The organism is Klebsiella sp. K47 (assembly GCF_051858335.1).
GTDB classification, from domain to species: Bacteria; Pseudomonadota; Gammaproteobacteria; order Enterobacterales; family Enterobacteriaceae; genus Klebsiella; species Klebsiella pneumoniae.
In genome coordinates this window covers 56,615-111,365 of record NZ_JBPYUI010000001.1, presented here as the reverse complement: position 1 = coordinate 111,365, position 54,751 = coordinate 56,615, and the positions used below count along the sequence as shown (strand labels likewise).

The 54,751-nt window shown below is 58.1% G+C and carries 56 protein-coding genes, 2 tRNA genes and 2 other RNA genes (1 of these 60 only partly in view); 25 read left to right on the top strand and 35 right to left on the bottom strand.

Features of this window, described 5'->3' with window-relative positions; translation table 11 throughout:
* From RRF55_RS00590 to puuD, 4 genes are all read right to left on the bottom strand, one after another.
* Positions 1-424, bottom strand: the beginning of a protein-coding gene (locus RRF55_RS00590; RefSeq protein ID WP_104456692.1) for an NAD(P)/FAD-dependent oxidoreductase. It extends 857 nt beyond the left edge of the window; 424 of the gene's 1,281 nt are visible here — the first part of the coding sequence; the start codon lies at positions 422-424; the stop codon falls past the left edge of the window.
* A 2-nt stretch (positions 425-426) separates the two neighbouring features.
* A complete protein-coding gene (puuC, locus tag RRF55_RS00585) occupies positions 427-1,914 on the bottom strand; it encodes an aldehyde dehydrogenase PuuC (RefSeq protein ID WP_032429937.1) in 1,488 nt (495 codons plus the stop codon).
* Positions 1,915-2,234: 320 nt separating this feature from the next.
* On the bottom strand, positions 2,235-2,792 hold the full coding sequence (gene puuR, locus RRF55_RS00580; protein ID WP_002898590.1) for an HTH-type transcriptional regulator PuuR: 558 nt from the start codon (positions 2,790-2,792) through the stop codon (positions 2,235-2,237).
* Positions 2,793-2,817: 25 nt separating this feature from the next.
* Entirely contained in the window at positions 2,818-3,570 is a 753-nt protein-coding gene (gene puuD / locus RRF55_RS00575) for a gamma-glutamyl-gamma-aminobutyrate hydrolase (protein ID WP_020802183.1), read from the bottom strand.
* A gap of 225 nt (positions 3,571-3,795) precedes the next feature.
* Between puuD and RRF55_RS00570 the strand changes: the two genes are divergently transcribed.
* The 3 genes from RRF55_RS00570 to RRF55_RS00560 all read left to right on the top strand — a co-directional run bounded on the left by RRF55_RS00570 (position 3,796) and on the right by RRF55_RS00560 (position 6,962).
* Complete coding sequence (locus RRF55_RS00570) at positions 3,796-5,217, top strand: glutamine synthetase family protein (RefSeq protein WP_002898595.1); 1,422 nt, start codon at positions 3,796-3,798, stop codon at positions 5,215-5,217.
* A 172-nt stretch (positions 5,218-5,389) separates the two neighbouring features.
* Positions 5,390-5,581 carry a YmjE family protein gene (locus RRF55_RS00565; RefSeq protein ID WP_004176616.1) on the top strand — a complete coding sequence of 64 codons (192 nt, stop codon included), beginning with the start codon at positions 5,390-5,392 and terminating at the stop codon, positions 5,579-5,581.
* Positions 5,571-6,962: an APC family permease gene (locus RRF55_RS00560; RefSeq protein WP_004141463.1), complete on the top strand. Its 1,392-nt coding sequence runs from the start codon at positions 5,571-5,573 to the stop codon at positions 6,960-6,962. The genes RRF55_RS00565 and RRF55_RS00560 overlap by 11 nt, the downstream gene beginning before the upstream one ends.
* A gap of 118 nt (positions 6,963-7,080) precedes the next feature.
* On the opposite strand, the gene RRF55_RS00555 is transcribed toward RRF55_RS00560, so the two are convergent.
* Entirely contained in the window at positions 7,081-7,203 is a 123-nt protein-coding gene (locus RRF55_RS00555) for a small membrane protein (RefSeq protein WP_002898600.1), read from the bottom strand.
* A 256-nt stretch (positions 7,204-7,459) separates the two neighbouring features.
* Here RRF55_RS00555 and RRF55_RS00550 point away from each other — a divergent pair, with 256 nt between their 5' ends.
* Positions 7,460-7,681 (top strand): hypothetical protein, encoded by a 222-nt coding sequence (locus RRF55_RS00550; protein WP_002898602.1) that lies wholly within the window; start codon positions 7,460-7,462, stop codon positions 7,679-7,681.
* Positions 7,682-7,701: 20 nt separating this feature from the next.
* Here RRF55_RS00550 and RRF55_RS00545 read toward each other — a convergent pair whose 3' ends face one another.
* Together RRF55_RS00545 and RRF55_RS00540 are read right to left on the bottom strand one after the other, a co-directional pair.
* Positions 7,702-8,490, bottom strand: coding sequence for an SDR family NAD(P)-dependent oxidoreductase (locus RRF55_RS00545; RefSeq protein ID WP_004150831.1), 789 nt, complete (start codon positions 8,488-8,490; stop codon positions 7,702-7,704).
* Positions 8,491-8,605: 115 nt separating this feature from the next.
* Entirely contained in the window at positions 8,606-9,055 is a 450-nt protein-coding gene (locus RRF55_RS00540; RefSeq protein WP_004141456.1) for a winged helix-turn-helix transcriptional regulator, read from the bottom strand.
* 152 nt (positions 9,056-9,207) lie between these two features.
* On the opposite strand from RRF55_RS00540, the gene agp reads away from it, so the two are divergent.
* The gene (gene agp, locus RRF55_RS00535; RefSeq protein WP_064277386.1) at positions 9,208-10,455 is read left to right on the top strand and encodes a bifunctional glucose-1-phosphatase/inositol phosphatase; all 1,248 of its coding nucleotides are present in this window, start codon (positions 9,208-9,210) and stop codon (positions 10,453-10,455) included.
* Between the two features lie 68 nt (positions 10,456-10,523).
* Here the strand turns inward: agp and RRF55_RS00530 are convergent, their stop codons facing one another.
* The 3 genes from RRF55_RS00530 to RRF55_RS00520 all read right to left on the bottom strand — a co-directional run bounded on the left by RRF55_RS00530 (position 10,524) and on the right by RRF55_RS00520 (position 11,716).
* On the bottom strand, positions 10,524-10,751 hold the full coding sequence (locus RRF55_RS00530) for a YccJ family protein (RefSeq protein ID WP_002898701.1): 228 nt from the start codon (positions 10,749-10,751) through the stop codon (positions 10,524-10,526).
* 20 nt (positions 10,752-10,771) lie between these two features.
* On the bottom strand, positions 10,772-11,368 hold the full coding sequence (gene wrbA, locus RRF55_RS00525; protein WP_002898704.1) for an NAD(P)H:quinone oxidoreductase: 597 nt from the start codon (positions 11,366-11,368) through the stop codon (positions 10,772-10,774).
* 216 nt (positions 11,369-11,584) lie between these two features.
* On the bottom strand, positions 11,585-11,716 hold the full coding sequence (locus RRF55_RS00520; RefSeq protein ID WP_021312893.1) for a hypothetical protein: 132 nt from the start codon (positions 11,714-11,716) through the stop codon (positions 11,585-11,587).
* A gap of 87 nt (positions 11,717-11,803) precedes the next feature.
* Here RRF55_RS00520 and RRF55_RS00515 point away from each other — a divergent pair, with 87 nt between their 5' ends.
* Together RRF55_RS00515 and RRF55_RS00510 are read left to right on the top strand one after the other, a co-directional pair.
* Entirely contained in the window at positions 11,804-11,977 is a 174-nt protein-coding gene (locus tag RRF55_RS00515) for a general stress protein (protein WP_002898708.1), read from the top strand.
* Positions 11,978-12,139: 162 nt separating this feature from the next.
* Complete coding sequence (locus RRF55_RS00510) at positions 12,140-13,078, top strand: DMT family transporter (RefSeq protein WP_064277387.1); 939 nt, start codon at positions 12,140-12,142, stop codon at positions 13,076-13,078.
* A gap of 405 nt (positions 13,079-13,483) precedes the next feature.
* On the opposite strand, the gene rutG is transcribed toward RRF55_RS00510, so the two are convergent.
* Genes rutG through rutA form a run of 7 tightly spaced genes read right to left on the bottom strand, consistent with a single transcriptional unit; the run spans position 13,484 to position 18,906 of the window.
* A complete protein-coding gene (gene rutG / locus RRF55_RS00505) occupies positions 13,484-14,806 on the bottom strand; it encodes a pyrimidine utilization transport protein G (RefSeq protein WP_004191019.1) in 1,323 nt (440 codons plus the stop codon).
* 21 nt (positions 14,807-14,827) lie between these two features.
* Positions 14,828-15,322, bottom strand: a complete 495-nt coding sequence (gene rutF / locus RRF55_RS00500) for an NADH-dependent FMN reductase RutF (protein ID WP_004176611.1) — start codon at positions 15,320-15,322, stop codon at positions 14,828-14,830.
* A gap of 10 nt (positions 15,323-15,332) precedes the next feature.
* Positions 15,333-15,923, bottom strand: a complete 591-nt coding sequence (locus RRF55_RS00495) for a malonic semialdehyde reductase (protein ID WP_002898814.1) — start codon at positions 15,921-15,923, stop codon at positions 15,333-15,335.
* Positions 15,920-16,723, bottom strand: a complete 804-nt coding sequence (gene rutD / locus RRF55_RS00490) for a pyrimidine utilization protein D (RefSeq protein ID WP_064277388.1) — start codon at positions 16,721-16,723, stop codon at positions 15,920-15,922. Before rutD ends, RRF55_RS00495 begins: the two co-directional genes overlap by 4 nt.
* Entirely contained in the window at positions 16,720-17,112 is a 393-nt protein-coding gene (rutC, locus tag RRF55_RS00485; protein ID WP_002898877.1) for a pyrimidine utilization protein C, read from the bottom strand. Before rutC ends, rutD begins: the two co-directional genes overlap by 4 nt.
* On the bottom strand, positions 17,105-17,815 hold the full coding sequence (gene rutB, locus RRF55_RS00480; RefSeq protein ID WP_004224061.1) for a pyrimidine utilization protein B: 711 nt from the start codon (positions 17,813-17,815) through the stop codon (positions 17,105-17,107). The genes rutC and rutB overlap by 8 nt, the downstream gene beginning before the upstream one ends.
* Entirely contained in the window at positions 17,815-18,906 is a 1,092-nt protein-coding gene (gene rutA / locus RRF55_RS00475; protein WP_064277389.1) for a pyrimidine utilization protein A, read from the bottom strand. Before rutA ends, rutB begins: the two co-directional genes overlap by 1 nt.
* 284 nt (positions 18,907-19,190) lie before the next feature.
* On the opposite strand from rutA, the gene rutR reads away from it, so the two are divergent.
* Complete coding sequence (gene rutR / locus RRF55_RS00470; protein ID WP_002898883.1) at positions 19,191-19,829, top strand: HTH-type transcriptional regulator RutR; 639 nt, start codon at positions 19,191-19,193, stop codon at positions 19,827-19,829.
* On the opposite strand, the gene RRF55_RS00465 is transcribed toward rutR, so the two are convergent.
* Positions 19,826-20,221 carry a lysozyme inhibitor LprI family protein gene (locus RRF55_RS00465; protein WP_002898886.1) on the bottom strand — a complete coding sequence of 132 codons (396 nt, stop codon included), beginning with the start codon at positions 20,219-20,221 and terminating at the stop codon, positions 19,826-19,828. The genes rutR and RRF55_RS00465 overlap by 4 nt on opposite strands.
* 185 nt (positions 20,222-20,406) lie before the next feature.
* Positions 20,407-24,369, bottom strand: a complete 3,963-nt coding sequence (gene putA, locus RRF55_RS00460) for a trifunctional transcriptional regulator/proline dehydrogenase/L-glutamate gamma-semialdehyde dehydrogenase (protein ID WP_064277390.1) — start codon at positions 24,367-24,369, stop codon at positions 20,407-20,409.
* A 421-nt stretch (positions 24,370-24,790) separates the two neighbouring features.
* On the opposite strand from putA, the gene putP reads away from it, so the two are divergent.
* Positions 24,791-26,299: a sodium/proline symporter PutP gene (gene putP, locus RRF55_RS00455; protein WP_040236529.1), complete on the top strand. Its 1,509-nt coding sequence runs from the start codon at positions 24,791-24,793 to the stop codon at positions 26,297-26,299.
* A 134-nt stretch (positions 26,300-26,433) separates the two neighbouring features.
* Positions 26,434-26,868: a DUF3574 domain-containing protein gene (locus RRF55_RS00450; protein ID WP_004150827.1), complete on the top strand. Its 435-nt coding sequence runs from the start codon at positions 26,434-26,436 to the stop codon at positions 26,866-26,868.
* Between the two features lie 31 nt (positions 26,869-26,899).
* Here the strand turns inward: RRF55_RS00450 and RRF55_RS00445 are convergent, their stop codons facing one another.
* Positions 26,900-28,084 (bottom strand): NupC/NupG family nucleoside CNT transporter, encoded by a 1,185-nt coding sequence (locus tag RRF55_RS00445; protein ID WP_040211829.1) that lies wholly within the window; start codon positions 28,082-28,084, stop codon positions 26,900-26,902.
* Positions 28,085-28,354: 270 nt separating this feature from the next.
* Here RRF55_RS00445 and efeU point away from each other — a divergent pair, with 270 nt between their 5' ends.
* From efeU to phoH, 4 genes are all read left to right on the top strand, one after another.
* On the top strand, positions 28,355-29,185 hold the full coding sequence (gene efeU / locus RRF55_RS00440) for an iron uptake transporter permease EfeU (RefSeq protein WP_002898913.1): 831 nt from the start codon (positions 28,355-28,357) through the stop codon (positions 29,183-29,185).
* 51 nt (positions 29,186-29,236) lie between these two features.
* Entirely contained in the window at positions 29,237-30,364 is a 1,128-nt protein-coding gene (gene efeO, locus RRF55_RS00435) for an iron uptake system protein EfeO (RefSeq protein ID WP_004157740.1), read from the top strand.
* Positions 30,365-30,368: 4 nt separating this feature from the next.
* Positions 30,369-31,652: an iron uptake transporter deferrochelatase/peroxidase subunit gene (gene efeB / locus RRF55_RS00430; protein ID WP_020804583.1), complete on the top strand. Its 1,284-nt coding sequence runs from the start codon at positions 30,369-30,371 to the stop codon at positions 31,650-31,652.
* 504 nt (positions 31,653-32,156) lie between these two features.
* Positions 32,157-32,945, top strand: coding sequence for a phosphate starvation-inducible protein PhoH (gene phoH / locus RRF55_RS00425; protein ID WP_002898923.1), 789 nt, complete (start codon positions 32,157-32,159; stop codon positions 32,943-32,945).
* Between the two features lie 370 nt (positions 32,946-33,315).
* Here phoH and RRF55_RS00420 read toward each other — a convergent pair.
* From RRF55_RS00420 to RRF55_RS00405, 4 genes are all read right to left on the bottom strand, one after another.
* Positions 33,316-33,453, bottom strand: a non-coding RNA gene (locus RRF55_RS00420) — RtT sRNA.
* 43 nt (positions 33,454-33,496) lie between these two features.
* A tRNA-Ser gene (locus tag RRF55_RS00415) sits at positions 33,497-33,584 on the bottom strand.
* A gap of 145 nt (positions 33,585-33,729) precedes the next feature.
* Positions 33,730-34,407: an isochorismatase family protein gene (locus RRF55_RS00410; protein WP_002898927.1), complete on the bottom strand. Its 678-nt coding sequence runs from the start codon at positions 34,405-34,407 to the stop codon at positions 33,730-33,732.
* Positions 34,408-34,425: 18 nt separating this feature from the next.
* Complete coding sequence (locus RRF55_RS00405) at positions 34,426-35,286, bottom strand: pirin family protein (RefSeq protein WP_099663978.1); 861 nt, start codon at positions 35,284-35,286, stop codon at positions 34,426-34,428.
* A 114-nt stretch (positions 35,287-35,400) separates the two neighbouring features.
* Here RRF55_RS00405 and RRF55_RS00400 point away from each other — a divergent pair, with 114 nt between their 5' ends.
* On the top strand, positions 35,401-36,306 hold the full coding sequence (locus tag RRF55_RS00400) for a LysR family transcriptional regulator (RefSeq protein WP_032729938.1): 906 nt from the start codon (positions 35,401-35,403) through the stop codon (positions 36,304-36,306).
* 189 nt (positions 36,307-36,495) lie between these two features.
* Here RRF55_RS00400 and RRF55_RS00395 read toward each other — a convergent pair whose 3' ends face one another.
* The 4 genes from RRF55_RS00395 to RRF55_RS00380 form a co-directional block, all read right to left on the bottom strand.
* Entirely contained in the window at positions 36,496-37,068 is a 573-nt protein-coding gene (locus tag RRF55_RS00395) for a TetR/AcrR family transcriptional regulator (protein WP_004224069.1), read from the bottom strand.
* Positions 37,069-37,162: 94 nt separating this feature from the next.
* Complete coding sequence (locus tag RRF55_RS00390; RefSeq protein WP_004176596.1) at positions 37,163-38,026, bottom strand: arginase family protein; 864 nt, start codon at positions 38,024-38,026, stop codon at positions 37,163-37,165.
* Positions 38,027-38,373: 347 nt separating this feature from the next.
* A non-coding RNA gene (locus RRF55_RS00385) (RtT sRNA) lies at positions 38,374-38,510 on the bottom strand.
* A gap of 43 nt (positions 38,511-38,553) precedes the next feature.
* A tRNA-Ser gene (locus RRF55_RS00380) sits at positions 38,554-38,641 on the bottom strand.
* Between the two features lie 268 nt (positions 38,642-38,909).
* Here RRF55_RS00380 and ghrA point away from each other — a divergent pair.
* The 6 genes from ghrA to RRF55_RS00350 all read left to right on the top strand — a co-directional run bounded on the left by ghrA (position 38,910) and on the right by RRF55_RS00350 (position 43,174).
* Positions 38,910-39,848, top strand: coding sequence for a glyoxylate/hydroxypyruvate reductase GhrA (ghrA, locus tag RRF55_RS00375; RefSeq protein ID WP_023284934.1), 939 nt, complete (start codon positions 38,910-38,912; stop codon positions 39,846-39,848).
* 88 nt (positions 39,849-39,936) lie between these two features.
* Positions 39,937-40,674, top strand: coding sequence for a phosphatase (locus tag RRF55_RS00370; RefSeq protein ID WP_004140764.1), 738 nt, complete (start codon positions 39,937-39,939; stop codon positions 40,672-40,674).
* Positions 40,675-40,696: 22 nt separating this feature from the next.
* Positions 40,697-41,251, top strand: coding sequence for a TorD/DmsD family molecular chaperone (locus RRF55_RS00365; RefSeq protein ID WP_004140758.1), 555 nt, complete (start codon positions 40,697-40,699; stop codon positions 41,249-41,251).
* A 103-nt stretch (positions 41,252-41,354) separates the two neighbouring features.
* Positions 41,355-41,837 carry a DUF1097 domain-containing protein gene (locus RRF55_RS00360; RefSeq protein WP_002898950.1) on the top strand — a complete coding sequence of 161 codons (483 nt, stop codon included), beginning with the start codon at positions 41,355-41,357 and terminating at the stop codon, positions 41,835-41,837.
* Between the two features lie 149 nt (positions 41,838-41,986).
* The gene (ymdB, locus tag RRF55_RS00355; RefSeq protein WP_004176593.1) at positions 41,987-42,514 is read left to right on the top strand and encodes an O-acetyl-ADP-ribose deacetylase; all 528 of its coding nucleotides are present in this window, start codon (positions 41,987-41,989) and stop codon (positions 42,512-42,514) included.
* Positions 42,515-42,580: 66 nt separating this feature from the next.
* Positions 42,581-43,174 carry a TetR/AcrR family transcriptional regulator gene (locus RRF55_RS00350; protein ID WP_004179313.1) on the top strand — a complete coding sequence of 198 codons (594 nt, stop codon included), beginning with the start codon at positions 42,581-42,583 and terminating at the stop codon, positions 43,172-43,174.
* Between the two features lie 34 nt (positions 43,175-43,208).
* Here the strand turns inward: RRF55_RS00350 and mdoC are convergent, their stop codons facing one another.
* Positions 43,209-44,369 carry a glucans biosynthesis protein MdoC gene (gene mdoC, locus RRF55_RS00345; protein ID WP_064143584.1) on the bottom strand — a complete coding sequence of 387 codons (1,161 nt, stop codon included), beginning with the start codon at positions 44,367-44,369 and terminating at the stop codon, positions 43,209-43,211.
* 251 nt (positions 44,370-44,620) lie between these two features.
* Between mdoC and mdoG the strand changes: the two genes are divergently transcribed.
* From mdoG to RRF55_RS00330, 3 genes are all read left to right on the top strand, one after another.
* Positions 44,621-46,174 (top strand): glucans biosynthesis protein MdoG, encoded by a 1,554-nt coding sequence (gene mdoG / locus RRF55_RS00340; protein WP_099663979.1) that lies wholly within the window; start codon positions 44,621-44,623, stop codon positions 46,172-46,174.
* Positions 46,167-48,695, top strand: coding sequence for a glucans biosynthesis glucosyltransferase MdoH (gene mdoH / locus RRF55_RS00335; RefSeq protein ID WP_002898967.1), 2,529 nt, complete (start codon positions 46,167-46,169; stop codon positions 48,693-48,695). The genes mdoG and mdoH overlap by 8 nt, the downstream gene beginning before the upstream one ends.
* Positions 48,696-48,761: 66 nt before the next feature.
* Positions 48,762-48,989 carry a YceK/YidQ family lipoprotein gene (locus tag RRF55_RS00330; protein WP_002898978.1) on the top strand — a complete coding sequence of 76 codons (228 nt, stop codon included), beginning with the start codon at positions 48,762-48,764 and terminating at the stop codon, positions 48,987-48,989.
* On the opposite strand, the gene RRF55_RS00325 is transcribed toward RRF55_RS00330, so the two are convergent.
* The 3 genes from RRF55_RS00325 to RRF55_RS00315 all read right to left on the bottom strand — a co-directional run bounded on the left by RRF55_RS00325 (position 48,990) and on the right by RRF55_RS00315 (position 51,786).
* On the bottom strand, positions 48,990-49,376 hold the full coding sequence (locus RRF55_RS00325; RefSeq protein ID WP_002898981.1) for a MysB family protein: 387 nt from the start codon (positions 49,374-49,376) through the stop codon (positions 48,990-48,992).
* Between the two features lie 91 nt (positions 49,377-49,467).
* Positions 49,468-50,694 carry a multidrug efflux MFS transporter MdtG gene (mdtG, locus tag RRF55_RS00320; protein WP_130974873.1) on the bottom strand — a complete coding sequence of 409 codons (1,227 nt, stop codon included), beginning with the start codon at positions 50,692-50,694 and terminating at the stop codon, positions 49,468-49,470.
* A gap of 171 nt (positions 50,695-50,865) precedes the next feature.
* Positions 50,866-51,786 (bottom strand): Kdo(2)-lipid IV(A) acyltransferase, encoded by a 921-nt coding sequence (locus RRF55_RS00315; RefSeq protein ID WP_004150825.1) that lies wholly within the window; start codon positions 51,784-51,786, stop codon positions 50,866-50,868.
* Between the two features lie 205 nt (positions 51,787-51,991).
* Here RRF55_RS00315 and trhO point away from each other — a divergent pair, with 205 nt between their 5' ends.
* On the top strand, positions 51,992-53,056 hold the full coding sequence (gene trhO, locus RRF55_RS00310; RefSeq protein WP_023284938.1) for an oxygen-dependent tRNA uridine(34) hydroxylase TrhO: 1,065 nt from the start codon (positions 51,992-51,994) through the stop codon (positions 53,054-53,056).
* Here trhO and RRF55_RS00305 read toward each other — a convergent pair.
* The 3 genes from RRF55_RS00305 to bssS all read right to left on the bottom strand — a co-directional run bounded on the left by RRF55_RS00305 (position 53,042) and on the right by bssS (position 54,725).
* A complete protein-coding gene (locus tag RRF55_RS00305) occupies positions 53,042-53,155 on the bottom strand; it encodes a DUF2770 family protein (RefSeq protein ID WP_002898988.1) in 114 nt (37 codons plus the stop codon). The genes trhO and RRF55_RS00305 overlap by 15 nt on opposite strands.
* Positions 53,156-53,226: 71 nt before the next feature.
* Positions 53,227-54,345 carry an N-methyl-L-tryptophan oxidase gene (gene solA, locus RRF55_RS00300; protein ID WP_002898990.1) on the bottom strand — a complete coding sequence of 373 codons (1,119 nt, stop codon included), beginning with the start codon at positions 54,343-54,345 and terminating at the stop codon, positions 53,227-53,229.
* 125 nt (positions 54,346-54,470) lie between these two features.
* Positions 54,471-54,725 carry a biofilm formation regulator BssS gene (bssS, locus tag RRF55_RS00295; protein WP_002898992.1) on the bottom strand — a complete coding sequence of 85 codons (255 nt, stop codon included), beginning with the start codon at positions 54,723-54,725 and terminating at the stop codon, positions 54,471-54,473.
* Positions 54,726-54,751 lie beyond the last annotated feature (26 nt).

The window sequence follows — 54,751 nt, the reverse complement described above, 5'->3', positions numbered from 1 at the left end:
CTTTCTGCTCTTCCAGGGTTTCCAGCTGTTTATGGTTCATCGCCACGAACAGGCCGCCCGGGCGGTAATCGCACTGGATCTGATACCGCTGGATGCGTTCGCGGATGATATCGCCGCCTTCGAACATCATGCTGCCGAGCATTTTTGCCGCATCCGGGCCGTAGTTCTTTTCAATGACGTCGATATCGCGGCTATAGGAGTTGACCAGCTGACCGCCGTTGCGGCCGCTGGCGCCGAAGCCGATGCGCGCCCCTTCCAGCACCACCACGTCGTAGCCCATTTCGGCCAGATGCAGGGCAGACGAGAGGCCGGTGTAGCCGCCGCCGACGACGCAGACGTCACAGTTGATGGATCCCTCCAGCGTCGGGAATGGTTCATACTTGTTGGCGCTGGCGGCATAGTAGCTAGTGGTATGTTCAGTCATGATCAAGACTCCAGGGCAATCCAGATGGTTTTCAGTTCGGTGAATTTTTCCAGCGCGTGCAGCGATTTATCGCGCCCGTTGCCGCTCTGCTTGTAGCCGCCGAACGGAACGGTCATATCACCATCGTTATAGTTGTTGACGAAGACCGAGCCGGCCTTCAGGCGGCGGCTCATGCGGTGGGCGCGGGAGAGATCGCGGGTCCACACCGCGGCGCCCAAGCCGTAGTCGCTGTCATTGGCGAGCTTTAGCGCCTCTTCTTCGCTTTTGAAGCGGGTCACCACCAGCACCGGGCCGAAGATCTCTTCCCGGCTGAGGGTTGATGCCGGGTCGACGTCAACGAAAATGGTCGGGCCAACGGCGGCAGGCCACGGGTTTTTCCGTCCGTCGAGGAACAGCGTGTTTTTACTTTCGCCGCCGCGAATAAAGCTATGCACGTTGTCGGCATGGGTATTGTCAATCAGCATGCCCATGGTGGTGTCCGGATCGAGCGGGTTGCCCGGCTGCCAGTGTTGCGCCTCAGCTTTCAGCCGTGCCAGGAACTCGTCAGCGATGCTCTCCTCGAGCAGCAGACGGGTCCCGGCGATGCACACCTGTCCCTGGTTGTAGAAGATGCCGCCGGCGGTGGCGCGAACCGCTTGTTGCAGATCCGGGCAATCGGCGAAGACAATGTTGGCGCTCTTGCCGCCCGCTTCCAGCCACACGCGCTTCATATTGCTGTCGCCGGCGTCTTTCAGCAGCTGCTTGCCGGTGCGGGTGGAGCCGGTGAAGGTGATGACTTCAACATCAGGATGCAGGGCCAGCGCCTGCCCGGCCTCGTGGCCAAAGCCGCTGACCACGTTCAACACGCCGTCCGGCAGGCCGGCCTCTTTCGCCAGCCCGGCCAGACGCAGGGCGGTGAGCGGCGATTTTTCCGAGGGTTTGAGGATTACGCTATTGCCCGCCGCCAGCGCCGGGCCGAGTTTCCAGCAGGCCAGCAGCAGCGGGAAGTTCCACGGCACCACCGCGGCGATCACGCCAATTGGTTCGCGAACGATCATCGCCAGCTCGTTGCTGCCGGTGGGGGCCACTTCGCCATAGACTTTATCCAGCGCTTCGGCATACCAGCGAATGGCGCGGGCGGCGCCGGGAATATCGTCGCGCAGGCTGTGGCGAATCGGTTTGCCGGTATCCAGCGTTTCCAGCAGCGCCAGCTCTTCACGATGGGCCTCCATCAGATCAGCAAAGCGAGTGAGGATCGCTTTACGCTGTGCGGGGGAGGCCTGCGACCAGTCGCCGTTATCAAAAGCCTGGCGCGCGGCTTTCACCGCCCGTTCGACGTCGGCTTTTTTACCGCGGGCGACCTGGGCTAATGTCTGCTGCGCGGCAGGGTCGATAGTCTCAAAGGTGGTATTATCGGCCGCGGCGCAATATTCGCCGTTAATAAATAAGCGTGTTTCAATGGCCAGGTTTTTCGCTTTTTCCTGCCAGTAAGCCAGGTGCTGAAAATTCATCATGACTCCTTAAAAACATTATCGGCAAAATAATCAGTGCGGCGTTTTCAGGCTGCACGGGGGCACTGCGCCGGGCGCAGGGCATAGCGTATCCCCGAAGTTGAATACCGTTTTATTCTCCTGAGTTTTGACGGGTTGTTTGCAACCCGAATTATTCAGGAGCGAGTCGCCATTCACTGGCGTTAATTATTTCAGGGCCAACAGGAAATAATATTCCGTACGGCGCAGACGTTATTACTACGAGTTCTTCGCCGCGACGAAAATAGATTTTCCGTCGCGACAGGCCTGAAGTAAGCCTGAACCTCGTTCAGGCGAAATAATCAGAATGTGGTGGGGGTGTGGGCACTGATGATGCGGCAGATGCCTGCCGAGGTGTTGCTGAAGCTGTGCGGAATGCCGGTATTAATGGCATAGCTCTGTCCAGCCACCAGGTGGTACGACTGACCGTTAATGGTCAGCACGATCTCACCTTCCAGTATGGTGCCTATCTCCTCACCCTGATGCTTAATCCTCTCCCCGGTCGTGGTTCCAGGCTGGTAAGTTTCAAAAATCATCGCCAGCGTACGGTTCGGATTTCCGTTATGAACCAGCTTCATGGAAACGCCCTGACTTCCCATCTCAATCAGGTCATCCTGATTAATGACCACCTGGGGTTCGTCCGGCTTTTCGGGTTCAGAAAAGAATTCCGAGAGCGACAGCCCATAGACTTTCAGCAGCTTTTGCAGCGTACTGATGGCAGGACTGACTTTATCCTGCTCTATGGTGCTGATGGCACTATGTGTTAACCCAGACAGTTCGGCGGCACGACGCTGTGAGAGACCCAGCTGTTGGCGGATCTCTGACAGACGTTTCCCTGGCGCCAGTCCGTCATCGCTCATATTTGCATTTCCTTAACGGTAGTGGTCAGCGCCGCCGCTTTTCAGCATGATGGCCCTGACAGGCGGTGATAAAACCATCAAACAACATACGCGACAGGGCGTATTCGCTACTGTTCCATTCTGGATGCCACTGTACGCCCAGCGCGAAAGGATGATCGTTCACGCTGACCGCTTCCACCAGTCCATCCGGCGCTCGCGCCTCCACGCGCAGCTGCGGACTGAGGGTTTTTGCCCCTTGCCCATGTAGCGAGTTTACCCAAAACGTGTTGCAGCCCGGTATCAATTGCGACAGCAATCCTCCTTCCTGAACCTCAACCTGATGGGACGGCGCATACTGCTGCTCGACGGGCAGTTCAGGATCTTCGCGATGTTCAAGGAGCTCAGGCTGCTCGAACAGACGACGATACAGAGTCCCGCCGGTGGCGACAACCAGTTCCTGCAGTCCACGACAGATGGCGAAAATGGGGATGCGCCTTTCGAGCGCGGCGTTAATCAGCGCCATGCTCAGAAGATCACGCCCGGGGTCGGCGTCAGGCTCATCGCCGTTTTCACCATAAAGGTGCGGCTGCACATTGCTGGGGCTGCCTGGCAGGTAGATCCCGTCCAGTTTATCAACGACCGCGTTCAGTAGCTCCGGCTCCGCCAGCGCATGCGGCAGGGCAATCGGCAGTCCGCCGGCGTTCACAATTGCATTCAGGTACTTTTCTTGCAAGGTCTGGGTCTGGTGACCCTTAAGCCTGTTTCTACACATCACGACGCCAATAACTGGCTTGTACATTATATTTTCCATGATCGCCCTCACAAAGTGGACTAAATTATGACCGCTATAGCGGGTTTAACGGCCATATCGTTCAATATTTTCTCAATCTAGCAGTGGAAATAGCCCTTTGCAAACTTAATTTAACATTTGACAAACAATTTATTTGCATACACAGTCGATGGGGTGGACATTATATTTAACGGTCTGAGTGCAGGACCGAAACCCAACCAACGGCGGTGAATCATGGAAACCAATATCGTAGAAGTTGAGAATTTTGTTCAGCAAACGGAAGAGAGACGGGTTAGCGCGTTCGCGAAAGAAGTGAAGCGCTACCTCGAAACCTACCCTGATACCCAGTATGTCGATGTCCTCCTCACTGACCTGAACGGCTGCTTCCGCGGCAAGCGCATCCCGGTTGCCGGCCTGAGCAAACTGGAGAAAGGCTGTTATTTCCCGGCCTCGGTGTTTGCGATGGATATTCTCGGCAATGTGGTGGAAGAGGCCGGTCTGGGCCAGGAGATGGGCGAGCCGGATCGCAGCTGCATCCCGGTACCCGGCACCTTAACCCCTTCGGCGGCTGACCCACAATCGATAGCCCAGGTACAGCTAACCATGGTTGATGAAGATGGCGCTCCCTTTGACGTTGAGCCGCGGAACGTACTCAACCGCCTCTGGCAGCAGTTGCGCCAGCGCGGGCTGTTCCCCGTGGTAGCGGTAGAGCTGGAGTTCTATTTACTGGACCGCAAACGCGATGCCGAAGGCTACCTGCAGCCGCCGTGTGCGCCGGGCACCGACGATCGCAACACCCAAAGCCAGGTCTACTCGGTCGATAACCTTAACCACTTCGCCGACGTGCTCAACGACATCGACGAGCTGGCCAAACTGCAGCTGATCCCCGCCGATGGCGCGGTGGCGGAAGCCTCGCCGGGCCAGTTTGAAATCAACCTTCACCATACCGATAACGTGCTGGACGCCTGCGATGATGCGCTGGCGTTAAAACGTCTCGTGCGTTTGATGGCGGAGAAGCATAAGATGCACGCCACTTTTATGGCGAAGCCTTATGAAGAGCATGCCGGCAGTGGGATGCATATCCACATCAGCATGCTGAACAATAAAGGGGAAAACGTGCTGGTGGACGGCGATGGGGAAGACTCTGCGCTGCTCAAACGCGCGCTGGCCGGGATGATCGATCTGATGCCGGCCTCGATGGCGCTGCTGGCGCCGAACGTGAACTCGTATCGCCGCTTCCAGCCGGGGATGTACGTCCCGACGCAGGCTTCGTGGGGGCATAACAACCGCACCGTCGCGCTGCGTATTCCGTGCGGCGAGCGGCAGAACCACCGCGTGGAGTATCGCGTCGCGGGGGCGGATGCCAACCCGTATCTGGTGATGGCGGCGATTTTCGCCGGCATTCTGCACGGGCTGGATAACCCCCAGCTGCCTTTACAGGAAGAGGTGGAAGGTAACGGTCTGGAACAAGAGGGCCTGCCGTTCCCGATCCGCCAGAGCGATGCGCTGTGGGAGTTTATGCAGAACGATCACTTGCGTGAGCGCCTCGGCGAGCGTTTCTGCCATGTTTTCCATGCCTGTAAGCATGATGAATTACTGCAGTTTGAGCGTCTTATCACAGAAACCGAAATTGAGTGGATGTTGAAAAACGCCTGATGGTCGCCCCGCGAGGGGCCCATAAGTTTGGTAATCAGTAGCATCATACGGCCTGAGCGGAGCCTGGCCGACGTTTTTGCTGGGAGCCCAGCCATTTCCCGGATGTCGCGTTAAGGAGCGCAGGCGGCAACGGGGCTTCAGTTAACGACACAGTGTGTGACGAGGAAATGAGATGATGCAGATGTTCAAATATCCGCAGGGAGAGGGAGGCCGCTCAGGCCGCATTGGATGCCAGCCAGCTACCGCTTACCGGTCCGTCTTACCCTTTTATCTACGCCTTACCCCTTTGCTAAGCAGGTTTGTCACGCGGACGTTGGGCCCGCAAACTGTTAACAGCAAGGGGGGGATGGGCGATGGCTATTAATCCTCCGGCGCATAACGCCGCTCAGGCGGGCAGGCCGCGTCTGCGTAAATCCCTCAAACTCTGGCAAGTGGTGATGATGGGGCTGGCCTATCTGACGCCAATGACGGTGTTTGATACCTTCGGCATCGTCTCCGGCATCAGCAATGGCCACGTTCCGGCGTCTTATCTGCTGGCGCTGGCTGGCGTGCTGTTCACCGCCATCAGCTACGGCAAACTGGTGCGTCAGTTTCCGGAAGCCGGTTCCGCCTATACCTACGCGCAAAAATCCATCAGTCCGCACGTCGGCTTTATGGTTGGCTGGTCGTCGCTGCTGGATTATCTGTTTCTGCCGATGATCAACGTCCTGCTGGCGAAGATCTATCTCTCGGCCTTGTTCCCCGAAGTGCCGCCGTGGGTGTGGGTAGTGACCTTTGTCGCTATTCTGACCGCCGCGAACCTGAAAAGCGTTAACCTGGTGGCCAACTTCAATACCCTGTTCGTGCTGGTGCAGATTTCGATCATGGTGGTGTTTGTCATTCTGGTGGTGCAGGGGCTGCATAAAGGCGAGGGGGTGGGTACCGTCTGGTCGCTGCAGCCGTTTATCAGCCAGAATGCGCATCTGATCCCGATTATTACCGGCGCGACCATTGTCTGCTTCTCGTTTCTCGGCTTCGACGCGGTGACCACCCTGTCGGAAGAGACCCCTGACGCCGCGCGGGTGATCCCGAAGGCAATTTTTCTCACCGCGATGTACGGCGGCATTATCTTTATCGTCGCGTCGTTCTTTATGCAGCTGTTCTTCCCGGATATTCATCGCTTTAAAGACCCCGATGCCGCGCTGCCGGAGATTGCGCTGTACGTGGGCGGCAAGCTGTTCCAGTCGATTTTCCTGTGCACCACCTTTGTTAACACCCTGGCGTCCGGCCTGGCCTCCCATGCCAGCGTCTCCCGTCTGCTGTACGTGATGGGCCGCGACAACGTCTTCCCGGAGCGCATTTTTGGCTATGTGCATCCGAAATGGCGTACCCCAGCGCTGAACGTGATTATGGTGGGCATCGTTGCGCTGTCGGCGCTGTTCTTCGACCTGGTGACCGCCACCGCGTTGATTAATTTCGGCGCGCTGGTGGCCTTCACCTTCGTTAACCTGTCGGTGTTCAACCACTTCTGGCGGCGCAAGGGGTACAACAAAACCTGGAAGGATCGACTGCATTATCTGCTGCTGCCGATGGTCGGGGCGTTGACGGTCGGGGTATTGTGGATCAATCTCGAGGCCACCTCCCTGACGCTCGGCCTGGTGTGGGCGGCGCTTGGTCTGCTGTACCTGACTTATCTGACCCGACGCTTCCGCAAACCGCCGCCGCAGTTTGATGCCGCTAAAGCGGAGCAGGCCTGGGAGTCATAGGTTCTGAGGCATAAACTGAACGAAGGCAGGCCCGCAGGCCTGCTTTCGTTTTGGCTTCGGTAAGGGACAGTACAGGACGGTAAAGAAATCAGCAGAAAACGGTGGGGAACGGAAGGTATTATTTCTTCTTTTTATGGACAGGTAACTGACTGGCGCGCCGCTCTTTGAGGTACGACACCAGGCTGTAGATGGCGACGCCCAGCAGCGCCACCGCGACGATAAAGAGAATAAGACCCGACATAGACCAACCTAATATTCTGTTTGGAAAGGGAAAAAGATACAGGGCTCTGTGTGAAGATAACATCGGGATATGTCTGAAAGATGACGCCTCATCGCGAGAATATCCGGCGGCGGGGTTGTGATAAAATATTTCCCGCAGGGATGTGACCGCCTGGGTTTCACCTGAAATGGCGTAACACTCCGTTAAGTGATTTTACAGAAGTGCGGCCTACAGCGAGTTACGCTGACCGCGAATAAGAACGATCTGAGAGTCAGTCATGTATAAGAAAACCCTCAGCCTGCTGGGCGTAGCGTTGGCGCTGTCTGCCTTCGCCAGTCAGGCTGAAAGTGAACGTCAGGCGAGCCGCGAGCGGATCGTGGAGCAGGTCCTCAAGCCGTGTGAAGGCAAAAAGGCGGGCGATAAGGTGGTGATTACCGATCGCCGCGGCGGCGAGCACGAGGCGATCTGTACCCTGACGGCGGTTCCGCTACCGGAGTAGCGCCCGCCGCACGGTGCCGCTTATCGATACCGCGGCGCAGGCTGTCCGGTTCGCGCGCTGGTAAACAGCGCCAGTCTGGACTGCTCAAAAGTCTCCCACAGTCCCAGGTCATGAACCGGTGGTAAGGTGACCTGTTCCCCCATCTCCAGCCCCCTGAGAGCGGCGTCAACCAGATCCTCGGTGGTCATTACCGTGCCGCTGGGCAGAGCGTCCAGCGCCACGCCGGAGGTCGGCCACAGATCGGTAGCGGTCGCCGCCGGCAATACCGCCTGAATACGCACGCCGCTGTCGGCAAACTCCTCCTGCAGGCCGCGGGTGAAGCTCAACACCCAGGCTTTGCTGGCGCTGTAGACTGCGCTGCCCGGCAGCGTATGCAGCGCGAGGATAGAGGCAATATTGATCAGCGTCCCCCGGCGTCGTGGGGTGAAAGCGGCCAGCGCGGCATAGCTCAGACGCAGCAGCGCGGTGGTGTTGAGCGTATGAATCGCCTGGTGCTCGCGTGGCGTACTGGCGAGAAAACCCGCCAATTTCGCGGTGCCGGCGTTGTTAATGAACAGGTCGATGGCGGGATCCTGCTGCAGACGCTGCTCTACGGCGGCAATCCCGTGCTCTTCGCTAAGATCGGCTTTGAGGATGCTTGCCTGGATGGCGTAGCGCGCCTGCAGCTGGTCGGCGAGCGCCTGCAGACGGTCTTCACGACGGGCGGCGAGGATCAGGTTGTAGCCGCGGGCGGCGAGTCGTTCGGCATAGATCGCGCCGATACCTGAGGACGCGCCGGTGATAAAAGCTGTGTGCGATGGTTGGGTCATGAGAAATGCCTCGTAAAAGGTTGCATTATTAAACCAAATTCAGCATGAGATATTAGGTTTAATAATGCAACCATTTTGCCAGGACTTTTTCATTTTTGCCTGTCGCGGGCAGCGTTTAGTCGTTCAGCGGGATAGCGATGGTGATGTCCGCCGGGGCCAGCTCACGGCCATCTGCCGCCTGCAGGACCAGCTTACGCAGGGGCTGGCGCTGCTGGCGGTCAATGAGCCGGGTCGCCGGTTCGTCAGGATCGAACAGATAGTCGTCTGCCCACTGGGAGAGGGCGACCAGCACCGTTTGCAGGGCACGGCCCTTATCGGTCAGGACATACTCCTGCCAGGCGCTGCCGTCGGAGGCCGGCTGCAGGCGCAGGATGCCTTCATCCACCAGCATTTTCAGCCGCCCGGCGAGCATGTTTTTGGCGATACCGAGGTTTTTCTGGAATTCGCTAAAACGGCGCACCCCGCGCAGAGCATCGCGGACGATCAGCAGCGACCACCAGTCGCCGATGACGTCGAGGGAGCGGGCGATAGGGCAACAGCTGTTTTCCAGACGGGTACGTTTCACGAAAGCCTCCAGGTTAATTGTTTCATTATAAAACTCTTTGCCTGGCAGGGGAAATTTTCGGCTACGGTCTAAGTTTGCGAGCGATTACCAGGAAAAATGTCATAAATCCGGCACAATTAACGCGATGATAATAAATGACTAAGGATGAAGGGATGAAAAAACGTCTACTTGCCGCCGCCGTTACCTGCGCGGTGATGTTATCCGCTGGCGCTCAGGCGCAGGACACGGCCGCCCCGGAGGGGTATCAGCTGCAGCAGGTGCTGATCATGAGTCGTCACAACCTGCGTGCGCCGTTGGCCAATAACGGCAGCGTGCTGGAGCAGTCCACCGCCAAGGCCTGGCCGCAGTGGGATGTGCCGGGCGGCCAACTGACCACCAAAGGCGGTGTGCTGGAGGTGTATATGGGCCACTATATGCGCGAATGGCTGGCGCAGCAGAAGCTGGTGACCAGCGGCGAGTGCCCGCCGGAAAACGCGGTTTATGCCTACGCTAACAGCCTGCAGCGCACCGTCGCCACCGCGCAGTTCTTTATCACCGGCGCGTTCCCGGGCTGCGGCATCCCGGTGCATCACCAGCCGCAGATGGGCACCATGGACCCGACCTTCAACCCGGTTATTACCGACGACTCCCCGGCGTTTCGCGAGAAAGCGCTGCAGGCGATGGAAAAAGAGCGCCAGGGAATGCAGTTGACCGAGAGCTACAAGCTGCTGGAGACGATGATCGATTACCGCAACTCGCCCTCCTGCAAAGAGAAGAAGGTCTGTTCCCTGAGCGAGGGTAAAGATACCTTTAGCGCCGGTTATCAGCAGGAGCCGGGAGTGTCCGGACCGTTGAAGGTGGGCAACTCGCTGGTAGACGCCTTCACCCTGCAATATTATGAAGGCTTCCCGAAAGATCAGGTGGCGTGGGGGGAGATCGCCAGCGATAAGCAGTGGCAAGTGCTGTCGAAGCTGAAAAATGGCTATCAGGATAGTCTGTTTACCTCGGTGGCGGTGGCGCAAAACGTCGCCAAACCGCTGGTTAAATATATCGATAACGCGCTGGTGGGCGAGGGAGCAAGCAAGGCGAAAGTCACGCTGCTGGTGGGACACGACTCGAATATCGCTTCGCTGCTCACCGCCCTGGACTTTAAGCCCTATCAACTGCCCGGCCAGTATGAGCGCACTCCTATCGGCGGCAAACTGCTGTTTCAGCGCTGGCATGACAGCGCCGGCAATCGCGATCTGATGAAGATTGAGTATGTCTATCAAAGTACCGAGCAACTGCGTAACGCCGACGCGTTAACCCTGCAGGCCCCGCCGCAGCGGATCACTCTGGCGCTTAACGGCTGTCCGGTTGATGACCAGGGATTCTGCCCGCTGGAGACCTTTAAAAAGGTGATCAACGAGGCGGCGAAATAACGAAAAAAACCCGGAGCACTCCGGGTTTTTTTAGCAGGTTAGGGTGAGCCCAGGTGGGGATAAACCTCCTAGACGTTTTTACGCTCAATCGTCTGTTCGCCCCAGAACAGGCTGTCTTTATCGGTTTTGGCAAAGGCCAGCGCCAGCACTTCGTCGCTGCCTTCCTCCCAGATTTGCTCCGCCAGTTTCTCATCGTAGTGGGCGACTTCGAAAATCGCCTCGGCAATCTCCGGTGAGGTGTTACGTAAACTTGCCCATTCGCCGACGCGATGTGCTTTTGCTTCTTGAGTTGGCATAGTGCTCCTCCTGCAGAAGATTAGCCGTGCAGTTTAACGGCCAGTTTGGCGACATGTTCACCCTGATAGCGGGCGATGGCTAACTCTTCCTCGCTCGGCTGCCGCGAGCCGTCGCCGCCGGCGATGGTGGTTGCGCCATAAGGGGTACCGCCGCGTACCTGGGAGATATCGAATAGCTCCTGGGCGCCATAGCCGATCGGGACGATGATCATGCCGTGGTGGGCCAGCGTCGTCCAGGTCGAGGTAATGGTTTGTTCCTGGCCGCCGCCGGTACCGGTTGAGCTAAATACGCTGGCGATTTTGCCATACAGAGCGCCGGACGCCCACAGACCGCCGGTTTGATCGAGGAAAGTACGCATCTGACCGGACATGTTGCCGAAGCGCGTCGGGGTACCAAAGATGATGGCGTCATACTCTGCCAGCTCCTGCGGCGTGGCGACGGGCGCGTTTTGCGTTTTCCCGCCTGCTTTGGCGAATGCTTCAGCCTGCATGGTTTCCGGCACGCGCTTCACAACCACCTCAACGCCGTCCACCCGGTTCGCCCCATCGGCGACGGCGTGAGCCATGGTTTCAATGTGTCCATACATGGAATAATAAAGCACCAGAATTTTAGCCATTTCCATCACTCCTCGGTTGCATTATAAGCCAGCAAAATAGCTGGTACCTTTAAAGATAAAGCCTCCGCCGGAGAGTGCAAATCCAACGGGCATTTGTTTGATTTATAACAAAATGACAAAGCGTTATTTACTTTTCCTTGCACCGCGCGGCCTGAAAGGAAGTGAAGGAGGAAGCGTTGCGTCTGCTATTTTGACCGCTGCGGCGAGGATGTAGCATCAGGATACATTTTTGCTGACTATTTTTTCTTCGACAGCAGAGTCGGTTAGGAGCTGTTGGCGGCGCGAGGAAGCTTTTTTCGCCCAGCTTTGTTTCTGGATATTACATTCGCCGCCGTCAGCCGCAGTCATTCACTAACCTTATAGATACGCGGCAGGACAGCGGCGTCGCCGCTCCCGCGTAATGCACTATGATGTCTAACCTAATGGAGGTCAGTAATGGCAAACCATCGTGGCGGTTCCGGCAACTTTGCCGAAGACCGTGAAAGAGCATCAGAAGCAGGACGTAAAGGTGGCCAGCATAGCGGGGGGAATTTTAAAAATGACCCTCAGCGCGCCTCAGAGGCTGGCAAAAAAGGGGGTAAAAACAGTCATGGTAGTCGTGAAAGTTAACGCGCGACTCGCACTGTTCTCTTTGATGCGGTGTTAATCTCCCCGACCCAACCGCATCGCCCTCGCCGCCGGCATCTGCCGGCGGTTTTTTTATCTGTCGGTGGTTGCGCTCCCGCCGGGCGGATTGCACACTGGTCGCCCGTTAATCGTCATGGCTGTCTTATGTCTTCGTTAAAATTCTCCGTTAGCCGCCAGGAAGCGCTCCTTATCATGATCACCATGTTCTGGGGAGGCACGTTCCTTGCCGTACAGTACGCGGTGAGCCTTAGTGGGCCGCTGTTTTTTGTCGGTTTGCGTTTCGCGACCGCCGCGCTGGCGGTGGGCCTGCTTTCGCTGCGCACTCTGCGCGGTCTGACGTGGCTGGAGGTGAAGGCCGGGGTAGCGATTGGCGTGGCGATTGCGCTGGGGTATGGCCTGCAGACCTGGGGACTACAGACCATCTCCAGCAGTAAATCTGCCTTTATCACCGCGATGTATGTACCGCTGGTGCCGCTGCTGCAGTGGCTGTGCCTGGGACGTATGCCGGGGGTGATGTCCTGCGTGGGGATTGTGCTGGCCTTTATTGGTTTAATTCTGCTGGCCGGGCCGGAAAATAATCTGCTGGCGCTTGGCGTGGGGGAGATGATCACTCTGGCAAGCGCGGTGGCGATCGCGGCGGAGATTATCCTTATCAGCGCCTGGGCCGGAAAAGTCGATGTCCGCCGGGTGACGGTGGTGCAGCTGGCGACCGCGTCGCTGGTGGCTTTCGCCGCCATGAAGCCGGCGGGTGAATCGGTGCCGTCGTTGACGCTGGCCCTGCTCGGCGTCGCGCTGGGGCTGGGGATTTTCAGCGCGATCATTCAGGTGACCATGAACTGGGCGCAGCGCAGCGTCTCGCCGACGCGGGCCACCCTTATTTATACCGGTGAACCGGTATGGGCCGGTATTTTTGGCCGGCTGGCCGGTGAGCGTCTGCCGCTGCTGGCCCTGCTCGGCTGCGTTTTGATCCTCGCGGGGGTGCTCGTGAGCGAGCTGAAGTGGAAGCGCAAGTCGCCGCCGCAGGTTTCCACAAACGACGATGCGCAGCCGCTCACGGACCTGGCCGATCGCCGCGAGCCATAATATTTTCCTTCTGACCCGACAGCGGCGCTTATCCTGGCTGGTACTCGTCCGGCTCTGATTGTCTCCAGGCCCGGCAAGCGCAGCGCCGCCGGGCGATGGCATCAGGCACGGCGTCGCTTTTATGCCGGGTGGCGGCTGCGCCTTACCCGGCCTACGTTCGTACGACCTGCCGTTAATTTATTCACCTTTCTTGCTGAAACTGCCGGTGCTGACAGCCTCAAAATCGCTGAGACGTTCCCGGAAGGCCGTGGCAGTCTCCAGGCCCGCGCAAGCGCAGCGCCGCCGGGCGGTCAGGTTCCGTGCCCGTGGTGGTGCCGGATGGCGGCATAAATGCCTTATCCGGCCTACAGGATCACACCACCCAGGCCCACACCGCTCCCTGCGCCAACGCCGCGCTAATGTGGCTTACACCGGCGTTACCCTGGCCTCCTTCGCCTCGCGCGTCCCGCGATGAAGCAGCGCGTGCAGCAGGATCGCCCCGAAGGTGGCCGTGCCAATCCCGCCCAGCGTAAAGCCGCCCAGCGACAGCGCGAAATCGCCGGCGCCCAGCACCAGGGTCACCGACACCATGATCAAATTGCTGTTTTGACTCAGATCCACCCGGTTTTGCACCCAGATCCGCGCCCCGGCGACGGCAATTAAGCCAAATACCACGATCGAGGCGCCGCCGATCACCGGCCCGGGAATGGTGTGGATTAATGCGCCGAACTTCGGCGAGAAACCCAACAGCATGGCAATCAGCGCCGCGGCGACAAACACCAGCGTTGAGTAGACCTTGGTCACCGCCATGACGCCGATGTTCTCCGCATAGGTGGTGACCCCGCTGCCGCCCACCGAACCGGAGAGCATGGTCGCCAGCCCGTCGCCGACGAAGGCGCGCCCCATGTACGGGTCCATATTGCGCCCGGTCATCCCGGCGACGGCCTTCAGGTGCCCGAGGTTCTCGGCCACCAGGATCACCGCGACCGGCGCAATCAACATCATCGCCTGGCCGTTAAAGGATGGGGGGGTAAAGTGCGGCAGCCCGAACCACGCCGCCTGGGCGAGGGGGGAGAAGTCCAGCGGTTTGCCAAGGCCCAGGCCGTTAGCCAGCAGGGCGTACAGCGCGCAGGCGACGATCAGGCCGACCAGGATCAGCAGTCGCTGCAGCATCCCGCGGGTAAATACCGCCACTATGCCGATGCAGAGCACAGTTAACACCGCCATCCAGCTGTCGAAGGCGCTGGCGGAGACGCTGCGCACGGCAATCGGCGCCAGGTTCAGGCCGATAGCCATCACCACCGCACCGGTCACCACCGGCGGCATCAGGCGCTCGATCCAGCGGGTGCCGATCTTCATCACCACCAGACCAATCAGGGTGTAGACCAGCCCGCAGGCGATGATCCCGCCAAGGGCGACGCTCAGATGAGGGTTCAGCCCCTGGCCGTTAAAGCCGGTAATGGCGATCACCACCCCGACAAAAGCGGCGCTGGAGCCGAGATAGCTCGGCACCCGTCCGCCGGTGACGACAAAGAACAGCAGGGTGCCGACGCCCGACATCAGAATAGACAGGTTCGGGTCGAGCCCCATCAACAACGGCATCAGCACCGTCGCGCCGAACATCGCAACGGCGTGCTGCACGCCCATCACCAGCGTTTGCCCGGCCGACAAGCGTTCATCGGGGGCGACAACGCCGGATTCGGCGGCAGGAGAGGTCAGCTTCCAGCGAGGAAAATCGAAGAGTGCCATGATGATATCCCGGGTTAAAGGTTAACAAGCGGGTCGCATAAGCGTGTGATAGCCGCGGTCAAACCACATCAGTCCCCGGGGCTCCGGGTGACGGGTAATGGCCACGACGTGACAAAACAGAATGTCGTGCGTCCCGACGCTGACGCGCTGGTCGATGCGGCAGTCAAAGCTGACCAGAGCCGCCTCCAGCCGCGGACAGCCGGTGGCGCCGGTCTGCCAGTCGGCGGCGGCAAAACGCTCGTCCATTGCCGTTTTACCGCCAAACAGCGTCGACAGGGCCTCCTGTCCGGCCGCCAGGGTATTGACGCACAGCGTGTGGTGTTCGCTGAACACCGGCCACACCGAAGCCGAGCGGTTCAGGCAGACCAGCAGGGTCGGCGGCGTGTCGGTAACGCTGCAGACCGCGCTGGCGGTGAACCCCGCCCGGCCCGCCGGGCCATCGGTGGTAATAATGTTAACCGCGGCGCCGACGTGGGCCATGGCGTCACGGAAACTCGCTTTGTCCGTTAACTCCATCGTAAACTCCTTATGCCAGCAGGCAGGCTTCATCAAAGGACAGACGCGGCAGGCGGCCGTACAGCTTGCCGGGGTCGCCATAGCCGATGTTCACCAGCAGGTTGCTTTTCCAGCCGTTGTCGGCAAAAAATGCCGCGTCGACTTTTTCCCGGTCAAAACCGGACATTGGCCCGGTGTCGAGGCCCAGCGCCCGGCAGGCAAAAATCAGATACGCCGCCTGCAGGGAGCTGTTGCGAAACGCGGTCTCTTCCGCCAGCTGCGGGCTGGAGGTAAACCAGCTGCGGGCGTCACCGTGGGGAAACAGGGTCGGCAGCCGGTCGTAGAAGGCGCTATCCCACGCCACGATGGCGGTCACCGGCGCCTGCATGGTTTTCTGCAGATTGCCGCTGGAGAGCGTCGGGCGAAGTTTCTCTTTGCCTTCCGCGCTGCGCACGAACACGATGCGCGCTGGCGAACAGTTGGCGGAAGTCGGCCCCATTTTCATCAGGTCCCAGACGGCCTGCAGCTGCGCATCGCTCACCGGCTTATCCAGCCAGCCGTTGTGGGTCCGGGCCTGGGTAAACAGCGTCTCGCAGGCCGTGTGGTTTATCGCGTCGTTCATCGGGTCTCCCTGGCGACCGGCAGCATAGCGGACAGCCCGTCGCGTAAAATGGTATTAAAGGTATCGGCGTCGGTGACGTTACAGGCATGGCCGCCCCACGGCATTTCCACGAGCTGGCTGCCGGGGATCGCCGTCTGCAGCACGCGGGAGCAGGAGGCGGGGACCAGCAGGTCGTCAGCGGCGCTGATAATCAGCGTCTGGCAGGCGATGGCCGACGCACGGCGTGAAAAATCAGCCTGCTTCAGGGCCTGTAGCCGCTTCAGCAGATTCTCTTTGCCCTGAAAATGGCTGATGGCAAGCGCATCTTCCGCTTCGAGGCGCGGTAGGCGCGCGGCCATCCATTCCGCCGGGTAGAGAAATAGCGGCTGCGCTTCGACCCACGCCTGCGCGCCGCCGGCATGCAGCAGACGCTCGCGCACCTGGAAGCAGCGGCGGGTATGCGGCGACAGCGACAGCCAGCCGTTGACCAGCGCCAGGGCGCTCACCGCCTCGGGGCGATCGAGCGCCAGCTGCAGGCCAATCAGCGCCCCCAGGGCGTGGCCCACCAGCGCGAAGCGGGCGATCCCCGCCGCTTGCAGAGCGCTGAACAGCTCCCCGGCCATCGTCGCCAGGCTGTAGTCGGCGGGCAGCGGACCGGCGTTCTCCCCGGTCCCGTTATGGTCATAACTCACCAGCTGATACTGTTCCTCCAGCGCCGCGCGCTGCGCCAGCCAGTAGCCGCCGCCCCCGCCCAGACCGGCGCTGAGGACCACCACCGGCGCGCCGGGCCACGGAGCCGGAGCAATATTGAGCCTCATCATGTCGGGGTACCGATATGGGCGACGCTGGCGATTTCCACCAGCGCATCGGGCTTCACCAGTCCGCACTGAATGCAGAAGCGCGCCGGTTTATCGCCGGGGAAGAACTCGGCGTAGACCTCGTTAATCGCGGCGTAATTTGTCCAGTCGGTGATAAAGATGCTGTTGAAAGTCACATCCGCCATACTCCCGCCCGCCGTTTCGATAACGCTCCTGATGGTCTCCAGCACGTGGCGGGTTTGCGCCTTTGGGTCGCCGATGTGCACCACATTGTTTTGCTTATCAAACGGCAGGGTGCCCGAGACGTAGACCACCCCGTCGGCGAGCGTCCCCGGAACAAAGGGGGCAATCGGCGCGGTGGTGCCTGGCGGAATAATCACCTGTTTAGGCATAACGTTTCTCCTTGGCTAAAGCCAGCGGGGTGGCGGGGGACAGCGCGTGGCAGAAGCTCTCGACGTCGCTGACCCAGCCGAAAAAGGTTTCAATATTGAACAGCGCCGCCTGCTGGGCGAAGGCCGGGCCGGCCTGATGGGTGGCATCCTCCAGCACGATGCCGAAGTATTCGAGAAAGAAGCCATCGCGCAGCGTCGATTCGACGCAGACGTTGGTGGCGATCCCGGTGAACACCAGGTGGCGTATGCCGCGGCTGCGCAAAATGCTGTCGAGCGGGGTGTTAAAGAAGCCGCTGTAGCGCGGTTTCGGCAACACGATATCGCCTTCCTGCGGCGTCAGCTCGTCCACCAGCTGATAATCCCAGCCGCCTTTCGCCAGCAGCTTGCCCTGCAGCTCCGGACGCTGACGCATCGTTTTCAGCGCGTTGGATTTGTGATAGTTCGGCGAGCCCGGGCCGCCGGCTTCAACATACTGATCATCCCAGCCATTCTGGAACCAGATAATCAACATACCCGCGGCGCGAGCGGCGGCGACGGCGGTATTAATATTGTCGATAACCGGCCGGGTAGCGGAGACGTCAAAGCCGGCGAGATCCAGATAACCGCCCTGGCTGGCGTAGGCGTTCTGCATATCGACCACAATCAGCGCGCTCTGCTGCGGCGCGAAGGTCAGGGATTCCGGGCGAGCGGGAAGGGTAATCATCAGGCCACCTCACGGGTAACAGAAGCAATGTGGTTCCGGCAGCGCATCAGCGGCTGAATGCGTTCGCCAAAGGCGTCAATGCCGGCAAGAAAATCATCAAAGGTCAGCAGCACGCCGTCGGTGCCGGGCACGCTCGCTACTTCATCAAGCATACGGGCGACGCTGGCATACGATCCGACCAGGGTGCCCATGTTAATGTTGACCGCCGAGGTGGGGTCGGCCATCTGGCGCACGTTGGTATCACTGCCGGAGCGGGTATCTTTCTGACTCTGCTTGGTGAGCCACGCCAGCGCTTCTTCATCGGCGCCCGCTTTGTAATGTTCCCATTTGGCGCGCGCCGCCTCGTCGGTTTCGTCGGCGATCACCATGAACAGCACATAGGACCCCACGTCGCGGCCGGTTTTTTCCGCCGCCTGCATCATGCGTGCGGCGGTCGGGGCAAAGGCCGTTGGCGTGTTGACCCCTTTGCCAAAGCAAAAGTTGTAGTCCGCATGCTGGGCGGAGAAGGCCATCCCGGCATCGCTCTGCCCGGCGCAGATCACCTTCATCGGCTGCGACGGGCGCGGGCTGACCCGGCAGTCGTTCATGGTGAAGTAGTCACCTTTGAAATCGCTGCGCCCGGTGCCCCACAGGTCACGGAGCACCTGGACGTATTCGGTGAGATAGTCATAGCGGCTGGCGAAATAGTCATCTCCCGGCCACATGCCCATCTGGTCATATTCCGGTTTTTGCCAGCCGGTCACCAGATTGACGCCAAACCGGCCGCCGGAGATGGAGTCGATAGTGGAGGCCATCCGGGCGACAATCGCCGGCGGCAGCGTCAGGGTGGCGGCGGTGGCGTAGATCTGGATCTTCGAGGTCACCGCGGCCAGGCCGGCCATCAGGGTGAAGGACTCCAGGTTGTGATCCCAGAATTCAGTTTTCCCGCCGAAGCCGCGCAGTTTGATCATGGAGAGCGCGAAGTCGAAATGGTAGTGCTCGGCCTTCTGCACGATGGCCTTATTCAGTTCAAAGGTCGGCATATACTGCGGGGCATGGGTGGAGATCAGCCAGCCGTTGTTGCCAATGGGAACGAAAACACCAATTTTCATACCTACCTCTCTGCAGTCATGGAAGATGGGTTGCGATGGTGCGGCATCCTGCCTCTCCCTGGACCACCTCGCAGAAAAGGTAAAGCAAAGGCGATGCCAGTTTTATAAATGCTAATGTTATTAATGTGTTACTTTTGAGTTGCTAAAAAGGACGATAAAAAAGTGGACTGGATGGTCAAAATCAGTGCACGAAAAAACGGCAGTCATGCGCAATCAGGGTGCATGGGGTCGTGTCGGCGCAGGGCTTTTGCTATGCTGGTGGCGTCAACTGAAGGAGAGGATGTATGGCACAGGGCGCGGTGAAGAAAAGCGGCAAACGTTCACAAGCGGTCAGCGCCAAAAAGGAGGCCATCCTGGCCGCCGCGCTGGAGGCATTTTCGCAATTTGGTATTCACGGTACGCGGCTGGAGCAGGTGGCTGAGCGCGCCGGGGTATCGAAAACCAATCTGCTCTATTACTACCCTTCGAAAGAGGCGCTGTATGTGGCAGTCCTGCAGCAGATCCTCGCCATCTGGCTGGCGCCGCTGAAGGCCTTTCGTGAGGATATCAGCCCGCTGGTGGCGATCCGCGAATATATTCGCCTGAAGCTGGAGGTGTCCCGCGATCACCCCCAGGCCTCGAAGCTCTTCTGCCTCGAGATGCTGCAGGGGGCGCCGCTGCTGATGGGCGAACTGACCGGGGATCTGAAAGCGCTGGTCGACGAAAAATCGGCGATAGTCTCCGGCTGGATCGACCGCGGCAAGCTGGCGCCGGTCGATCCACAGCATTTAATCTTTATGATCTGGGCTACCACCCAGCATTACGCCGACTTCGCCACCCAGGTGGAGGCGGTCACCGGCGCCACGCTGCAGGATGCGGCCTTTTTTGAACAAACGGTCGATAATGTCCAGCGGATGATTATCGAAGGCATTCGCGTCCGTTAATTGGCGGGCGGCAGCGGGCAGCTTTGATCGCCATCCTCGCACTGTAGCAGCGAGGCGAGGAAAGACTCCCGCTCCACGCTCTTATCGGTCATGCACTGGCTGACCAGCATTGGCTGCATGCTGCCGCCTTCGGCGCCGGACGCGAGAAAGGCGCAGTCGGCGTCGCGGAGGGCGATCCATGCCTGCTGCGCCTGCTTCAGTAATGTTTGTTGTTTACCCACCGCCCGCTGCAGGGCCTGCTGCCAGGTGTCGTTCAGTTTTTTATCGGCCGCCTGATACTGCGCGGCCGCGCACTGATTCATTTCGGTTTGGGTGTTGGCGCTGCTGCACTCGTCCGCCAGCGCCGCGCCGCTGGCCAGCAGGGCCATCACGGCAAATAACGTGCGTTTCATTGTTCTGCTCCCATAATTAAGGCTCCCGTCCGGGAGCCTTAATTAAACACAGCTGACGTCGGCTGTCATTAGCTGATCGCAGCGCAGACTGATTGCCCGGATGGCGGCGCACCGCGCCTTATCCGGGCTACCCTTTGGCGGTGGTAGGTAGCCCCGGTAAGCGTAGCGCCACCGGGGAGCCCGTTTTAGCCGATGGTCATCAGGCTGGCGTTACCGCCTGCCGCCGCGGTGTTAACGCTCAGCGAACGCTCGATATACAGCCGCTCCAGCAGCAGATTGGTTTCGCCGCGGGCGAAGCCCTGCACGGAGACAATCGCCCCGTCGCGCGCCGCCACCTGCTCGCACAGCTCGCGCAGCTGGTCGGAATCGCCGTGGTAGATAACCGCGTCGAAGGCCTGGCCAGGCAACTGCTCCGCTTTGGCAAAGCGAATGCGCTCGCTGACCTCCCGCGGCAGTTTCTTCGCCAGATCGCGCTGCAGGGCGCTGTCCGGCCACAGTACTTCACAACCCACCGCCAGCACAGCCGCCAGCTGGATCAGCGCATCCTGTTCGTTATCCGCTACGCACAGCACGCGCTCGCGCGGCATCAGCGTCAGGGTGTTGCGCTCGCCGGTTGGCCCCGGCAGCAGGCGTTGGGTGCCGCTTTGCGCCTGCTCGCTGTACTGCTGGCACAGCGCCTGCAGCTCAGGACGGCCCGCGGCCCACTGCTGCAGCGCCTGCAGCGGTTTTTCCAGCAGCGTTTTCAGCTGGGCGTCCAGCGGACGCTCCGCATCCTGGCGGGCGAAGGTTACGCCAACCGCGTCCTGCGGACGGCTGGAGAGCAGACGGTACAGATACAGCGGACCGCCGGCTTTCGGACCGGTACCGGACAGCCCTTCGCCGCCGAACGGCTGAACGCCGACCACCGCGCCAACCATATTGCGGTTGACGTACAGGTTGCCCACCTTGGCGCTGCCGGTGACCTGGGCGATGGTTTCGTCGATACGGGTATGCACGCCGAGGGTCAGGCCGTAGCCAGAGGCGTTAATCTGCTCGACCAGTTTGTCCAGCTCGTTACGGTTATAGCGCACCACGTGCAGTACCGGGCCGAAGACCTCTTTTTTCAGCTCGTCGAAGCTGTCGAGCTCGATAAGCGTCGGCGGCACGAAGGTCCCGTGACGCCATTCGCGGGCGTCTTCGCTATTCTCGCGCACCGCCTGGTAGACGGTGCGGCCTTTGGCGCGCATCGCCTGAATATGGCGTTCGATATTCTCTTTCGCTTCCGCATCGATAACCGGACCGATATCGGTGGTCAGGCGCCCCGGATTGCCCATCCGGCACTCGCTCATGGCGCCGCGCAGCATGGTTAAGGTGTGATCGGCGACCTCTTCCTGCAGGCAAAGCACGCGCAGGGCGGAGCAGCGCTGACCAGCGCTGTCGAACGCGGAAGCCAGCACGTCGATCACTACCTGCTCGGTGAGCGCCGACGAATCGACGATCATCGCGTTCATCCCGCCGGTTTCGGCGATCAGCGGCGTCGGGCGGCCCTGGGGATCGAGGCGGCTGGCGATATTGCGCTGCAGCAGGGTGGCCACTTCGGTGGAGCCGGTGAACATCACGCCGCGTACGCGCTCATCGGTGGTTAGCGCGGCGCCCACGGTCTCCCCGCGACCCGGCAGCAGTTGAATAACGCCCGGCGGCACGCCGGCTTCCAGCAGAATCGCCACGCCCTGGGCGGCGATAAGCGGCGTCTGCTCGGCAGGTTTCGCCAGCACGCTGTTGCCGGCCGCCAGCGCGGCGGCAATCTGGCCGGTGAAGATCGCCAGCGGGAAGTTCCACGGGCTGATACAGACCACCGGACCCAGCGGGCGGTGAGTTTCATTATCGAAATCGTCGCGCACCTGGCCGGCGTAATAGTGCAGGAAGTCAACGGCTTCGCGCACTTCAGCGATGGCGTTGCTGAAGGTTTTACCCGCCTCGCGCACCAGGATCCCCATCAGGGTCGGCATTTGGCTTTCCATCAGCACCGCGGCGCGCTCAAGAATGGCGGCGCGCTCCTGCGGCGGAGTGGCGAACCAGATCGGCGCATTGTTGATAGCGCTGGTCAGCGCCTGCTGCACTTCAGCGTCGCTGGCTTCGCGGACGTAGCCGACGATATCTTTCGGCTCTGCCGGGTTAACCACCGGCTGCATTTCGCCTTCGGCCACCGGCTGCTCCAGCATCGGCAATGCCTGCCATTTATGCAGCGCGCTGTTGAGCAGGGAAGAGGAGAGGGAGGCCAGACGGTGCTCGTTCGCCAGATCGAGACCGGCGGAGTTGCTCCGGCCGCTGCCGTAGAGATCGCGCGGCAGCGGGATTTTCGGATGCGGCAGGCCGGCCTGGCCTTCCTGCTGCGCCAGTTTTTCTACCGCGCTGACCGGGTCGGCCACCAGCTCGTCCAGCGGCAGGGTATTGTCCGCGATACGGTTGACGAAAGAGGTATTGGCGCCGTTCTCCAGCAGACGACGCACCAGATACGCCAGCAGCGTCTCGTGGGTGCCCACCGGGGCGTAGATCCGGCACGGCCGATTCAGTTTGCCGTCGGCGACCTTGCCCACCACCTGCTCGTACAGCGGTTCGCCCATGCCGTGCAGGCACTGGAACTCATACTGGCCCGGGTAGTAGTTCTGGCCCGCCAGCTGGTAGATAGCCGCCAGAGTATGGGCGTTATGGGTGGCGAACTGCGGGTAAATCAGGTTCGGCACCGCCAGCAGCTTCTTCGCGCAGGCGAGGTAGGAGACATCGGTGTAAACCTTGCGGGTGTATACCGGATAGCCTTCGAGACCTTCCATCTGCGCGCGTTTAATTTCGCTATCCCAGTAGGCGCCTTTCACCAGACGGATCATCAGGCGACGGCGGCTGCGGGTGGCGAGGTCAATCAGGTAATCAATGACAAACGGACAGCGCTTCTGGTAGGCCTGAATCACGAAGCCAATCCCGTTCCAGCCGGCCAGTTCCGGCTCGAAGCACAGTTTTTCCAGCAGGTCGAGGGAGATCTCCAGACGATCTGCCTCTTCGGCGTCAATATTGATGCCGATGTCATACTGGCGCGCCAGCAGGGTCAGCGATTTCAGCCGCGGGTAAAGCTCTTCCATCACCCGGTCATACTGCGCGCGGCTGTAGCGCGGGTGCAGCGCGGAGAGCTTAATGGAGATACCCGGACCTTCATAAATGCCGCGGCCGTTGGAGGCTTTGCCGATGGCATGAATCGCCTGCTGATAAGAGACCATATAGGCCTGGGCGTCAGCGGCGGTCAGGGCGGCTTCGCCGAGCATATCGTAGGAGTAGCGGAACCCTTTTTCTTCCAGCTTGCGGGCGTTGGCCAGCGCTTCGGCGATGGTTTCCCCGGTGACGAACTGCTCGCCCATCAGGCGCATCGCCATATCCACGCCTTTGCGGATCAGCGGTTCGCCGCTCTTGCCGATGATGCGGTTCAGGGAGCGGGAGAGGCTGGTCTCGTTATGGGTCGACACCAGTTTTCCGGTGAACAGCAGCCCCCAGGTGGCGGCGTTGACGAACAGCGACGGGCTGCGGCCGATGTGCGACTGCCAGTTGCCGTTGCTGATTTTGTCGCGGATCAGCGCATCGCGGGTGGCTTTATCCGGAATACGCAGCAGGGCTTCCGCCAGGCACATCAGCGCCACCCCTTCCTGTGAAGAGAGGGAGAACTCCTGCAGCAGGCTCTGCACCATGCCGGCGCGGCCGCTGGCGGTTTTCTGGTTGCGCAGTTTTTCCGCCAGCTGATACGCCAGCTTGTGCGCCTGTTCGCCCAGCGGCTGCGGCAGACGGGCCTGCTCCAGCAGCATCGGTACCGCGTCGGTTTCCGGACGTCGCCAGGCGGCGGTGATCGCCGCGCGGCTCACCGACTGCGGCAGGATCTGCTCGGCGAATTCGAGGAACGGCTGATAGGGCTCTTCCGTTGGTACGCTGGCGTCATCGCTTTCGTTGGCGGCCCCGGAGAGCAGGGCCGGCAGCTCAGGCAGCGTCTCGTCGTTCTCCAGTTTTTCCAGATAATTAAAGATGGCCTGCTTAATCAGCCAGTGCGGCGTGCGGTCAATACGGCTCGCGGCGGATTTAATGCGCTCGCGGGTTGCGTCGTCAAGCTTAACACCCATGGTGGTGGTGCCCATGCTCAAAACTCCTGTCATTTATCGTTAGGCTTATGCGGTTGCATGAAAATATCCACTATGTTGCAACTTTGTGCAACCTTGTTAATTGTGGCTTGTGACGGAAGCCGTGAAATGGCTAATTTGTTAAAAATAACCCCTAAAATAGCAGAAATTTAACCCCGGGCTCATAGGGTATTTGTATGCGTGAGTTAACACTTTTGTTTGGTGCAACCTTTAAAAACGTGAGAGAGTGCAACCTCTAACAAATTGACGTTTTGCGCCGTCGGTTTTTCGTGTAAATGCTGTGTTAAATCGTTTGTGAAAAACCGAAGCTTCCGTCAGGATACGGTCGCCCAATTAAACAATGCGCCATTACCCCGTTCCGGTAGTGGAAAAAAACGACGAAGTTGGACGCTGTCGATAAAAATTCTGGAGACTTTGCATGGCTATTAGCACACCGATGCTGGTGACATTTATTGTTTATATTTTTGGTATGGTATTGATAGGGTTTATTGCCTGGCGTTCGACCAAAAACTTCGATGATTATATTCTCGGGGGAAGGAGTCTGGGGCCATTTGTGACCGCGCTTTCCGCAGGGGCGTCGGATATGAGCGGCTGGCTGCTGATGGGCCTGCCAGGGGCGATTTTTCTCTCCGGGATTTCCGAAAGCTGGATCGCCATTGGCTTAACGCTGGGGGCGTGGATTAACTGGAAGCTGGTGGCCGGTCGCCTGCGCGTGCATACCGAGGTGAATAATAACGCCCTGACGCTGCCCGATTATTTTACCGGCCGTTTTGAAGATAAAAGCCGGGTGCTGAGAATTATTTCGGCGCTGGTTATTCTGCTGTTCTTTACCATCTATTGCGCTTCAGGAATTGTCGCGGGGGCGCGTCTGTTTGAAAGCACCTTCGGCATGAGTTATGAAACCGCACTGTGGGCCGGGGCGGCGGCGACGATTATCTATACCTTCGTCGGCGGCTTCCTGGCGGTGAGTTGGACCGATACCGTGCAGGCCAGCCTGATGATTTTCGCGCTGATCCTCACCCCGGTGATCGTGATTATTTCCGTCGGCGGCTTTGGCGATTCGCTGGAAGTGATTAAGCAGAAGAGCATCGAAAATATCGACATGCTGAAAGGGCTGAACTTCGTGGCGATTATCTCGCTGATGGGCTGGGGGCTGGGTTATTTCGGTCAGCCGCATATTCTGGCGCGCTTTATGGCGGCGGATTCGCACCACAGCATCGTTCACGCACGTCGCATTAGTATGACCTGGATGATCCTCTGCCTCGGCGGGGCGGTGGCCGTCGGCTTCTTTGGCATCGCCTACTTCAATAACAACCCGAGCCTGGCGGGCGCGGTTAACCAGAACGCCGAGCGCGTGTTTATCGAACTGGCGCAAATCCTGTTTAACCCGTGGATTGCCGGGATCCTGCTGTCGGCGATTCTGGCGGCGGTGATGTCCACCCTGAGCTGTCAGCTGCTGGTCTGCTCGAGCGCAATTACCGAAGACCTGTATAAAGCCTTCCTGCGTAAAAACGCCGGTCAGAAAGAGCTGGTGTGGGTGGGCCGTATGATGGTGCTGGTGGTTGCTCTGGTGGCCATTGCCCTGGCGGCCAATCCGGAAAACCGCGTGCTGGGTCTGGTGAGCTACGCCTGGGCTGGCTTCGGCGCCGCCTTTGGCCCGGTGGTCCTGTTCTCGGTAATGTGGTCGCGCATGACCCGTAACGGCGCGCTGGCCGGGATGGTGATTGGCGCCCTGACCGTGATCGTCTGGAAGCAGTTTGGCTGGCTGAGCCTGTATGAAATCATTCCGGGCTTTGTCTTCGGCAGCATCGGGATTGTGGTCTTTAGCCTGCTGGATAAAGCGCCGTCGGCCAGCATGCAGCAGCGCTTTGCCGAAGCGGATGCCCACTACCATACGCCGCCGCCGGTACGCGCCACGGCTGAGTAAGATCATCTAATGCTCACGAGCCCGCCGCTGGCGGGCTTTTTATTGCCTGGTGCCGTGCCGGAATATTATAACCCTTGCTAATTATCTGAAAATCCGCTGATATTTCCTGACTAATAACAATGAGGATAGCAAAGATGACGTTCAGACAGGGTGCAATGGCGCTGGTGCTGGCAGGGTTACTCAGCGGCTGCGTGGCGGGTGGAAGTTCATCGACCAGCGCGCCGAAGCCCGGCGTCTGCCCGGCGGATAAGTCCATGGTGCAAACCACGCTTTACTTCGGTCTGAGCCGCCCGGCGGGGAAAGACATCACCGCTGAAGAGTGGCAACAGTTTGTCGACCGTGACGTCACGCCGCGCTTTCGCGACGGGCTGACGGTGTTTGATGCCCACGGCCAGTGGCTTGGCCAGAATGGTCAGGTGGTGCGGGAGCAGAGCAAGGCGCTGATGGTGATCCATGGGCATGACGCGCAGAGCGAGGCGGGTATTGAGGCTCTGCGCCAGGGCTATAAATCACGCTTCGCGCAGGAGTCGGTGATGCGTGTCGACCAGCCGGTCTGCGTGCAGTTCTGAGTAAACGGCGGGGGCAGCCCCGCCGTTTGTTTTACAGCACCAGCCCGGCGAAGCTGGCGGAAAGCAGGCTTACCAGCGTGGCGCTATACACCAGCCGCAGGCCGAAGCGGGAGACGATATTGCCCTGCGGTTCATTCAGGCCTTTGATCGCCCCGGCGATAATGCCGATCGAGGCAAAGTTGGCAAACGACACCAGGAATACCGAGAGAATGCCGAGCCCGCGAGGGGTCATGCTGGCGGCAATCTTTTGCAGCTCAATCATCGCCACAAATTCGTTAGCGACCAGTTTGGTGGCCATGATGCTGCCGGCGTTTAGCGCATCGCTCAGCGGGATGCCGATAAGCCACGCCAGCGGATAAAAGACGTAGCCGAGGATCTGCTGGAAGCTGAGACCAAACAGGGTGGCGAACAGCGCGTTAATGGCGCTGATCAGGGCGATAAAACCGATCAGCATCGCCAGAATAATCATTGCCACTTTAAAGCCGGCCAGAATATATTCCCCGAGCATTTCAAAGAAACTCTGCGATTCATGCAGCTTCTCGAGTTTTATTTCCTGCTCGCTGCCCGGCCGCGTCGGGTTAATTACCGACAGCACGATAAAGGTGCTGAACATATTGAGGATCAGCGCTGCGACGACATATTTGGCGTCCAGCATGGTCATATAGGCGCCGACAATCGACAGCGATACGGTCGACATGGCCGTCGCCGCCATAGTGAACAGTCGCCGTGAGGAGAGGTCGCCCAGTACGCCCTTGTAGGCAATGAAGTTCTCCGACTGGCCGAGGATCAGCGAGCTGATGGCGTTGAAAGATTCCAGCTTACCCATGCCGTTTACTTTCGACAGCAGGGTGCCAATCACGCGAATAAAAATCGGCAGGATCCGCCAGTGCTGGAAAATACCAATCAGCGCGGAAATAAACACAATCGGACACAGGACGCCCAGGAAAATAAAGGCTAAGCCTTTTTCGCTCATGCCGCCAAAGACGAAATTGGTCCCTTCGGCGGCAAAGCCTAACAGCGAAGCAAAAAAGCCGGAAATATTTTTTACCAGCCACAGGCCGCTTTCGGCGTGCAGGAAAAAGAAAGCGAGCGCTATTTCGATAATAATCAACTGGAGAATATAACGAATACGAATTTTTTGTCTGTCGTAGCTGACAAGCCAGGCCAGGGCGAGGATCACCGCCAGCGCCAGCAGGAAATGAAAAAATGCAGTCATGTTGTTCTTTTCGCAAGTCAATAAGGCCGCCATTTAGCCATAGCCGCTACGGCGGGTAAATATCTGGCGTAAAAAATCCTTTGCTTATTCTTTCCCTTCATAACAGGCGAATATTTTCATAAGTCATTATTTGTCAGCGATTTATTTACAACTGATCATCATTCTCTGCACATTTCGCTTGTGTTTCTGAGCATTGTAATGATAATCACTATCATAAATATTACCTGTTTTTGCATTCGTTGACGGTGCTTTACATTTAAGGGTATTGGCATGTTTGTCCCATTTCTCATTATGTTACGCGAAGGCCTGGAGGCGGCGCTGATTGTCAGCCTGATCGCCAGCTATCTGAAACGCACCCAGCGCGGCAACTGGATTGGCGTGATGTGGATTGGCGTGATCCTCGCGGCGGCGCTATGTCTTGGCTTAGGCATCTTTATCAACGAAACCACCGGTGAATTTCCTCAGCGTGAACAGGAACTGTTCGAAGGGATCGTCGCGGTCATTGCGGTGGTGATCCTGACGTGGATGGTCTTCTGGATGCGCAATGTCTCACGCAACGTCAAGCAGCAGCTGGAGCAGGCCGTGGACAAGGCGCTGCAGCGCGGTAATCACCACGGCTGGGCGCTGGTGATGATGGTCTTTTTCGCGGTCGCCCGTGAGGGGCTGGAGTCGGTCTTCTTTCTGCTGGCGGCCTTCCAGCAGGATGTCGGCATCTGGCCGCCGCTGGGGGCGCTGCTGGGTCTGGCCACCGCTATCGTGCTGGGCTTCCTGATCTACTGGGGCGGTATCCGCCTTAACCTTGGCGTGTTCTTCAAATGGACCAGCCTGTTTATTCTGCTGGTGGCCGCTGGCCTGGCCGCGGGGGCGATCCGCGCCTTCCACGAGGCGGGCCTGTGGAACCTGTTCCAGGATACCGCCTTCGATCTGAGCAACGTGCTGTCGACGCATACGCTGTTCGGCACGCTGCTGGAAGGGATCTTCGGTTATCAGGAGACGCCGAGCGTCAGCGAAGTGGCTGTCTATCTGCTTTATCTGATCCCGGCGCTGGTGCTGTTTGCCCTGCCGCCGCGGAATAATACCACTGCCTCGCGGGCTGCCTGACCGGGCGCTGCGAGCTTATAAGCGACACTCTACTTACCGAAAGGGATGATCATGATGATTCATTTTCGCCGTAATGCGCTGCGGGTGACCGTGGCCGCGCTGCTCAGCTCTGCATTCGGTGCTCAGGCTGCGGATATCCCGCAGGTCAAAGTCACCGTCAACGACAAGCAGTGCGAGCCGATGCAGGTGACCGTTAACGCGGGTAAAACCCAGTTTATTATTCAGAACCACAGCCAGAAAGCGCTGGAGTGGGAGATTCTGAAAGGGGTGATGGTGGTGGAAGAGCGCGAAAACATCGCGCCGGGCTTTACTCAGAAGCTCACCGCGAACCTGCAGCCGGGCGAATATGACATGACCTGTGGCCTGCTCACCAACCCGAAAGGCAAACTGATCGTCACCGGCGCCGCCACCAAAGACGCGGCGAAAGCGGATGCGGTGCTGAGCCTCGGCGACGCGATAACCGCCTATAAAGCCTATGTGACGGCGGAAACCGCGCAGCTGGTTAGCGGCACCAAAGCCTTTACCGACGCGGTGAAAGCCGGCGATATCGAAAAAGCGAAAGCGCTGTACGCCCCGACGCGTCAGCATTACGAGCGCATCGAGCCCATTGCCGAGCTGTTCTCTGACCTTGACGGCAGCATCGACGCCCGCGAAGACGACTTCGAGAAAAAAGCGGAAGATCCGAAATTTACCGGTTTCCACCGTCTGGAAAAAGCGCTGTTTGGCGATAACAGCGTCAAGGGGATGGAAAAATATGCCGATCAGCTGAACAGCGATGTGCTGGAGCTGCAAAAGCGTATCAGCGAGCTGGCGTTCCCGCCGTCAAAAGTCGTGGGCGGCGCGGCAGGATTAATTGAGGAAGTCGCGGCCAGCAAGATCAGCGGTGAAGAAGATCGCTACAGCCATACCGATCTGTGGGACTTCCAGGCCAACATTGACGGCGCGCAGAAAATTGTCGACCTGCTGCGCCCGCAGCTGCAAAAAGAGAACAGCGCGCTGCTGGCGAAAGTGGACGCCAACTTTAAGAAAGTGGACAGCATCCTCAGCAAATATCGCACCAAAGACGGTTTCGAGACCTACGATAAGCTGACCACCGCCGACCGTAATGCGCTGAAAGGGCCGATCACCACCCTGGCGGAAGATCTGGCTCAGCTGCGCGGGATCCTGGGGCTGGACTAAGTCGATGGCACAGCAGAAACCCCACGACGTGAACGAGCCGTCACGTCGTCGCTTACTGAAAGGGATCGGCGCGCTTGGCGGCGCGCTGGCCATCACCGGCGGCTGCCCGGTAGCGCATGCGGCAAAAGCGGAAAGTTCCCCGGGGACGCTCACACCCGACGCGCGCCAGGAAAAGCAGCCATTCTATGGCCGGCATCAGGCGGGCATTCTGACGCCGCAGCAGACTTCGATGATGCTGGTGGCCTTCGATGTGCTGGCGGCTGATAAAGCCGACCTCGAGCGGCTGTTTCGACTGCTGACCCAGCGTATCGCCTTTTTAACCCAGGGCGGCCCGGCGCCGGACACGCCGAATCCGCGGCTGCCGCCGATGGATTCCGGCATCCTGGGGCCGTGGATTGCACCAGATAATCTGACCATCACCGTCTCGGTCGGCCATTCGCTATTTGATGAGCGCTTTGGCCTGGCGGATAAAGCACCGAAAAAGCTGCAGCCGATGACCCGCTTCCCCAACGATTCGCTGGATGCCGCGCTGTGCCATGGCGACCTGCTGCTGCAGATCTGCGCCAATACTCAGGATACGGTGATCCACGCCCTGCGTGATGTCATCAAACATACGCCGGATCTGCTGAGCGTGCGCTGGAAGCGGGAAGGGTTTATCTCCGACAGCGCGGCGCGCAGCAAAGGCAAAGAGACCCCCATCAACCTGTTGGGGTTTAAGGACGGCACCGCTAACCCGGCGAGCCACGACAGCGCGTTGATGGATAAGGTAGTGTGGGTGACAGCCGATCAGGACGAGCCGGCCTGGACCGTGGGCGGCAGCTATCAGGCGGCGCGAATTATCCAGTTTCACGTGGAGTTCTGGGATCGGACGCCGCTCAAGGAGCAGCAGACGATCTTTGGTCGCGACAAGCACACCGGTGCGCCGCTGGGGATGAAAAACGAACACGATACCCCGGATTACAGTAAAGATCCTAACGGCGAAGTCATTGCGCTGGATAGCCATATTCGTCTGGCCAATCCCCGCACGCCGGAAACCCAGTCCAGCCTGATGATGCGCCGCGGCTACAGCTATTCGCTGGGGGTTACTAACGCCGGACAGCTGGATATGGGGCTGTTATTCGTTTGCTATCAGCACGATCTGGAAAAGGGTTTTCTGACGGTGCAGAAACGGCTTAACGGCGAGGCGCTGGAGGAGTATGTCAAACCGATCGGCGGGGGCTACTTCTTTGTTTTACCCGGCGTAGTTGATGAAAAACACTATCTGGGAGAGTCGCTGCTGCAGGCCTGATACCGACCCTGCCCGTAAGGGCAGGGCGTTTTCTGCTGTTTTTCTCATTTTTCTTATATTTCCTGCCATGTGTTATATTTCTGTAATACAAATGACCGATAGTCTCCTACACTTGCTTAAGAACTATTTGTTGCGTCATTGTGAAAAATAAGTTGCATTAAGAATCTTTTTTGATGTACTTATTACATACGCGGTAGTTCCCGGCAGTGTGACGTTTCACTATGGAGATCGCGAATGGTAAGGTCCCGTACCGGACAACGTAAAACCTCAGACCGTACTCTTCAGCACGGAAGCCCCGCTTCCGGCAGCGATTTTCTTACTCTTTCTCTCTCCGCTTCGCATTATTACAACCTTGGCAGGGTACGCGGTGCGCGTAGCCGCGACTCGTTGTCAGTTCTACCGGCAAGCAATGGCTTACAAGGAAGCCAAACCTCAATCGTTCGTGCGCATAGTCGCGTCGATGTTGACGCGTGTGATGTAAACCAACAACGCAAGGTGCTATCCATGGGAAGACAAAAAGCAGTGATCAAAGCTCGTCGTGAAGCAAAACGTGTGCTGAGACGGGATTCACGCAGCCATAAGCAGCGTGAAGAAGAATCGGTCACATCGCTTGTGCAAATGAGTGGCGTAGAAGCAATTGGCATGGCGCGGGACAGCCGTGATACTTCCCCAATTGAGGCGCGCAATGAGGCTCAGGCGCATTATTTGAATGCCATCGACAATAAGCAGCTGATTTTCGCTACCGGCGAAGCTGGATGCGGCAAGACCTGGATCAGTGCGGCGAAGGCAGCTGAAGCCCTGATCCATAAGGATGTGGACAGAATTATTGTTACCCGTCCCGTTCTGCAGGCCGACGAAGATCTCGGCTTCTTACCGGGAGATATCGCCGAGAAGTTCGCTCCCTATTTCCGACCGGTTTACGATGTGCTGGTGAAAAGGCTGGGGGCTTCCTTTATGCAGTACTGCCTGCGTCCGGAAATCGGCAAGGTGGAAATCGCGCCGTTCGCCTATATGCGCGGACGTACCTTTGAAAATGCGGTGGTGATTCTGGACGAGGCCCAGAACGTGACCGCAGCGCAAATGAAGATGTTTTTAACCCGCCTCGGGGAGAACGTGACGGTCATCGTCAATGGCGATATCACCCAGTGCGACTTGCCCTCTGGCGTGAGATCTGGCCTGAGCGATGCGCTGGCGCGTTTTGAGGAAGACGAGATGATCGGCATTGTGCGTTTCACCACCGATGACTGCGTGCGCTCGGCTCTCTGCCAGCGGACGCTGAAAGCCTATTATTAATCGTCATACTGTGAGCAAGGCCCGGGCTAGCCCGGGCTTTGTTGTTTTTGGGCATCCTCCCGGCGGCGCTGCGCTTAGCCGGGCTACCTGGCGGGTACGGTCTGGTAGCCCGGGAGAGGCATTGCTGCCGACCCCGGGGATGTCTGCGGTGCCACATGCGAAAAAAAGCCCGTACATGCGTACGAGCTCTTCTTAAAATATGGCGGTGAGGGGGGATTGACTCGCTTCCCGGCGGTACTGCGCGTGGCCGGACTACCTGGCGGGTAGGGTCTGGTAGCCCGGGAGAGGCATTGCTGCCGACCCCGGGGATGCCTGCGGTGCCACATGCGAAAAAAAAGCCCGTACTTGCGTACGAGCTCTTCTTAAAATATGGCGGTGAGGGGGGGATTGACTCGCTTCGCTCGCCCCTGCGGGGCAGCCCGCTCGCAGGCTCGCAGTCTGTCCAACTGGCTGCGCCAGTTGTCGAACCCCGGTCGGGGGTTCTCATCCCCCCCTGCGGAGAATATAAAAGAAAAGAGCCCGTACTTGCGTACAGGCTCTCATCTCGAATATGGCGGTGAGGGGGGGATTCGAACCCCCGATACGTTGCCGTATACACACTTTCCAGGCGTGCTCCTTCAGCCACTCGGACACCTCACCATATTGTCTTGCTGCTCACCTTGGGTGGGCAACGGGGCGCTACTATAGGGAGTTGCGTTAAAACGGTCAAGCATATTTTCTTCTTTCTTTGCCGTTCGCTCACGCAATGAACAATGCCCCGCTGCGGCTCAGCGGGGCGGGCGTTTTAGCGCTGGGAATCCAGCTGTTCGTTATTCTTCACGACGTCCTGCGCTTTGCTGTAGCTTTCGATCAGCAGCTGGTAGGCCGGGAAGACTTTGGTGTACACCTCCGCCCATTCTGCGGCGTCCGGGCGATTCCAGGTGCGCTGCAGCTCAGAGGCGACGGCGGCGGTATCCATTGGCACTACGCCGGCCTGTACCACGCGAGCCAGGGTGATCTCCTGCGCCATTTTGCTGTAGGTGCCGGAAGCGTCAATCACGGCAAACACTTTATAACCGTCGGCGACAGCGGCGATAGCCGGGAAGGCCATGCAGACGCTGGTGATGGTCCCGGCGATAATCAGCGTTTTACGACCGGTCGCTTTCACCGCGGCGACGAATTCCGGGTTATCCCAGGCGTTAATCTCACCTTTACGGGCGATGTATTTCGCATGCGGCGCGTTTTCATGAATCTCCGGGATCAGCGGACCGTTCGGCCCCTGCGGCACGGAGGCGGTCGTGATCACCGGGATCCCGGCAAGCGACGCCATCTTGGCCAGCGCGGCGGCGCGGGCGCGCAGCTCTGGCATCGGCATATCGCCGACGGTCTGGAACAGACCGCTCTGATGGTCAATCAACAGCATTGCGGTATCGTTAACATCAATCACCGGACGAGCACCGTTAAAGTTAGCGGGAGTAGACATAGTATTCACCTCAATCAGTTAGATTTGGCCAAAGCGGCCGCTGTTAAAATCGCGTACAGCTTCTGCGATCTGCGTTTTGTTATTCATGACAAACGGGCCATAGCCCACAATCGGCTCCTGTAGCGGTTCTCCGGCCATCAGCAGAACTTTTGCCGGGGCGGTCGCCTCCAGATGCACTGCGTCACCTGCCTGGCTCAGGACGGCCAGCTGGCCTTCGCGAGCAGATTCGGAACCGTTAATGATCACTTCCCCTTCCAGCACCACCAGCGCGGTACTCCAGCCCTCCGGTTGGCGCAGCGTGAGGTCGTGCCCCTGATTCAGCTGCAGATCCCACACGTTAAGCGGTGACAAGGTATGGGCCGGGCCGCTGACGTCGTCATACTGGCCGGCAATAACCCGAACCTGTCCGGCGCCGTTCGCCAGCGCCACGGTGGGGATCGTCCCGGCGGTAATACTCTGGTAGCCGGGGGCCGCCATTTTGTCTTTCGCGGGCAGGTTGACCCACAGCTGGATCATCTTCAGCTCGCCGCCGCTGCGGGTGAAGGCCTCCGAGTGGAACTCTTCGTGCAGGATCCCGGCGCCCGCCGTCATCCACTGCACGTCGCCTGGACCAATCACCCCGCCGCGTCCGGTGGAGTCACGATGCTCTACTTCACCGGCGTAGACGATGGTGACGGTTTCAAATCCGCGATGCGGATGCTCACCGACGCCGCGTTTTTCGCTGCCCGCCGGGAAGGTGTACGGCCCGGCATAGTCGAGCAGTAAGAAGGGGCTCAGCTGCTGGCCGTGCGTCTGATAGGAAAACATCGAGCGAACCGGGAAGCCGTCGCCTACCCAATGCTGCGCAGGCGCGGTGTAGACTCCTGTGATCTGTTTCATGGCTTTCTCCTGTGTATCGGTATCTGATGTAAATAAGCATATATCCGGGACGACGTATGCGGTAGTGAGCAAAAATGACCTATACTGTTCCAAAAATGGAACAATGGAGGAAGGATGCAGGATCTCAATGACTTCGCCTGGTTTGTCCAGGTGGTAGACCATGGCGGTTTCGCCGCGGCGGGGCGAGCGCTTGACCAGCCGAAATCCAAACTCAGCCGCCGCATTGCGCAACTCGAGGAGCGGTTGGGCGTGCGTTTGATTCAGCGAACCACCCGTCAGTTCGCGGTCACCGAGGTCGGGCAGACCTTTTATCAGCATTGCAAAGCGATGCTGATTGAGGCCGAGGCGGCGCAGCAGGCGGTCGAGACGCTGCGCGCCGAGCCGCGCGGTAGCGTCAGGATCACCTGTCCGGTCACCTTGCTGCATGTCCATATCGGACCGATGCTGGCGCGATTTATGGCGCGCTATCCTGGGGTAACGCTGCATCTTGAGGCGACCAACCGCCGGGTGGATGTGGTCGGGGAGGGCATTGATGTGGCGATCCGCGTCCGTCCCCGGCCCATCGAGGATAGCGACCTGGTGATGCGCGTGCTGGCGGACCGCGGGCACCGACTGGTGGCCAGCCCGGATCTCATTTCCCGGCTCGGACGTCCGCAGGCGCCGTCCGAACTGAGCACCTGGCCGGGGCTCAGCCTGGGTGCGAACAAGCATCAGCATAAATGGCAGCTCACCGGGCCCGGGGGAGCGAGAGCGGAAGTGTATTTCACGCCGCGAATGGTGACCACCGATATGCTGGCGCTGCGCGAGGCGGCGATGGCCGGCGTAGGCGTGGTGCAGCTTCCTTTATTAATGGTGCGCGATCAGCTGGCGTCAGGTGAATTAGAGGTGGTTCTGGACGAGTGGCAGCCGCGGCGGGAAGTGATCCATGCGGTATTTGCCTCACGGCGCGGGCTGCTGCCCTCCGTCAGGGCGCTGGTGGACTACCTCAGCGAAGAGTATCAGCGGATGGAGGAAGATTGATGGGTAGGCAGAGGTTTTTTGCCGGAACTCATATGTGAAAAGCGTCCGTACTTTTTCACGCACTCTTCGCAATCGCGTAGGCTCGTGAAAGATTGCTCACTGTGTGAGTCGTTTGCCGCTTGAGAGCGTTGGCTGTTATAAGCAACCTCTGGTTTTTTCGATACATCGTTTTACTATGACCGTCTGGTATTATTTAAGCAATTTTGCCATAACGTCAAAAAACATTGGCAGATCATCCTTGAATGAGAAGGTCGTGTTTATTGCCTGACGAGCGATTAAACCGTCAATAAGGGCAAAAATAATGATCGTGATTTCTTCAAGGTTAATATCACGGCGAAACTCTCCGGCAGCGATACCCTCCTGGATGAGCCGCGCGAAGCTTTTCCGCATGATGTCATCACTGGAGATATACGTTTTTCGCAGTTCTGGATTACGCGCAGACTCAGCCATAATTTCAACCCAAAGTTGATGCGTGATAGGGTAACCGATCTCGCTAATACAGGACGTGACTTGTGCACAAAGGCGATCAAAATAAGAGCCTGCATAGGTCGCATTATGGGCAGTCAGCGCGGAGTTCTGTTCTTCCAGTACAATAGCCTTAACAAGCTCATCCTTACTTTTGAAATACGTATACATTGCTCCTTGACTAATTCCTGCCCGGGTAGAGATTTCACGTACGCTTGTCGCACTAAAGCCTTTTTCCGCAAAGCAGGCAGCAGCAGCCGTAATCAACTTATGGTAGGTTTCGGTTTTTTTTAACATATCGGCATCTTGGTAAATTCGGTGTCCAGACTTTAACGCGCTTTTATGCAAGGAGCCAGAGCTATACTCTGTCGTCTGGCTCCTGGATTTCGTCTTACTTTAGAAGGGGTAATTCACTGAGCATGTTCTTGAGATTCAGCATGTCCCAGGGCAAATGTTCAGCGATTGTCAGGCCAACGGGGACTGCTTTTGTCGTCGCTGCCGCTATCAGATTGAGTACATCCTCAATCGTCAGTTTGCCTTCAGCAACGTCGCCAAAATCGTGTTTTCCGCGCCCCGGTTTTGCAAAAAGAATGGAGCGGAACAGAGATGGGTCGAGTACGTCCAGATCGATATGGATCGCCAGATACGCAATCTTTTCTTTCGCTATCCACTCCAGGACTTCATCTGCACCGCTTTTAACCTGTTCAGGTGCTAGCGTCGTAATGTTATGGCGAGTGAGGTATTCAGCTTCATAAGGAAGTGGCGCGTGGATACCGGCAATCATTATTTTTGACGGATTAAGTTTGGTTTTTACATGGGCAACTAAATCGTTATCACCCGTACCCATTAGCGCACCAAGCACATGGGCATGCGCGTTTGGATATTGTTCAGCCGTCTGCACGTCAGGATGCGAGTCAATCCAGAGCACACCGAGTTTGTCTCCGAACTTATCGAGCAGGTGGGCGAAAGGCGCCAGCGAAACCAGGCAGTCTCCGCCTAAAATGACAATGCTATTGGGATCATGTTTTTCAATCAGTGCGGCAGCATTATTGAGTTGCCTGATGAGGGATGGCTTAGCCGTGATGTCATTAATCCTTGGCAATGGCTCTGTTGTTGGTAACTCAACAGGAACGATCTCAACGGGCCCTTTTGCTTCAGGAGAGAGAAACGAGAGGAGCTGCGAGCCAAGATAGTAGGGAGGATTGTTACCGCCTTGCCATTGAGGAAATATAAGTCGCAGTGTTTTGCTAGTCATTGGTACCTTCTGTGTTGTCATGTGCTAAAATGAATGAACGTTCATTCAGTTTTATATTCAATTACGGTCGATACGCAAGTAACAAAGCACTTTTCGTTAATGCATAACGTACACCATCCGGAGCGATATGATTTTCGTTATGCCGGGTGGCTCAAAGCGGAAGAGGGGATAGTGTTGGCGAACATCTTCGCTGCGCTGTTAATCGTGTGAAGAAGAGTCTGGCTTTGACAATACTGCGTAATGTCTGTGGTCAGTTGTCGAACCCCGGTCGGGGGTTCTCATCCCCCCCGGTGGGTGCCACATGCGAAAAAAAAGCCCGTACTTGCGTACGAGCTCTTCTTAAAATATGGCGGTGGGGGGGGATTGACTCGCTTAGCTCGCCCCTGCGGGGCAGCCCGCTCGCAGGCTCGCGGTCTGTCCAACTGGCGTTGCCAGTTGTCGAACCCCGGTCGGGGGTTCTCATCCCCCCCTGTGGAGAATATAAAAGAAAAGAGCCCGTACTTTCGTACAGGCTCTCATCTCGAATATGGCGGTGAGGGGGGGATTCGAACCCCCGATACGTTGCCGTATACACACTTTCCAGGCGTGCTCCTTCAGCCACTCGGACACCTCACCATATTGTCTTTCCCGTTGTTGTCGGGAACGGGCGCTAATGTAGGGAAATACGTATCGCCCGTCAATCAACTTTTTGCAAAAAAAGCGCGTTTAGACAAACTTCGAGCAACTTGCTCCTTAAACGTGCGAAATCCGTTTTTTTTGTCGCCAGTAGCTTTTCCCTTTTCGCTCGGGGGAAATTTGTTATGCTGGCAAACCAATAGAAAACAATGAGTAAAATAAGACGCCAGCGTTAATCGGCCAAAGGCGTCTGCTATCAGGAGCCCCTATGGAGATTATTTTTTACCATCCGACCTTTGATACCCAATACTGGATCTGTGAGCTGGAAAAGCAGTTACCCGGCGCGCGGGTGCGCGAGTGGAAAGCGGGCGATAACCGGCCGGCGGACTATGCCCTGGTCTGGCATCCGCCGGTAGAGATGCTGCAGGGCCGGGCGCTGAAGGCCGTGTTCGCCCTCGGGGCAGGGGTGGACTCTATTCTCAGCAAGCTGCGCGACCATCCGGATATGCTGCCGCTGTCGATTCCGCTGTTTCGTCTCGAAGATACCGGTATGGGACGGCAGATGCAGGAGTATGCCGTGAGCCAGGTGCTGCACTGGTTCCGCCGCTTTGATGACTATCAGGCGCTGAAGCTGGCTTCCCGCTGGCAGCCGCTGCCCGAGTACCGCGCCGACGAATTCACCGTCGGGATTATGGGCGCCGGCGTGCTGGGGGCGAAGGTTGCGGAAAGTCTGCAACCCTGGGGGTTCCCGCTTCGCGTCTGGAGCCGTAGCCGCAAATCCTGGCCGCAGGTGCAGAGCTTCGCCGGCCAGGCCGAGCTGGGCGAATTCCTGCAGGGCACTCGCGTGCTGATCAACCTGCTGCCGAATACCGCCGAAACCGCCGGCATTATTAACCAGACGCTGCTGGCGCAGTTGCCTGATGAGAGCTATGTCCTCAACCTTGCTCGCGGCGTGCATGTCGTTGAAGAGGATCTGCTGGCGGCGCTGAACAGCGGTAAGCTCAAAGGGGCGATGCTCGATGTCTTCAGTCGCGAACCGCTGCCGCAGGAGAGCCCGCTATGGGTGCATCCGCGGGTGGCCATGACCCCCCATGTGGCGGCAGTGACCCGTCCAATGGAAGCTATCACCTACATTGCGGAGACCATTAGCCGGCTTGAGCGAGGGGAGCCGGTAAGCGGTCAGGTCGACCGCCAGCGCGGTTATTAAGACGAGAGAACCCCGCCACGGCGGGGTTTTTGCTAATCAATAGCCCGGTTTCCTGCTATTCTTGCGGCAAACAGAAGAGGAGAATGTGATGTATCCCGTTGACCTGCACATGCATACCGTCGCCAGCACCCATGCCTACAGCACCCTGCACGATTATATTGCGGAAGCAAAGCGTAAAGGGATCAAACTCTTCGCCATCACCGACCACGGCCCGGACATGGCGGATGCTCCGCACTACTGGCACTTCGTTAATATGCGCATCTGGCCCCGCCTGGTAGACGGGGTGGGGATCCTGCGCGGTATTGAGTCGAATATTAAAAATATTGAAGGCGAGATCGACTGTTCCGGACCGATGTTGACTTCTCTCGATCTGATCATCGCCGGATTTCATGAGCCGGTGTTTCCGCCGCAGGATCGTGACACCCATACACAGGCGATGATAGCCGCGATGGCCAGCGGTAAAGTGCATATGATTAGCCATCCGGGTAATCCGAAATTCCCGGTGGATATCCCGGCGATTGCCGAAGCGGCGGCTCGCTACCAGGTGGCGCTGGAGATTAATAACTCCTCATTCGTATCATCGCGCGTGGGCAGTGAAGACAACTGCCGGGCCATCGCCGCCGCAGTGCGTGATGCCGGGGGATGGGTGGCGCTGGGCTCGGACTCTCACACCGCCTTTACCCTTGGGGAATTTACCGAATGCCGCAAGATCCTTGATGCGGTCGATTTCCCGGAGGAGAGGATCCTCAACGTTTCTCCGCGTCGCCTGCTTAACTTCCTCGAGTCGCGGGGCATGCCGGCGATCCCGGAATTTGCTGACCTTTAATTTGTATAACTGGAATAACTGAATGAACGAGTTTTCAATCCTCTGCCGCGTGCTGGGTTCGCTGTATTACCGTCAACCGCAGGACCCGCTGCTGGTGCCGCTGTTTACCCTGATCCGCGAGGGCAAACTGGCCGCCAGCTGGCCGCTTGAGCAGGACGAGCTGCTGGCGCGTCTGCAGAAAAGCTGTGAAATGCAATCCCTGGCGACGGACTATAATGCGCTGTTCGTCGGTGAAGCCTGCAGCGTCCCGCCGTACCGTAGCGCGTGGGTGGAGGGTTCCTCGGAAGCGGAAGTTCGGGCTTTTCTGAGCGAACACGGCATCCCGACAGGGGAAGGTCCGGCGGATCATCTCGGCTCGCTGCTGCTGGCCGCCTCCTGGCTGGAGGATCATGCCGCAGAAGACCAGAGCGAGACGCTGGAGCTCCTGTTTGCCGACTATATCCTGCCGTGGTGCGGGACGATGCTGGGGAAAGTCGAAGCCCATGCGCACACGCCGTTCTGGCGCACCATGGCGCCGTTGACCCGCGACGCCATCGCCGCGATGTGGGACGAGCTGCAGGAAGAAGATGAGCAATAATATGTGATGCAAATCACCATATGAATGCAACTGAAAGAAAGTTCATTCATATACTGTGTTTTAGATCGCATTCTTCCGGCGCGTATCTGCTAGGATACGCGCCATGAACATACTCTTCGCAATCGCATTAACGACAGGCATCCTCTCCGGGATTTGGGGGTGGGTGGCGGTCGCTCTCGGCCTGCTGAGCTGGGCCGGATTCCTCGGCTGTACGGCCTATTTCGCCTGCCCGCAGGGCGGCTTGAAAGGGCTGGCCATCTCGTCCTGCACGGTGATGAGCGGCGTGGCCTGGGCGTTAGTGATTATCCACGGTAGCGCGCTGGCGCCACAGGTGCAGATCCTCAGCTATATGATGACCGGTGTGGTCGCCTTCCTGATGTGCATTCAGGCGCGACGGACGCTACTGTCGTTTGTCCCGGGCACCTTTATCGGCGCCTGCGCGACCTTCGCGGCAGACGGCGACTGGCGTCTGGTGATCCCTTCCCTGGCGCTGGGTCTGGTCTTTGGCTATGCCATGAAAAATAGTGGCCTGTGGCTGGCGGCCCGTGCGGATAAGCATAAATCGTTCGCCAACGACAACGCCTGATCGGCGGGACGACTAAAAAACAGGACCTTACGGGTCCTGTTTTTTTATCTTCTCGTCACCGGACAAAGCGATAATCTTGCTCCCGCAGGCGAGAATGCCCTAGTATCGGCAGAAAGCCGTATCCACACGCTATGCCGACAGGAGGAGAAATGGCTGTTAAACCTGAGGTAATTCTCGGCGATATTACGACACTTGATGTCGATGTGATTGTTAATGCGGCAAATCCCTCGCTGCTGGGTGGTGGCGGAGTAGACGGGGCCATCCACCGGGCGGCCGGTCCCGCGCTGCTGGCGGCTTGCAAGCAGGTGCTGCAGCAGCAGGGCGAATGCCCTCCCGGGCATGCGGTAATTACTATTGCCGGCAATCTGCCGGCCAGCGCGGTGATCCACACCGTGGGCCCGGTCTGGCACGGCGGCGACCGCATGGAGGCGCAAACCCTGGCCGATGCTTACAAAAACAGTCTGCAGTTGGCCTCGGCAAATAACTATCGCTCCATTGCGTTTCCGGCGATAAGCACCGGCGTGTATGGCTATCCGAAAGAGGAAGCGGCGGCGATCGCCGTGCGCACCGTCACCGCGTTTCTCACTCGCTATAACCCTCTTGAGCGCGTCCTGTTCGTCTGTTTTGACGAGGAAACGGCGGCTATCTATCGCCGCCTGCTGGCGTCATACCCCTGATTCAACAGAATAGGCTATGATAACCGCCAGTCTTGACGGGAATGATGGGTAGCAGGAGGGAGCAGGGTGTCAGAAGGAAAAGTCCAGCAGAAACAGCAGGCGCGCCGCGCGGAGATCGTTGTCGCTGCGCAAAAATGTTTCGCTGAAAAGGGGCTGCACGGCGCTTCCGTCGCCGATATCGCCCGGGAAGCGGGCCTGAGCGTCGGTCAGCTATATCGCATTTTTGCCAGCAAGGAAGCGATCATCGAAGCGATTGTTAGCGAAATCGTCAACGCCAGAGTCGGGGAGATGATCGATGAGAACCACAATCTGGCGCGTAAAGCGGCGGTTTTGGCTGGCAGGATCCCGACGTCGGCAGCCACCAAAAGCGATAATTATCTGCTGATGGAGATCAATGCCGAGGCCTCGCGTAACCCCCGCTTGCGTGAGATCCTGATGCAGGCCGATCGGCGGTTGAAAGAGGAGGGCGGTCGCCTGTCGCAGCGCTACCATCCCGGGCTCAGCGATGCGCGACGCAATGCCGCATCAGAGCTCATCGCCGTTCTGACAGAGGGGGCAGCCTACCGCTGTGAGCTGAGCGCCTCCACCCCGGTCGATAAGGCAGATTTAGAAGCCCTGTACAATATGATTTTCGACCGGCTTTTTGACGAGCAGGCATAATACGGCACGCCTGGCGTGCCGCACAGGCTAATGGTTAGCTGGCCGAGGCTGGGGTTTTGGCCGGTTTGTTCATCGGTTTACCGGAGAACAGGAAACGCAGCAGCGGAATGCGCAGGTGAATTTCATACAGGATCAGGGCAATACCCACCACAAAAACCAACCCGACAATAAAGCCTAAGGTATTGGACTTAATGACCGGGGTGATCCACGCCCCGTACAGCAGCGTCAGCGGATGGTGCACCAGGTAAATAAACAGCGAAGCATTGACGAAATAGGTTACGCGCGCCGACTGGAAGTTCAGCAGGCGATGGCCGAGCGAAAAGACCACATTGACCATCCACAGCCCAAGCACCATGGTGATCACCGATTCCGTTTCATACATCCAGCCGTCGCCGGAGCCGTACTGCTGGTTCAGCCGGTAGGCGATAAATCCCAGCAGCGCCGCTGCGCAGCACCATGGTGACGGGGTGGTAAACATCGCCTTCAGACGCGGATTAATAAAGGTCTGCGCCCCCAGCACAAAGAAGGGAAGATAGAACAGCGTCTGCATCACCACAAAGTTAAACAGACCATTGCTAAGCAGCGGCGGGTAAATCAGGAACAGCGATCGGCGGATCAGCGCGTAAAGCACCCCCAGCGCAAGGAAAATCATCGTTAGCTGGCCCATAGTGACAGTGTCACCAAAGGCTGAGGCACCCCCTGCCGGGCGGCGCGTCAGCCATTTAAACAGCACCACGCCCAGCGAGGTCAGCACCACCAGCACCAGTAAAAACCACAGGTGGGAAATAAGCTCCCACGCCAGGGTGTTAAATTTGTCGTACCCGGAAAGGGTGTGCCAGTTTTCCGCCTTGCCGTTGACGTACTGCAGCATAATAAACTGCGGCAGCGTCAGCAGTGGGATAGCGGTCAGCATCGGAATACCGACCCGTTCGACGCGCACTTTCCACCACTTTTTCAACGGGTAGCGCAGGAACAGCATGTAGGAGAAATAGCCGGAGATGACGAAAAAGACCTGCATCCGGAAGGCATGGATGAAGTCATTAAACAGCGTCAACCACCACGAGGGCTCAGCGCTGTTGACATGCCAGCTGTGGCTGGAATAAATCAGCGAAATGTGGAAAGGGATCCCCAGCAGCATCAGCCAGGCGCGGATGCTGTCGAAGAAATATTCACGCTGTACCGGAGTATTATTCATACGATTCACGACAATCTCAGATAATTCGTCTTATCACTCAAGATGATAACGCTTACATTATCAGCAACCCTACATGAACTCGGGGTACCTGTCTCCAGGATAAGCACGCAAAGTGCAAACGGGATAGCGAACTGTTTATTCCCTGCGCCGCTACGCTGAACAAAGCAGGGATTATGTTGTCGGATTGCCTGAGTTTCCATTAAAATAGATCGGATCGATTTAAGCACACAAAGGGGGAAGTGCTTACTTATATGAAACATAAACCACAGATGATGAAAATGCGTTGGTTAAGCGCAGCCGTAATGTTGTCCCTGTGTACTTCATCTGCATGGGCATTTAGCATTGATGACGTTGCAAAAGAGGCCAAAACGTTAGCCGGGAAAGGCTATGAAGCGCCGAAGAGTAACCTGCCCTCCGCTTTCCGCGACATGAAATACGCGGATTACCAGCAAATTCAGTTTAATCACGATAAAGCTTACTGGAATAACCAGAAAACCCCATTCAAGCTTGAATTTTACCATCAGGGTATGTACTTCGACACGCCGGTCACCATCAATGAAGTGACGGCCACCAGCGTGCGCAAAATTAAATATAGCCCGGACTATTTTAACTTTGGTAACGTTCAGCACGATAAAGACACGGTGAAAGACCTCGGTTTCGCCGGCTTCAAAGTACTGTATCCGATCAATAGCAAAGATAAGAACGATGAGATCGTCAGCATGCTCGGTGCCAGCTACTTCCGCGTGCTGGGTCAGGGTCAGGTTTACGGCCTGTCCGCGCGCGGCCTGGCTATCGATACCGCGCTGCCGTCCGGCGAAGAGTTCCCGCGTTTTCGCGAGTTCTGGATCGAGCGTCCTAAAGCCACCGACAAACGTCTGACTATCTATGCACTGCTGGACTCCCCGCGGGCAACCGGCGCTTATCGCTTTGTCATCATGCCGGGACGCGACACCGTGGTAGATGTCCTGTCCAAAGTTTACCTGCGTGACAAAGTGGGAAAACTGGGCGTGGCGCCGCTGACCAGCATGTTCCTGTTCGGTTCCAACCAGCCTTCTCCGGCGCTTAACTATCGTCCGGCGCTACACGACTCCAATGGTCTGTCGATCCTGGCCGGTAACGGCGAGTGGATCTGGCGTCCGCTGAACAACCCGAAACACCTTGCCGTTAGCAGCTATGCGATGGAAAACCCGCAAGGGTTCGGCCTGCTGCAGCGCGGCCGTCAGTTCTCGCGCTTCGAGGATCTCGACGATCGTTATGACCTGCGTCCGAGCGCCTGGATCACCCCGAAAGGGGAGTGGGGCAAAGGGAAAATCGAACTGGTTGAAATCCCGACCAACGATGAAACCAACGATAACATCGTGACTTACTGGACGCCGGATCAGCTGCCGGAGCCGGGCAAGGAGATGAACTTCAAGTACACCATCACCTTCAGCCGCGATGAAGACAAGCTGCATGCGCCGGATAACGCTTACGTTATGCAGACCCGCCGCTCTACCGGCGACGTGAAGCAGTCGAACCTGATCCGCCAGCCGGACGGCACCATTGCTTTCATTGTCGACTTCACCGGCGCCGATATGAAAAAACTGCCGGCGGATACCCCGGTCGCCGCCCAGGCGAGTACCGGCGATAACGCTGAAATCGTTGAAAATACCGTGCGTTACAATCCGGTGACCAAAGGCTGGCGAATGATCCTGCGTTTGAAGGTGAAAGATCCGAAGAAAACGACGGAAATGCGCGCCGCGCTGGTTAACGGTGATGACACGTTGAGCGAAACCTGGAGCTATCAGCTGCCTGCCAATGAATAAGATAACAAAGTACATTGACGCATTGCCGCTGTCGGACGCCGAGAAATCGGCGCTGCCGGACACCAGCCTGCAGGCCGTTCATCAGGCCCTGGATGACGACCATCAGACCTTCGCCCGCGAAGACGACTCCCCGCTGGGGTCGGTCAAGGCACGGCTGGCGCACAGCTGGCCGGATTCGCTGTCTGGCGATCAGCTGGTGAAGGATGATGAAGGCCGTACTCAGCTGCATGCGATGCCTAAAGCCAAGCGCTCCTCGATGATCCCGGACCCGTGGCGTACCAACCCGGTCGGCCGCTTCTGGGACCGTCTGCGCGGACGCGATGTCACGCCGCGCTATCTCTCCCGTCTGACGCAAGAAGAGCGCGAGAGTGAGCAAAAATGGCGTACCGTCGGCACCATTCGTCGCTATATCCTGCTGCTGCTGACGCTGTCGCAGACCGTGGTAGCCACCTGGTATATGAAAACCATTCTGCCTTATCAGGGCTGGGCGCTGATCAACCCGGCCGACATGGTGGGGCAGAACCTGTGGATCTCGTTCATGCAGCTGCTGCCGTACGTGTTGCAGAGCGGCATTCTGATCCTCTTCGCGGTGCTGTTCTGCTGGGTTTCCGCCGGCTTCTGGACCGCGTTAATGGGCTTCCTGCAGCTATTGATCGGCCGCGATAAGTACAGTATTTCCGCCTCGACGGTCGGTGACGAACCGTTGAACCCGGCGCACCGTACGGCGCTGATAATGCCGATCTGTAACGAAGACGTTGACCGCGTTTTCGCCGGCCTGCGGGCGACCTGGGAGTCGGTGAAAGCGACCGGTAACGCCGCTCATTTCGACGTCTATATCCTCAGCGATAGCTATAACCCCGATATCTGTGTGGCTGAGCAAAAGGCGTGGATGGAGCTGATTGCCGAAGTGCAGGGCGAAGGGCAGATCTTCTACCGCCGCCGTCGTCGTCGAGTGAAGCGTAAGAGCGGCAACATCGATGACTTCTGCCGCCGCTGGGGCAGCCAGTATAGCTATATGGTGGTGCTGGACGCTGACTCGGTGATGACCGGTGAGTGTCTGAGCAGCCTGGTGCGCCTGATGGAAGCGAACCCGAACGCCGGGATCATTCAGTCTTCCCCGCGCGCCTCGGGCATGGACACGCTGTATGCGCGTTGCCAGCAGTTTGCCACCCGGGTGTACGGTCCGCTGTTTACGGCGGGTCTGCACTTCTGGCAGTTGGGGGAGTCCCACTACTGGGGCCACAACGCCATTATCCGCGTGAAGCCGTTCATTGAGCACTGCGCGCTGGCGCCGCTGCCGGGCGAGGGCAACTTTGCCGGCTCGATCCTGTCGCACGACTTCGTCGAAGCCGCGCTGATGCGCCGTGCCGGCTGGGGGGTGTGGATTGCCTACGATCTGCCGGGCTCCTATGAGGAGCTGCCGCCGAACCTGCTGGACGAGCTGAAACGCGACCGTCGCTGGTGTCAGGGCAACCTGATGAACTTCCGCCTGTTCCTTGTCAGAGGGATGCACCCGGTTCACCGGGCGGTGTTCCTCACCGGCGTGATGTCCTACCTGTCGGCGCCGCTGTGGTTTATGTTCCTTGCCCTGTCGACGGCGTTGCAGGTGGTGCATGCCCTGACCGAACCGCAGTACTTCCTGCAGCCGCGTCAGCTGTTCCCGGTGTGGCCGCAGTGGCGGCCTGAGCTGGCCATCGCGCTGTTCGCCTCGACCATGGTGCTGCTGTTCCTGCCGAAGCTGCTGAGTATTATTCTGGTGTGGTGTAAAGGGCCGAAAGAGTACGGCGGATTTATCCGCGTCACGCTTTCACTGCTGCTGGAGGTCCTGTTCTCGGTCCTGCTGGCGCCGGTCCGTATGCTGTTCCACACCGTCTTCGTGGTCAGCGCCTTCCTCGGCTGGGAGGTGGTATGGAATTCGCCGCAGCGTGATGATGACTCCACGCCGTGGGGGGAAGCCTTTATGCGCCACGGCTCGCAGCTGCTGCTGGGGCTGGTGTGGGCGGTCGGGATGGCATGGCTGGATCTACGCTTCCTGTTCTGGCTAGCGCCGATTGTTGTCTCGCTGATCCTCTCGCCGTTCGTATCGGCGATTTCCAGCCGGGCGACAGTGGGCCTGCGCACCAAGCGCTGGAAGCTGTTCCTGATCCCGGAAGAGTATTCGCCGCCGCAGGTGCTCAAGGATACCGATGCGTACCTGACGATGAACCGTCAGCGTTCGCTGGACGATGGCTTTATGCACGCGGTGTTTAACCCGTCGTTTAACGCCCTCGCCACCGCAATGGCCACTGCGCGCCACCGTCAGGGTCATATCCTGGAGATCGCCCGCGAGCGCCATGTCGAGCAGGCGCTGAATGAAACGCCGGATAAGCTGAACCGCGATCGCCGACTGGTGCTGTTGAGCGACCCGGTAACCATGTCGCGTCTGCACTATCGCGTATGGGCCGCGCCGGAGAAATACTCTTCATGGGTGAACGCCTATCAGCAGTTGGCGCTTAACCCGCTGGCGCTGAAAACGAAATAAGCCGTACGTTAAGGAAAATACCGGCAGCGATGCCGGTATTTTTTTATCTGAAATACGAGGATGTGGATGCGAATACTACCGATCATTGCCATGGCGCTGCTGCTCAGCGGCTGCGGCAGCATTATCAGCCGTACGGTGCCCGGGCAGGGGCATGGCAATCAATATTACCCGGGCGTACAGTGGGATGTTCGCGATTCGGCATGGCGCTATCTCACCATTCTCGACCTGCCGTTCTCGCTGGTATTTGATACGCTTCTGCTGCCTCTGGACGCCAGCCACGGACCCTATAACTGATTAACGCTCGTCCCACTCGTCGGCTGCCGTCTGCCCCTCTTCGGTGTCCAGCGAGGGCTCGAGCTGAAATTCGCCTTCATCCCATTCGTGGAGCGTATTTTCCTCCAGCCACTCCTGACGCAGCTCTATCTCATCATAATCCCCGTCGAAGACGCTCTGCGCGGCTTCGCCGCTGAGCATCGGGAGGCATTCGCCTTGTTCCTCTTCGTCAGCAAAAAATTCGGCCTGCCAGGCGATATCGCCATCCTGCAGCACATACTTTTGAATGTTGAGCTGCTCAACGTTGGCGCTCTCTTCATCGCTGTCAGGGTTGTTGGCGAGAAATTCTTCACGTGCTGCATCAATAGCTTCTTCAAGCGTGGCGTAGAACATCGAATCCTTTGGCATAGCGAATCTCCTGAGAAGAATATGAATTGAACACGATTCAATCTATAGAAGGCGGTACGCACGGCGTCAAGGGACAGAGCCCCTCTCGACGTTAATTTACTGAATGCGAAGTATCCGCGGCTGGCCGACGCAGGCTGAGGGTGGAGTAGATCGCATTAAACAATACCACCCCTGCGGTGACCAGAAATACAGCGCGGAAGCCATAGTTAGCGGAAACCGACGCGCCAATCAGGGGGCCGGTAACGTTGCCAATATCGCGGAACGACTGGTTATAGCTGAAGATTCGCCCGGAGATCTGACTGGTGGAGTTGTACACCAGCAGGGTTTGCACCGCCGGCAGCAGCGCGCCGTCCGCGGCGCCGAGCAGGAATCGCAGGATACCTAACTGCAGCGGGGTCTGAACGAACGACATCGGGATCAGGAGTAGCACCGAGATAATCAGCGCGACGATGAGGATTTTTTCCGGCCCGATGCGATCCCCCAGTTTGCCCAGCCGCGGGGCGCTCATCAGCGCGGCAATGCCCGGCACCGAGGCGATCATTCCGCTGATAAAGGCGATGTTACTGACGTTGCCCGCGAGATCGCGTACATAAAGCGTCAGGATCGGCGCAATGGAACCGGTGGCCACCTGGATTATCAGCGAGGTCACAAACAGGCTGAGCACCAGTTTGGGATTCTGCAGCGAAGAGAACACCTCTCTGGCACTGAGCATCTCTTTCCTGGCGATCGGCACAAAATTTTCGCGGATTAAAAACAGGGTAAACAAGAAACAGATAAATAGTACCGCCGCGGTCATAAAGAAGACGGTGCGCAATCCCCAGTGGTCGGCCAGGAAGCCACCTGCCAGCGGGCCGAGCAGGGCGCCGCTTACCGCGCCGGTAGACAGTGTCCCCAGCGCCCAGCCGCTTTTATGGCGCGGGATCTGGGTGGCAATCAGGGCGTTGGCGTTGGGAATAAAGCCGCCCAGCAGGCCGAGCAGTGCGCGCAGCAGCAGAAACTGCCAGATATTCTGCGCCATTCCCATCAGCATCATCACGATGGCCATCCCGAGGGCGGAACGCAGCAGCATGATTTTTCTCCCCTTGCGATCAGCAAGCACCCCCCAGAACGGCGAGGCGATGGCAGAGAAAAGAAAGGTAATACTAAAGACCAGCCCGGACCACATGTTCAGGGCGCTATGCCCGGTGACGCCGAGCTGTTCGACGTAGAGTGGCAGAAAGGGCATGACCAGGCTGAAGGCGGCGCCGGTTAAAAAGCAGCCAAGCCAGGTCACGGTCAGGTTTTGTTTCCAGTTAATGGGGGTTTCAGCAGACGACATAGGGTTCCACTGGCCTGCGCGGCAGGTCAAATTAAGAGAAAATATGAGCCTGCTAATTATGCGCCTGAGAAATAGATGCCGCAATGGAGGGGAGCTTTTAAAGCTAAAGGAGAGCCTAAAGCCTGAGCGGCGAAGCTTCCCGGCCGGGATGAGCGCGGCCGGGAAAAGGGATCAGTAGCGGGAGGGCATGCCTTCGGGGCGGGTTTTGAAGCGACGATGGAGCCACATATACTGTTCCGGGGCCATCATGATGCACTGCTCAACGATCTTGTTCATCCACGCGGCGGTGGTTTCCGCGTCGTCCAGCGGCGGGGAACACTCTGGCGGCAGGATAATCAGTTCATAACCTTTACCGTCCGGTTTGCGGCGCGGGACGAAGGGCACGACGCAGGCTTTGGACATTTTCGCCAGCATCCAGGTGCCGGAGGTGGTCGCCGCCTGGTCGACCGCAAACAGTGGGGCAAAGACGCTGGCGGTCGGGCCGTAATCGTGATCCGGTGCGTACCACACCACTTCGCCTTTTTTCAGTGCCCGGATCATGCCTTTCAGATCCTTACGGTCAATCATATCCTTATTGGAGCGCAAGCGGCCCCAGGTCTGCAGCCAGTCGATCACCGGGTTGTCGTTGGGGCGATAGACGCCAATCCCCGGCTCGTTCATACCGAACATCCGCGCACCCATCTCGAGAGTGAGGAAATGAATACCGATCAGCAGAATGCCGCGCTGCTGCGCCTGCACATCGCGGATATGCTCAAAGCCGATGGTATCGGTCCAGCGGGCGATACGACGAACCGGCCAGAACCAGGCCATCCCCGTCTCCATCAGTCCCATACCCACCGATTCAAAGTTCATCACCACCATTCGGTGGCGTTCCTGCTCGCTTTTCTCGGGGAAGCAGAGCTCAAGGTTGCGATAGGCGATTTTCGCCCGACGCTTCATAAAGCGCATGGCCAGACGGCCGATGGCGTTCCCGAGGCGGTAGATCAGCGGGTAGGGCAGTTGGACAACCAGCCACAGCAGGCCGATACCCAGCCACAGCAGCCAATAGCGCGGATGCAACAGCGCCGGAGAAAATTTAGGCAAATGAGTCATTTCATACCCGTATCAGTGAGCAACGTCTTATATTATCGCATTTTTTTACCGGCCAGCCAAAGGCGGCGGCAGTCAGCTCGTTTTGTTAAGCGGGGCGCGACCGGGTGAGAGAAATGTAGCGTAAAATGTAGGGATGTAAATTAATTAGCTTTGCTATATCATGCCCGCCGTTTATTTCCTCATTTCTATGTCGAGCAGGTACACCATGCCAGTGTTACACAACCGCATTTCAAATGAGACGTTAAAGGCGCAAATGCTGGCTGAAACCGAGCCGCGCACGACGATCTCATTCTATAAATATTTCACCATTGTCGACCCGCAGGCGACCCGCGATGCGCTGTGGGTTGCCTTAACCCAGCTGAAGGTCTTTGGCCGCATCTATCTGGCCCGGGAAGGGATCAACGCGCAAATCAGCGTGCCGCAAAGCAACGTTGAGGCTCTGCGTGAGTTTCTCTATGGCTTCGATCCGGCGCTGGCGGGGCTGCGTTTCAATATCGCCGTGGAGGACGATGGTAAGTCTTTCTGGGTGCTGCGCCTGAAAGTTCGCGATCGTATCGTCGCCGACGGCATCGACGATCCCTCGTTTGACGCCTCCAATGTGGGGGAGTATCTCAAGGCGGCGGAAGTCAACGCGATGCTTGACGATCCGGATGCCGTGTTTATCGATATGCGCAACCACTATGAATATGAGGTGGGCCATTTCGAAAACGCGCTGGAGATCCCGGCGGATACCTTCCGCGACCAGCTGCCGAAAGCCGTGGAAATGATGCAGGACCATAAAGACAAGAAAATTGTCATGTATTGCACCGGCGGCATTCGCTGTGAAAAAGCCAGCGCCTGGATGAAGCATAACGGCTTCAATAAGGTCTGGCACATCGAGGGTGGCATCATCGAGTACGCCCGTCGCGCCCGCGAGCAGGGGCTGCCGGTGCGTTTCATTGGCAAAAACTTTGTCTTTGATGAGCGGATGGGCGAGCGGATCTCCAATGACGTTATCGCGCACTGTCATCAGTGCGGCGCGCCGTGCGACACCCATACTAACTGCCTGAACGATGGCTGCCATCTGCTGTTTATCCAGTGCCCGAGCTGCGCCGAGAAGTTTGCCGGCTGCTGTAGCGAAGCCTGCATGGAAGAGCATAAGCTACCGGAAGAGGAGCAGCGTAAGCTGCGCGCCGGGCGTGAAAACGGCAACAAAATCTTTAATAAATCCCGTGGCCGGCTGAATACCAAACTCGGGATCCTCGACCCGGAGCCGTTAGAAAAACCATAACCAGACGAGATCGATGATCGCCAGCAGCAGCCAGAGCGCCAGGTAGATCATAAAATGCTCGCGCACGTTGTTGACCAGCATATTAAACAGGCGACGCATAACCGCTCTCAATCACTAACGGCCTCAGCAGAGGCCGTTTCTTTACCCAACGGCAAAAGTGCCGCATTCCATTACGCGTTAAAGCGCGCCAGAGAAAAGGGGGCCAGATTGAAGCTCGATGCTTCGCCCTGAGCAAACTGACTGGCAATTTCGCCCAGCACCGGCGCAAACTTAAAGCCGTGGCCGCTCAGCCCGGTGATCAGCAGCGTGTCTGGCCTGCCAGGCAACGTATCGATAATAAAGTCCTCATCGACGGTATTGTCGTAGGTACAGGAGGCGCCGTGCAGGCAGCCGCCGATGCCAGGCAGGACGTTACGCAAAAACGGGAAGGATTCGGAACCATCGCTGGCGACAGCGCCAAACGCTACCCGTTCCTGCGGGGTGGAGATCGGCTGGCCGCCGTTATGCTTGCCAATTTTCAGTTCATTATCTTCTGCCGGGAAACCGTAATATTGATCGCCATTGGGCAACTCGCCGGTGAAGGCCGGGAAGTGATTCTTGCTGCTGTAACGGCCATCGGCCTGGTACCAGGCGAACACCTTGCGTACCGGCTGGATAGGGAGGTCCGGAAGCAGGCGGGTGACCCAGGTGCCGGCGCTGACCAGCAGCTTTTTACCATGATATTCACCGTCGAGGGTATCGATGGTGATCCCGTCAGCATGGTGATGAATAGCCGAGACCGGACAGTTGAATAGCTGCGCGCAGCCTGCTTCCCGCGCCAGACGGATCCAGGTTTCGACGGCCAGTTCGCTGCGCAGTACGCCGGAAGCGGGTTCGAAAATCGCCCGATAGTCATCGGGGAGGCGTATCTCCGGCCAGCGCTGCATCACGGCCTGGGCATCCAGCTCTTCCACCTCAAGCTGGAACGCACGGGCGCTGGCGGCGACGTTGGCGAGAAAAGCGGAGCTGGCGGGGCCGAGGTTAATGACGCCGGTGCGTTCAAACACGGCTTCGCCACTGATCTCTGCCAGTTCATCCCATAGCTGCTGGGCACGCAGCACCAGCGGAACATATTTCTCACCTTCGCCATAGGCGTGACGGATAAGACGGCTGCTGCCGTGATGGCTGCCTTCCTGGTGGGGAGGTTGATGGGCATCGGTCATCAGAACATTGAGTCCGGCACGGCGCGCATAATAGCCAGCGGCGGCGCCGACGGAGCCGCTGCCAATAATGATAAGATCGTATTGCATGGTGAGTTCCGGGTAATTGCCTTGTTAGCAGGGTAATTAACTCCCTGTGCTTATACAAGCCCGAAAATAATTCAGGCACCCGCAGGTGCCTGTTAAGTTTAATGTTAAGTCATTCGCAAGCCGCGTTAATGTCGGCGGTACTCGTTTTCCTGGTATTCGCCAGATTCAATCTTCGCAATGCCTGCTTCCAGGATTGAAATAAACTGACGTGCGACGTCCGTCGTTAGCCATAGCGTCTGGCCGATCTCAGCATCATTACTGTTTTCTTGAGTGGGGTTCTGGTAGTGCAGGCGCAACATCAGCGCATCGTAGCTATCAACGGTGCTGATGTCCCATCCAACGAGGGGATGGGTCTGAATGACTTCATTATTTTTTTCCATCATAACCCCTTATTCATATGTTAAAA

What these genes read in the sequence shown, in the direction of transcription:
- efeO (WP_004157740.1), top strand. Translation starts at nt 29,237, where the DNA reads ATGATGATTCATTTTCGCCGTAATGCGCTGCGGGTGACCGTGGCCGCG.
- RRF55_RS00495 (WP_002898814.1), bottom strand. Translation starts at nt 15,923, where the DNA reads ATGAACGACGCGATAAACCACACGGCCTGCGAGACGCTGTTTACCCAG.
- RRF55_RS00565 (WP_004176616.1), top strand. Translation starts at nt 5,390, where the DNA reads ATGATGCAGATGTTCAAATATCCGCAGGGAGAGGGAGGCCGCTCAGGC.
- RRF55_RS00570 (WP_002898595.1), top strand. Translation starts at nt 3,796, where the DNA reads ATGGAAACCAATATCGTAGAAGTTGAGAATTTTGTTCAGCAAACGGAA.
- RRF55_RS00395 (WP_004224069.1), bottom strand. Translation starts at nt 37,068, where the DNA reads ATGTTAAAAAAAACCGAAACCTACCATAAGTTGATTACGGCTGCTGCT.
- RRF55_RS00545 (WP_004150831.1), bottom strand. Translation starts at nt 8,490, where the DNA reads ATGACCCAACCATCGCACACAGCTTTTATCACCGGCGCGTCCTCAGGT.
- rutG (WP_004191019.1), bottom strand. Translation starts at nt 14,806, where the DNA reads ATGGCACTCTTCGATTTTCCTCGCTGGAAGCTGACCTCTCCTGCCGCC.
- RRF55_RS00305 (WP_002898988.1), bottom strand. Translation starts at nt 53,155, where the DNA reads ATGCGTCGCCTGTTTAATATGCTGGTCAACAACGTGCGCGAGCATTTT.
- agp (WP_064277386.1), top strand. Translation starts at nt 9,208, where the DNA reads ATGAAAAAACGTCTACTTGCCGCCGCCGTTACCTGCGCGGTGATGTTA.
- solA (WP_002898990.1), bottom strand. Translation starts at nt 54,345, where the DNA reads ATGCAATACGATCTTATCATTATTGGCAGCGGCTCCGTCGGCGCCGCC.
- mdoC (WP_064143584.1), bottom strand. Translation starts at nt 44,369, where the DNA reads ATGAATAATACTCCGGTACAGCGTGAATATTTCTTCGACAGCATCCGC.
- RRF55_RS00315 (WP_004150825.1), bottom strand. Translation starts at nt 51,786, where the DNA reads ATGACTCATTTGCCTAAATTTTCTCCGGCGCTGTTGCATCCGCGCTAT.
- phoH (WP_002898923.1), top strand. Translation starts at nt 32,157, where the DNA reads ATGGGAAGACAAAAAGCAGTGATCAAAGCTCGTCGTGAAGCAAAACGT.
- puuD (WP_020802183.1), bottom strand. Translation starts at nt 3,570, where the DNA reads ATGTACAAGCCAGTTATTGGCGTCGTGATGTGTAGAAACAGGCTTAAG.
- RRF55_RS00515 (WP_002898708.1), top strand. Translation starts at nt 11,804, where the DNA reads ATGGCAAACCATCGTGGCGGTTCCGGCAACTTTGCCGAAGACCGTGAA.
- rutB (WP_004224061.1), bottom strand. Translation starts at nt 17,815, where the DNA reads ATGATTACCCTTCCCGCTCGCCCGGAATCCCTGACCTTCGCGCCGCAG.
- bssS (WP_002898992.1), bottom strand. Translation starts at nt 54,725, where the DNA reads ATGGAAAAAAATAATGAAGTCATTCAGACCCATCCCCTCGTTGGATGG.
- putA (WP_064277390.1), bottom strand. Translation starts at nt 24,369, where the DNA reads ATGGGCACCACCACCATGGGTGTTAAGCTTGACGACGCAACCCGCGAG.
- RRF55_RS00390 (WP_004176596.1), bottom strand. Translation starts at nt 38,026, where the DNA reads ATGACTAGCAAAACACTGCGACTTATATTTCCTCAATGGCAAGGCGGT.
- RRF55_RS00450 (WP_004150827.1), top strand. Translation starts at nt 26,434, where the DNA reads ATGACGTTCAGACAGGGTGCAATGGCGCTGGTGCTGGCAGGGTTACTC.
- puuR (WP_002898590.1), bottom strand. Translation starts at nt 2,792, where the DNA reads ATGAGCGATGACGGACTGGCGCCAGGGAAACGTCTGTCAGAGATCCGC.
- rutF (WP_004176611.1), bottom strand. Translation starts at nt 15,322, where the DNA reads ATGGAGTTAACGGACAAAGCGAGTTTCCGTGACGCCATGGCCCACGTC.
- RRF55_RS00445 (WP_040211829.1), bottom strand. Translation starts at nt 28,084, where the DNA reads ATGACTGCATTTTTTCATTTCCTGCTGGCGCTGGCGGTGATCCTCGCC.
- RRF55_RS00510 (WP_064277387.1), top strand. Translation starts at nt 12,140, where the DNA reads ATGTCTTCGTTAAAATTCTCCGTTAGCCGCCAGGAAGCGCTCCTTATC.
- rutD (WP_064277388.1), bottom strand. Translation starts at nt 16,723, where the DNA reads ATGATGAGGCTCAATATTGCTCCGGCTCCGTGGCCCGGCGCGCCGGTG.
- rutA (WP_064277389.1), bottom strand. Translation starts at nt 18,906, where the DNA reads ATGAAAATTGGTGTTTTCGTTCCCATTGGCAACAACGGCTGGCTGATC.
- efeU (WP_002898913.1), top strand. Translation starts at nt 28,355, where the DNA reads ATGTTTGTCCCATTTCTCATTATGTTACGCGAAGGCCTGGAGGCGGCG.
- wrbA (WP_002898704.1), bottom strand. Translation starts at nt 11,368, where the DNA reads ATGGCTAAAATTCTGGTGCTTTATTATTCCATGTATGGACACATTGAA.
- trhO (WP_023284938.1), top strand. Translation starts at nt 51,992, where the DNA reads ATGCCAGTGTTACACAACCGCATTTCAAATGAGACGTTAAAGGCGCAA.
- RRF55_RS00365 (WP_004140758.1), top strand. Translation starts at nt 40,697, where the DNA reads ATGAACGAGTTTTCAATCCTCTGCCGCGTGCTGGGTTCGCTGTATTAC.
- efeB (WP_020804583.1), top strand. Translation starts at nt 30,369, where the DNA reads ATGGCACAGCAGAAACCCCACGACGTGAACGAGCCGTCACGTCGTCGC.
- RRF55_RS00330 (WP_002898978.1), top strand. Translation starts at nt 48,762, where the DNA reads ATGCGAATACTACCGATCATTGCCATGGCGCTGCTGCTCAGCGGCTGC.
- RRF55_RS00325 (WP_002898981.1), bottom strand. Translation starts at nt 49,376, where the DNA reads ATGCCAAAGGATTCGATGTTCTACGCCACGCTTGAAGAAGCTATTGAT.
- RRF55_RS00400 (WP_032729938.1), top strand. Translation starts at nt 35,401, where the DNA reads ATGCAGGATCTCAATGACTTCGCCTGGTTTGTCCAGGTGGTAGACCAT.
- RRF55_RS00560 (WP_004141463.1), top strand. Translation starts at nt 5,571, where the DNA reads ATGGCTATTAATCCTCCGGCGCATAACGCCGCTCAGGCGGGCAGGCCG.
- RRF55_RS00550 (WP_002898602.1), top strand. Translation starts at nt 7,460, where the DNA reads ATGTATAAGAAAACCCTCAGCCTGCTGGGCGTAGCGTTGGCGCTGTCT.
- RRF55_RS00520 (WP_021312893.1), bottom strand. Translation starts at nt 11,716, where the DNA reads ATGACTGCGGCTGACGGCGGCGAATGTAATATCCAGAAACAAAGCTGG.
- ghrA (WP_023284934.1), top strand. Translation starts at nt 38,910, where the DNA reads ATGGAGATTATTTTTTACCATCCGACCTTTGATACCCAATACTGGATC.
- ymdB (WP_004176593.1), top strand. Translation starts at nt 41,987, where the DNA reads ATGGCTGTTAAACCTGAGGTAATTCTCGGCGATATTACGACACTTGAT.
- RRF55_RS00405 (WP_099663978.1), bottom strand. Translation starts at nt 35,286, where the DNA reads ATGAAACAGATCACAGGAGTCTACACCGCGCCTGCGCAGCATTGGGTA.
- rutC (WP_002898877.1), bottom strand. Translation starts at nt 17,112, where the DNA reads ATGCCTAAACAGGTGATTATTCCGCCAGGCACCACCGCGCCGATTGCC.
- mdoG (WP_099663979.1), top strand. Translation starts at nt 44,621, where the DNA reads ATGAAACATAAACCACAGATGATGAAAATGCGTTGGTTAAGCGCAGCC.
- RRF55_RS00555 (WP_002898600.1), bottom strand. Translation starts at nt 7,203, where the DNA reads ATGTCGGGTCTTATTCTCTTTATCGTCGCGGTGGCGCTGCTGGGCGTC.
- rutR (WP_002898883.1), top strand. Translation starts at nt 19,191, where the DNA reads ATGGCACAGGGCGCGGTGAAGAAAAGCGGCAAACGTTCACAAGCGGTC.
- putP (WP_040236529.1), top strand. Translation starts at nt 24,791, where the DNA reads ATGGCTATTAGCACACCGATGCTGGTGACATTTATTGTTTATATTTTT.
- puuC (WP_032429937.1), bottom strand. Translation starts at nt 1,914, where the DNA reads ATGAATTTTCAGCACCTGGCTTACTGGCAGGAAAAAGCGAAAAACCTG.
- RRF55_RS00530 (WP_002898701.1), bottom strand. Translation starts at nt 10,751, where the DNA reads ATGCCAACTCAAGAAGCAAAAGCACATCGCGTCGGCGAATGGGCAAGT.
- RRF55_RS00465 (WP_002898886.1), bottom strand. Translation starts at nt 20,221, where the DNA reads ATGAAACGCACGTTATTTGCCGTGATGGCCCTGCTGGCCAGCGGCGCG.
- mdtG (WP_130974873.1), bottom strand. Translation starts at nt 50,694, where the DNA reads ATGTCGTCTGCTGAAACCCCCATTAACTGGAAACAAAACCTGACCGTG.
- RRF55_RS00410 (WP_002898927.1), bottom strand. Translation starts at nt 34,407, where the DNA reads ATGTCTACTCCCGCTAACTTTAACGGTGCTCGTCCGGTGATTGATGTT.
- RRF55_RS00360 (WP_002898950.1), top strand. Translation starts at nt 41,355, where the DNA reads ATGAACATACTCTTCGCAATCGCATTAACGACAGGCATCCTCTCCGGG.
- RRF55_RS00370 (WP_004140764.1), top strand. Translation starts at nt 39,937, where the DNA reads ATGTATCCCGTTGACCTGCACATGCATACCGTCGCCAGCACCCATGCC.
- mdoH (WP_002898967.1), top strand. Translation starts at nt 46,167, where the DNA reads ATGAATAAGATAACAAAGTACATTGACGCATTGCCGCTGTCGGACGCC.